Here is a 49,861-nt window from a genome sequence, read left to right as displayed (position 1 = left end):
GCTGAGCAGCAGGAGACCAGGAGTGATAGACGTGGCAACACTGAGTGTCATCAGGCGCTGGGCCCTGCGAGAGCAGCTGTCCATCCGGGAGATCGCCCGCCGCACGGGCCTCTCGCGCAACACCATCCGCAAGTACCTGCGCGTAGGCGAGGCCGAGCCGCACTATGCCAAGCGGGTCAGTCCATCCAAGCTCGATCCCTTCGCCTTGAAGCTCGCCGGCTGGCTCAAGACGGAAGCTGGCCGATCCCGCAAGCAGCGGCGCACCATCAAGCAGATGTACGTGGATCTGCAGGCGCTCGGTTATGGCGGCTCCTACAACCGTGTGGCGGCCTTTGCGCGCCTCTGGCACGAGCAGCGCCTTGTGGCACAGCAGACCACTGGCCGTGGCACCTTCGTTCCCCTGACCTTCGGTCCGGGTGAGGCCTTCCAGTTCGACTGGAGCGAGGACTGGGCTGTTCTCGCTGGCGTGCGCACCAAGCTGCAGGTAGCCCACTTCAAGCTCAGCCACAGCCGAGCGTTCTACCTGCGCGCCTACCCCCTGCAGACGCACGAGATGCTGTTCGATGCCCACAACCATGCATTCGTAGTCCTGGGTGGCGTGCCCCGCCGTGGCATCTACGACAACATGCGCACCGCTGTAGACCGGGTGCGCCGTGGCAAGGAGCGCGACGTCAATGCGCGCTTTGCGGCCATGGTCAGCCACTTCCTGTTCGAGGCCGAGTTCTGCAATCCCGCGTCGGGCTGGGAGAAGGGCCAGGTGGAGAAGAACGTGCGCGATGCCCGCCATCGCCTGTGGCAGGTGGTGCCGCCATTCCAAAGCCTGCCCGATCTCAATGCCTGGCTTGAAGAGCGCTGCGTGGCGCTGTGGCACGAGATCGAGCACGGCAAGCTGCCGGGCACCGTCGCGGATGTCTGGGCTCAAGAGAAGGCAACCTTGATGCCGATGCCCCGGCCCTTCGATGGCTTTGTGGAGCACACCAAGCGCATCTCACCCACCTGCTTGGTCCACTTCGAGCGCAATCGCTACAGCGTGCCGGCGCCGTATGCCAATCGGCCGGTGAGCCTGCGGGTCTACGCCGATCGCCTGGTGGTCGCCGCCGAAGGCCAGATCGTGTGCGAGCATCAGCGCCTGATCGAGCGTAACCACCACGGTACGGGTCAGACCGTGTACGACTTGCGCCACTACTTGGCGGTGCTGCAGCGCAAACCAGGAGCTTTGCGCAACGGCGCCCCATTCCTGGAGCTACCAGCGGCCTTCAAGCGACTGCAGGCCACCTTGCTCAAGCAACCCGGCGGCGACCGGGAGATGGTGGAGGTACTGGCACTGGTGCTGCACCACGATGAACAAGCTGTGCTCGCTGCAGTGGAGTTGGCACTGGAGTCAGGGGCTGCCAGCAAGACCCACATCCTGAACGTGCTCCACCGCCTGCTGGACGGTAAGCCCGCCCCAGCACCGGTCACATCGCCGCAGGCCCTCAAGCTGGCGGTGGAACCCCAAGCCAATGTGCTTCGTTACGACCAATTGAGGGAGGTGCGCTATGCGTCATGACCCTGCCATCGCTTCCATCGTGATCATGCTGCGCGAGCTCAAGATGCACGGCATGGCCCAGGCAGTTGCAGAACTGGCTGAGCAAGGTGCACCGGCCTTCGATGCGGCGCAGCCCATCCTGTCCCAACTGCTCAAGGCCGAGACCGCCGAGCGAGAGGTGCGCTCGGTGGCCTACCAATTGAAGGTGGCCAGGTTCCCGGCGTACCGGGACCTGGCTGGGTTTGACTTCGGCCACAGTGAGGTGAACGAGGCACTGGTACGCCAGCTGCACCGCTGCGAATTCTTGGAGAACGCCAACAACGTGGTGTTGGTGGGTGGCCCGGGTACGGGCAAGACCCACATCGCCACAGCCCTCGGGGTGCAAGCCATTGAGCACCATCACCGCAGGGTGCGGTTCTTCTCCACGGTGGAGCTGGTCAATGCACTGGAAGAGGAGAAGGCCCAGGGCAAGCCGGGGCAGATCGCGCACCGCCTAGCCTATGCCGATCTGGTGATCCTGGATGAACTGGGCTACCTGCCATTCAGCACGTCAGGAGGAGCCTTGCTGTTCCACCTGCTGTCCAAGCTGTACGAGCGCACCAGCGTTGTGATCACCACCAACCTGAGCTTCAGCGAATGGGCCAGTGTGTTCGGGGATGCCAAGATGACCACGGCACTGCTGGACCGACTCACGCATCACTGCCATATTCTGGAAACGGGTAACGACAGCTACAGGTTCAAGAACAGCTCCGCACAGCAACCACCACAGACCACCAAGAAGGAGAAGGCGACCAAGAACTTATCCACAACGTGAGCGTGAAGCTCACGAACCAGGGTGGGTCAAGATTCGATGGAAATGGTGGGTCAGCTTTGCGTGGAAATCAACATCGAGCGTCTTCTACTAGTCGAGGCCATCAGCATTAGCGTGCGATGCGTCGTCGCCCTCAGAAAAGCGTGGCCATCAGGCGCCGAATCCCGCCAACCTCACCCGATACGGCGGGAACGCGGCAGGCACGCCAAGGTACCAGTGCGTGAGCTCCCGGAAGATCTTCGCCTTCGGCGGGCCAGCGACGACGGGACAACACGCGACTTCACCGCAACCGAGGCGACGCTGATCTACAGGCGCACCAAAAACCTACGTGCCTTGCAACTGCTCCTGGGGCACTCCAAGCTTGAGTCGACCGTGAGAGCGGGACCGCTGCGCCCCTGCTGGCAGCCTAAAGACATCGATTGAAGCGCGTGGCCATGGCCGCTATGCGGTACATAGCGTGAGTTCGGCTATACGAATCGAACGGCAGCAAGCGCTGCAGAACCGGCGTCCGGCTTGGCTGCTACAGGCTGATCTCAGTCATTCGTCGATCGAGGCTGGAGTGACTGCTGTTGCCACAAGCCGTCGTGTGCCCTGAGCAACCGTCTTGGAAGTCAAGCGCAATGGTAATTTGGATCCCAAGTGGAGCCGTGCTTGGCAATGGCGTTACACAGCAGCAACGCCGTGAACGTCAGCATGACGACGCGGCAGCCCAGGCGCCTCGTCAGCAGTGCAATGACGGCGCCCCGACAGCTCCGAACAGCGCTGTGACCGTGATCGCTTGGCCAGCGGCGCCGTCGCTGATGCCCAGGTCGGTGGCCATCGCCGTCAGCAGGCTGATCGACAGGAATTCGGCCATCACTAGGCCGAACACGCCCAGCGTCAGCGATGCGATGGCGGGCCAGATTGAAGTGTCTGCAGCTGGCTTGGAAGGCGACTGCACGGGGTTGCCCGAGCAGGTAGAGCCACTGGACGAGGAAGACACTAAAACCCCTTCAAGAAGACGGGAGGCGATACCAAGCTTGGCAACCAGCCATTGCCAGAAAAGACCGGGATCGAAGACGGCTGCTTTCACAACCGCTTCACCCCGTGACCAAAAGCAGCTTGAGGATCTGCTGGGGAACATCGCCAAGCTCAGCCGCATTTGTAAGTTGTTTTTTGTGGTTTTCTGCGCAAAATGCTTCCAAAAAACCAACTTACAAACTGTCGAGCACAAGAAATGTGCGGTGCTGGAGCGCCTTGTTATGAGTTTCCACCACATGATGTACGATCTATTGTGTATTCAGTAATATTTTTTTCATCATTACCTTGATATACATACCTAAACACGACACCTTTAGATAAAGCGATCAACATATTTTCGCTTCCACACAGGCTTTGTGACATAACTGGAAAATAGATTGATTTTACTTCTTCTGGGTCCACTTCATTAGAGGATGCAGAGACTACCGTATTCAAGAAAGTGATTTGCAGTCCATTCTTTTTAACGCTTTCCAATCTCATTTCATCATTTATCATTTTTGGTGTTTTGCCATTTGACTCGGCAACCAAAGCATCAACAATGTCTTTAGCATCAATTTTTTCAATTTCTTTCGCACTTGTATTGAGTGTCGCAATACCTCTATAGGCTCCAAAAACAATGACCGCCAATAAAATAAATGCTGATAGTTTCTTAATCACAAAATAACCTCCAATATTCTCATAACTTGGCGATGGCAAAGTCAAGAGGCGGCGCACGTTCATCGCTACTACGCCGTCGAACGAGCGAGAAGACCGCTCGCTGCAACAACGTGATGAGGCCAAATTTATGCGTTGGCTGCGCCGTCCACCGTAAGTTCCGCTCCGTTGATCGACCGAGCCTGTGGACTGGCAACAAAGGCATACAGAGCGGCCAGCTCGTCGGGGTCCGCGTAACGCGGAATCGCCATGCGCTGCAACTGGAACTGCGCATGCTCGCCGTCCGCGGGATTCATGTCCGTGTCGGTTGAGCCCGGGTGGATGACATTGACCGTGATACTGCGGGAGCCGAGGTCGCGTGCCAGCCCTTTGGTGAGGCCGATCAATGCGGCTTTGCTTGCCGCATACAAGGTCATTCCGCCTCCCGGCACACGAGTCGCTAGGTTGCTGCCTGTGTTGATGATTCGGCCACCATTGCTCATGTAGGCGAGCGCCGCTTGCGTGGCGACGACAACCGCACGCAGGTTGACAGAAAGGGTCTCGTCAATATCCGCGAGGCTGGCGGATTCGATGGAGCCCGTGCGGAAGATCCCGGCGTTGTTGACCAGGATGTCGAGCCCTCCGAGTTCTGCCGCTGCGCGATCGACCGCTGCTTTCACTGAAGTCGGGTCGGCTGCGCTCATCGGGACCGTGACGGCATTGCGTCCGGTGCTGCGAATCGCCTTGGCAATCGCATCCGCTGCCGTGGCGGACTTCTCGTAGCCAATTGCGACATCGGCACCTTCAGACGCAAGGCGACGCGCGACCGCAGCTCCGATTCCACGGCTTGCGCCAGTGACAAAAGCACGTTTTCCAAGAAGTGTTTTCATGATTGCAAGTCCATTTATGTATCGAACGGTGCCTAATGTTGGCGAGCAGCCGAGTTGTGCCGTGCACAGACGCAATCCGTCCCGACCTGCTGGCCGGAACTCGATGCGGAGATTCCCGAATGGGGCTGGCCCTGCGGCTGAAGCCCCGGATCCTGAAAGGAGCGCCCTGTTACGCCTTGTGAGGCGACGTATTCGAGTAGCGCTTCGCAACGTCCCGAAGCCGTTCGCCAAAACGCCTGGCCGTCTCGATATCGCCTTCCAACATTTCGTCAACCCCCGCATCGACCGGTGTTGTGGCCATTGCGCCTGAAGATGAACCGACATAGTTCACGTCGTTGCGCAGAGCTGCCTTGGTATTGGAGGGCATCATGCCGGTGCCCACCCACAGGCCGCTGTGTTGCATGGCAAATGTCATGAAGTACTGCAAGGTGGACAGCTTGTCGCCGCTCATGCTTCCGCTGTTGGTGAAGCCTGCGAAGAGTTTGTCTTTCCATTTCTGGGCCATCCAGGCCGCCGAAGAGTCATCGGCAAATCGCTTGAACTGCCAACTCGCGCTACCCATATAAGTGGGTGAGCCCAGCACAATCAAATCCGCGGCAGCCAGCCCCATCCAGGCGGACTCAGGCAGAGTACCTTGCGCATCAATCTCCAGCAATGCGGCCTCCGCACCTTGGGCAACGGCCTGTGCCAATCGACGGGTATGGCCGTAGCCGGAATGGTAGACAACCACAATGGATGGCATGGTGTGTGTCGCCGTCATTGGGCAGCCCTCCAGCGCTCAGCCGTTTCCAGCGCATAGTCGCGGTAGCTCCGCAACGACGTGCCCAGTTCTTGCTGCATGCGCTCGACTGCACCAGCGGAGCCCACCTCGCCATCCATCTGCATGCGCGCCATCATCAGCCGCATGTCGTACGCCATCCAGGCGGGTGCAAAACTCCGGAACCGCGCTTCAAAAGGTCCGATGTCGTCACCCGCGTACCGGACGGTCTTGCCTAGCACATCGCTCCATACAGCTGCGGCAGTTTGACCCGACAACGCGATTGGCCCCACGACATCCAACACCTCCGTTGGCAAGGGTTCGCTTGCGGCGTCTCGGCGCAGCAGATGTCGCGCGGCAACTTCCGCCACGTCACGCGCGTCCACCATGGAAATGCCTGCACTGCCGATAGGCATGGGGTACACGCCCCGCTCCAGAACATCGGACTGAATCAAGGCATCGTCGTTCTGCATGAAGTAAGCGGGACGCAGAATGGTCGCGTGCATACCGAGCTGTCCGATCATGCGTTCCACCGTGTGCTTTCCAGTGAAATGCGGAACATCGGTGAAACGGTCGCAGTGCATGACAGACAGGTACACGATGCGTTCGATACCCGCTTCGCGCGCCAGGTTGAGCGCAATCAGTGCCTGGGTAATTTCGTCTGCGGCCACAGTGTTGAGCAAGAAAAGCGTTCTCGCGCCAGCCATGGCAGCGCGCATCGAATCCACGTCCTGGAAGTCTCCCTTGACCGCCGTAACGCCGGGTGGAAACTGTCGCTTCTCTGGTGTTCTGGAGAGGGCATGAACGTCTGCGCCTTGCGCGGCTAGCAGCGCTACCACATGTGAGCCGATAAGCCCCGTGCTGCCCGTAACGAGTATGGTCATTAAAGTTCCTTGAGTGTGTGCAATGGTTTCGTGAAGCGGGTCTACGGGCAGGCAAGGAAGCGATCCATGTGTGCTCGTTCGACCCGGCAACAAGCTGAATTGTTTATGGTTTAACCTTGCACAAATAGACTCGTTGTGTAGACACCGGCGTACCGAAATATGAACAATCAAAACTACTCGATCGACGATCTCCAGTGGTTCATCAAGATCGCGGAGGCAGGGAGCCTCTCAGGGGCTTCTCGCCAACTGGAGGTTCCCAAATCAACCTTGTCGCGCCGCCTGGCGCGCATGGAAACGGCAGCAGGGGTCAGCCTCGTCAAGCGCAATACCCGAGCCTTCGCATTGACCGACGCTGGCCAACGCCTGCTGGACGGAACAAGTCCGCTGATCCATAAATTGAACGCCGTCACCCATGACCTTCTTTCTCAGGATCAGACGCCAAGTGGTCGCGTTCGCCTAGCTGCGTCAGCGACATTTGGCAAAGTTGTGCTGCTTCCGCTGGTGACTGAGTACCTGTTCAAACACGAACATTTGGAACTGGATGTCAAGCTCAGCAACCGCCACGTCAACATCGTCGAAGAAGGCATTGATCTGGCGGTGCGCATTGGCGAACTTGCCGATTCCAGTCTGAAGGCCCGTGCCATAGGCACCGTACGTCCAGCTCTATTTGCAAGCCCCGCTTATGCGAACCAACATGGGTTGCCGGTGCATCCCGGTGAACTCAGTGCTCACGCTGGCCTGCTGCAGTCGAGGGAAGCCGCAGAAATCAAGCTGCATTCGCGAAGCAGAACCGCAAAAGGACTTTTGCGCTCACGTTTGATCATCGGCCCTTCCGACGCCTTGCTGGCGCCGACATTGGACGGACTGGGAATCGCCGTACTGCCCGAGTTCCAGGCAGCGCCGCTGGTCGCATCAGGTAAATTGGTCAGAGTGCTGGAGGGCTGGCAAATGTCCGCGCTGAAAGTCCAGCTTGTCTACCCCATGCAACGCCATCAATCGCCAACAGTTCGGGCACTGATGGCGTTTCTCGCGGAACAGATCCCCAAAAGGTTGAAGACACTGTAGATCTGAATCGCCCCGGCATTCCTAGACACCGTTGAGCCGTTGGGAATGTCGCTGTTCGAACTCTACAGGGGATAATCCTGCCGCCGATGAATGACGGCGCTGTGAGTTGTAGAACATTTCGATGTAGTTGAAGACGTCCGCTCTCGCATCATCACGGGTTGCATAGACCCGCCTGCGGATGCGTTCGCGCTTGAGCAGTTGGAAGAAGCTCTCGGCCACAGCGTTGTCGTGGCAGTTGCCACGCCGGCTCATGCTGCTGACTAGGTTGTGGTCGCGCAGAAAGGTCTGCCACTCGTGGCCGGTGAACTGACAGCCTTGATCGGAATGAACTATGACAGGTGCACGCGACTGGTGGGGCCATAGCGCCATCAGCAGTGCATCGAGGACCAGGCTCGTGTCAATGCGGCTGCCCATGGACCAGCCCACTACCTGGCGTGAGAACAGATCGACCACAACCGCTAGGTACAGCCAGCCTTCGTGGGTTCGGATACCCTCTTTCGCGAAGCCATTTGCCTGCACAAGCAAAAGCACATGTACGACGAATAAAAATCTCAGGCGCATCGTCTTCTCCCTCGAATAAGGCTATTGTTTGCAGCAATTGTCTTGGATGGCCGCACCGCTTCGCATGCGTACTCGTCGGCCTGCGCTTGCACTGGCAACGCAGGTTGCGTTGGTGCCGCCTGAATCTGACCTTGTTCGGTGAGTCCGGCGAATCGAAGCTCAGCTTCCTGACGCCGCCGTGAAACCACGCAGTCGGCGGCACCGTGAGTCGTTGCTTTAGGACACCCGCTTAACCGCCAGAGCAATATTTGGTTTGAACGCCCGGCCAATCGTCACAGCGGCAACGACGCTCGGACGATGGAAAGCAAATCCTCGCTTGGCTCCTGATCGAAACGGGCCACGCCGTTGTTCGTCAACAGCACCGTCAAGCGCTTGGGGCGCATGAACCGGATCTGAACCTTCTCGATAACATGCTTCTTACCGTGTACGAGTGCCTGGGTTGCCCCGAGAACGTCGACACTGCCCTTGATGACCGCTTTGGCCTGGACATTGGAGGCGAGTTCCATCGCTCCCAATTGCAGTGAATCCACGATCCCCACTTCGTTCAAGCGCCGCTGCACTTCGCTCGCCCAGTCCAGCACGTTGACCGAAAGCGGGCTGATCGCCAAAGCAAAGTCGGTTGCCTCCGCCAGCCGGCTGATCATGGTCTGAACGCCGCGGGGGGCGTCCACGAGTTCCAATCCTGGGCCGGCCACTGCCGCCTTGAATTCACAACTTCGGTATTCGACGCGGTGAAAACTCGCCTCCACCCCAAATGGGTCGGTAACGGTATCGTCGTACTCGATCTTCTCCACGAATCTGGCATCGAGAAAATCGTCTCTGACCCGATCCAGAACGAAGCCTTCGACCTGCTCTCCATCAAACGCCTTCACGCGAAGGCGTTTGGCCAGAACTCGCATAGAGATTGGCCATCGAGCCTTTAGCCAGCGATAGCGTTTCATGAAGTGGTCCCCGCTTCCGAATCCGCACCAGCACCCGCCGCCTCGGCGAGCAATTGCGCCAAGACGGTACGGGCAGTCTTCTCGATCATCGCGAGCAGGGTTGCCTTCTCCGCCTCGCTTACCGGGCGGATGTTCTTTGTATACGCGCCATTCTTGAACTTGAGCGCACCATGAATGGAGTAGCGAAACTTCTTGCCGGCCTGCCGATCCTCAAAGCCCGCGTCGCATTCGATGATCGCGTAGGGGTGGACGTTCTGCTTCGCGCGCCAAGTGATCGACGTGATGAAGAAGCCCTTGTCCTTCAGCTCTTGGTACATCTCGGAGGCGACCAGGTTTTCACCGCTGAGCGCCACGTTCTCGACCACGCCGAGCATCTTCTCTTCGGCCTCGTCAACGTCGTCACCGTCCATATCGAAGTCATCGTCCTCTTGCTCCGAGGTCGAATGGGCGACCCGCAGGCGTGAGACGGTCATCAATGGAAAGTCGGGTAACGACGAGATCAGCCGCGTGAAGAACGTCGTTCGCGCCTCAGCCGAGGTCAGGCCAGTCAGCTCAATCTCTTCGAGTTGCACAACGGCCTTCTTGTGAGCTTCAATTCGCTCCCGCAGCTTGTCGACCATGGCACGGGCGCGGTCGGTTGCCGGTATGCGGATCTCGGTGCGCTCCCCGACCTTGGTGAAAACCAACTCTGCATCTCGATCTTGGCGCTGCAGCAGCCGCGTCTTGGAGTAGTCAAACTCGGAGTAGGTCACGTTCATGACGAATTCGGATTCGCTCTTCTTGTGGGCGCGAACGACCTCCTGGACTTCGGCCTTTTGGTATTCGCTGACGATCTCCTTGAGCTCGTCTGGCGACAGTTCGGTGTTCAACGAGATCGTAGCCGTCTTTTCGCCCCGCTTCGAGGCCTCGCGCCGCTCCAGAATGCCGCACACATCCGCGTAGTCGTGTGGGAGCAGCGACAGGTACTGAACCAGCGCCTCTCTTGACTCGGCTGGCGAACTGAAGATGCCGCGGTCGCGCAGCAGCTCCAGCAAGACCGCTTCCGTCACCTTCTGCTTGGCGGAGAACAGCAGGTCGTGGATCTCTTTGTTCGTGGCGAAATACAGCTGCCCAGGATCACGCATAGTCCATCCCCAGATCGATCGAAGAGAACTCCGTGATGGCCTGCGTCATCTTCGTGTAGCCGATGGCGTTGACCTTCGCGGCCAGCTCAGTCGAGTGGCCGTCGTCGCCCAGGCTCTCGACGTAGCGCTGCTTGGCCTTTTGAAAGCGTGCAGCGGCTGCAGCATCCGAGGCCATGGACCGAATGTCCACCTTGGTCGCATCCTCCAGGACTTGGTAGTGGCGCAAGAAATCGAGAAGGTACATGAACTCCTCTTCGGTTTCTCCGGATCGGCGATAGAACACGATGACACCTCGCTGGGCGAGAGCAGGCCCATGTTTGTACTCGAACACGATCCAAGGCGATGTCAGCATCTCCAGCGTGGCCGCGCGTGCCTTCTCCGGCTGGAGATTGGCTCGTCCGTCCAATTGCGGATAGAAGAACTTGCAATGCTGCGCCGCCGGCAAGGCAGCTGGCCCAGCGGCGCCACGCAGTTGTCGAATGTCGTACCGAACGTTGTCGATCCAGTGCACGTCGCGCGGGCCCAAGACGAACAGCCGCGCACCCTTGGGCAGCAGCAGATCCTTGGGCGTGGCTGCGCTCAGCACAGACGAGAAGTCCTTGTCGTACTCACCGTCGTGGTTGTAGACGAAGAGCAGTCCGCAGACGTTCGGCGTCACGTTGCCATGCATGTAGAGGTCCCGCCAGCGCTCGCTCTTCTCTGCGCAGGCGATCTGCTTCGCGAGGCTGGCAATGGCCCCCTGCAAGGTCGCGGTAGTGATGGAGCCCTTTGCGTAGCTCTTCAGGTCGCAATGAACGAACGTCCTGCGCTGCGCATACGGCTCGTCGTAGTAGAAGACCACATCCGCCGGATGCGTGTCGACTCCATGAAGGACCTTGTCCTCACAGGGCCAGTTCTGATCTTCGGGGCCGACCTTTGTCCAGAAGAATTCTGAGAACACTTCATCAGACAGTTTCATAGCCATTAATGCGATCTTGCTCGTTTCTGACACTGAGCCTCCCTAAATACGGCTTCTTTACACTGTTTATAGATTATGGATGGAGCCGTGCTTTTGGTGGCCAGCGGTCACGGGAGGTCGTAGTTGTGTTCCTTGGCAAGTGCTAGCGCCCTTGCGCGGACGACTGCTTGAGGTCAGCCAGCGTGAGTTCGCTCACGTCAAGCCACCGTCTGCAACCGCTGCATTGCAGACAAAGCCTAGTATCGGTACTTTTCTGAGAATACCGTCTACGCTGTGGTGACTCGATGAGGAGACGCGATTCCCGAGCACGACAGGATTCACTTGTTGCCCGCAAAGTGGGTAAATCTTCAACGGCTGCAAGGATGCGCTCCTATACGCCTAACAGGCTGCTGAAATACTCCCCGCCAACCCTCTGCGCCTGCCACCGAGGCAGGACAATCGAGACATTCCCCCGAACCACCAGACAAGCCATCCATGCGCGGAGCCGACACCTTCACCGAGAGCCTGTTCACCATGCGCCATCTCGATGACTTCGTGCCCGCGGACCATCCTCTGCGCGTGATTCGCGTGATGGTCAACAAGGCGCTGGCAAACATGGATGGGCTGTTTGCCCAGATGTACGCAGCCGACATCAAAGGTGGACGCCCCAGCATCGCCCCTGAGAAGATGCTGCGCGCCATGCTCATTCAGGTGCTCTACAGCGTGCGCTCAGAACGCCAGCTCATGGAGCAAACCCAGTACAACCTGCTGTTTCGCTGGTTCATTGGCCTGGCCATGGACGATGCGGTCTGGGTGCCCACCGTCTTCAGCAAGAACCGCGAACGCCTGATCGAGCACGATGCGGTCATAGAGCTCTTCAACCAGATCGTGCAGCAAGCCCAGGAACAGGAGCTACTCTCGGGCGAACACTTCAGCGTGGACGGCACCCTGATCCAGGCCTGGGCGGGCCACAAGAGCTTTGTGCGCAAAGACCGCCAGGGCGACGACGATACCGATGCGGGCAACTTCAAAGACCAAAAGCGCAGCAACGACACCCATGAATCCACCACGGACGGGGACGCACGGCTGTACCGCAAGGGCAAAACGGCCAGCGAGTTGCGCTTCATGGGCCACACGCTCACCGACAACCGCCATGGGCCGGTGGTCAGTGCCGTGGTCACCCAGGCCGACGGGTATGCAGAGCGCGAAGCGGCCAAGGCCATGATCAACGATGCGCGACAGGCATTGCCCGGCGATGAGCCCATCACGATCACGCTGGGCGCGGACAAAGGCTACGACGCCAAGGAATTCATTGAAGCCCTGCAAGAGATGAACGTACTGCCCCATGTGGCGCAGAACAAATCAGGGCGCCAATCTGCGGTGCCCGAGGGAATAGCAGACAGCGAAGGCTACGCCATCTCGCAGCAAAAGAGAAAGCTGATCGAACAGGGCTTTGGCTGGGCCAAGACGGTGGGTCACATGCGCCAGGTGCTGGTGCGCGGGATCAAGAAAGTGGACCAGATGTTTGTGCTGACGATGGCGGGCTACAACCTCACGCGACTGCGCAGCCTGGGGCAAATCCGTCTGCAGGGGCGGGTGTGAGGGAAAAAGAGGCGGGAGATGGGCCGGGAAAGGCAAAAAACCGGCCTGATGGAGTGCTGAATTTCAAGATACGGAAACTTGGCGAAAAAACAGCGCCAGGGCCAAGGGAGGCAGGCCGCAGGTGGGGGAGTATTTCAGCAGCCTGCTAAGGCCTCAAAGTAGCGCTTGAGGACAGCTTCAGCATTTATGTCTTTTGCGACTCTCGTGGCCAGGCCCTTTGTGTCGGCAAAGCCCGGGAGCAGACTCTGTGGAAGGAAATGAATCTCGTCTTCAACAGAATGCGTGATGTGCAGACCATAGCCCTAGTACATCACCCGGAGCGCAATCAGGAGTTCAAACCAGGCTACGAGAAGCTACGTCAACCCAAAGACACCAAACTGGAATTGTTCGATCTCGCTTGGTACTTCAGCGCATATATCGTTGACGATGGAATGATTGACGACTTGGAGCTTTGATGGTGAGGAGTTTCGCCAACAACCTGCTCAACGTGCGTATGGAAACCTTTGCTCATTCAAAAGCTTAGGCCCTAGAAGGCATCCGAATCAGTACTCACGCCAGTATCTTACGGTGGTATTTTTTACATGCATCCATTGGCATGTAAGAGGCCAATACCTCGCCTGAATACACCTTGGTTCACTAGGTACTGGAATAGGTCATCAACATGGATGACCTCATTGCCATCACAGAGAGACTCATCACCCAATAGGGGCTCAAACAAATAGCCTTTGCTTGCTCTCATCTAGCGAATGCTTGTTCGCTGTATAACAGCCTATCAGTAATTTTTTACTGTGAACCTCCCTATGTTATGGATAAGAACAAGGTAGGGATAACAAGGTGCATGTAGGTACAGAACACTCATTCGACCAATGGTCGTGATATCACTGATTCAAATAGCACAGGAATAAACACGCGCACTTACCGTTTCTCAAATGATGCGTGAATCAAGCGCACCAGAGAGCACAGCCCTTCCTACTTGTTTACATCCAAAGCACGCCCCTTTGAGGGGCGTTTTTACTTTTGACCTCGAGAAAGGGTATTACCATGACATATCACCTCAGCGTGAAGACGGGAGGCAAGGGCGCTGCAGCGCGCCATGCAAAATACATCGGACGTCGCGGAGCCTTTGAGAGCAAAAGCGAAGACCTCGTGGACACATTCTCCGGCAACCTTCCCGGTTGGACCAGTGGCGATACCACCAAATTCTGGCAGACCGCCGACAAGTACGAGCGTAGCAACGCTGCCGTGTACCGCGAGTACGAGGGCGCGTTACCAGCCGAACTAACCCATACACAAATGCGCGAGGCTCTCGAGGAGTGGATGCAGCACGTCGCACCCAACAAGCCCTATGAAGTTGCCATCCATGAGCCCGTTGCCGCCCTTGGTGGAGTGCCACAACCGCATTTCCATGCGATGGTTTCGGATCGGGTACTCGATGGAATCGACCGCCCGGCGGAGCTGCATTTTCGACGTTACAACCCCAAGAAGCCGGAAGCAGGGGGCAGCAAAAAAGACAGCGGTGGCCGCACACCCTTGGCCTTGCGCAACGAGTTGAAGGAAACACGCAAAGCGTTTGCCGATCTCTTGAACCGGCATTTGACAGCGAATGGACATGACCCGCGGCTCGATCATCGAAGCCACCAGGAGCGAGGACTCTCCGCCGAGCCGGGGCGGCACCTCGGACCTGCCAGGGTCCAGCGACTGCGGGCGGCACAAGCGCAGTCTGCGACATCGCCATAGGCTCAAAACGCGAGATTTCTGCTGCCGGCAGCAGAAATTCCGTGTTTTTAGACACAGAGGCCTTCAATTTTCGCTCGAAGAACGCCGTGAGCCGAGGTGACTAAAAAGCTCTTGGCGGTCTTGGCTGCGCAAACTGCACCAGATCGATCTGCGCCTCACGTCCAAGGTTTTCCAAGAAGCGCCGTCACACGCCAAAGGACTAAAGGTAGGTGGATTGGTAGAACGGCGAACACCACCGCAAGCAACCTAGCTGCAGGTCGGCGGAGAAAAGCCTGCCGCCTCAGTGGTCCATCGGCATCTTGCAGCGTGCATTGAGCATCACGAGTCACTGTTCAACCAATCGCCACAATGGTAATGTGGGTTCAGATGATGTCCATTGGAATCCTAAAACGTCCAACCTGATCCAGTGTTCATTGGTAGAAAGGATGGAGCTCAGGTCCCTGGCAAAATCCGCTGCCCAACTCGTGGTGAAGGCGATCATGGCTCGGAAAGCGAAGGACTTAACTGCCCTTGAAGTGTCACGACTGACCTGCCAGGGTCACCATGCCGTGGGAGGCGTTGCTGGGCTGTATTTGTATGTCACGGGCTCTGGTGCGAGATCCTGGGTGCTGCGCATCATGATCGGCGACAGGCGGCGGCACATGGGCCTTGGGAGTTTTCCAGAAGTCACACTTGCGCAAGCCAGATCAAAAGCCCGTGAAGCCAAAGACTGGCTGGATCAAGGGGTCGATCCGATTGAGCGTCGGACCGCACTCATGACCTCTTTGAAAGCACAGCAGGTGCTACCCATGACGTTCGAGCAGGCAGCCAATGCCTACATCGCAACACGCGAGAGTGAATGGAAGAACCTCAAGCACCGCAGTCAGTGGTCTTCCACTCTCAAGACCTACGCATATCCTCATATTGGAAATACGGCAGTTCAGGACGTATCGACTGAGCAGGTACTGTCCATCCTCAAACCGATATGGACCACCAAAGCAGAGACAGCTTCGCGCCTTCGGGGGCGGATTGAAGCAGTACTGGATTGGACGACCATTGGGGGACAGCGTAGTGGCGACAATCCAGCTCGATGGAGAGGGCACCTAGACGCGTTGCTGCCTCGACCATCCAAAGCCCGGGAGATCCAACTCCACGGCGGACATCCGGTCACCAACATGCCAGAGTTCATGTGCAACCTCCGCCGTCGCCCAGGAACTGCAGCACGTGCCCTCGAGTTTTGCATTCTCACTGCAGTCCCTAGCGATTGGGTGCTCATGGCCCGATGGGGTGAGATTGATTTGAGAGCTGGTGTCTGGACGGTGCCCGCTGAGCGTGCGGCGTTGGATGAACCGTATCGAATCCCACTTAGTAGCAGTGCGATATCTGTACTGAAGTCAGAGGTGCTTCACATTCCGCCAGACACTCACTTGGTCTTTGCAAAGGACAAAGAATCATCCCTCTCAGAGGCGATACTGGTTGACGTATTGAAACGGTTGAGTCTGGAGCTCTATCCCGACGACTTCAGGCGCACTTTCCGAGACTGGGCTGTTAATAAGGCCCGGTACCCCCAGAAACTCGTAGATATTTCATTGGCGAGTGCTGCCAAGAGAAATGAAAAATCATTAAAACCTGATGACGTTGAATTGGGGCAGAGAAGGGAAATGATGAACGAATGGGACCAATTTATCATGCAAAAAGCGTCGAAGATCGCTTTTCCGTTTGCTTTGAGAGCCTTTTGATCTATGAGCTCAGCCTATAAAGATGCCTCTAGTCGCTTAGAAAACATCGCTGGAAAATTCGGCTTGGCCCCTAAAAAGGTGCTCGCCAATTTATTGGAGCACGGTTTCAAGTTTTATGTTCAGATTCCGAGTGACCTTGTTGCGGTAGCTGTTAATAAACAGATCTTCGATGGCCATGGTGTGGATAACCGGCAAGCGTATGCAGTGCTGAATCACATCAGGCCATTCGTTCTGAAGTCAGCTCGGATGCTTGAGATTGATGCCGCAGGATTGCTGAACGCCAAGGATTTTTGGTGCACGGATTTTGCAATCGCTCTTCAACTCGAGGCGAAGCGCTGGGCTGCCTGCGATATTTTTTCAAGTTCATCTGAAACTGGCCGCCGCCTCACATTGGGTGGTGCAAATATCATTTTGCAACTCCGCCCATCCTCTGAAGAGTATTTTGGGGAGCGTTACAGTGATCTCCGGACTGCGGAGCCAATTCAGATAACCATTGATAATCTTCATGTGCATCCAGAGAAGGTGGGTGATGCGGAAGCTTTATTGCATGTTGACGGCAAAGAAGTCGATCCTCTATTGGATTTGAGTGCGCCTCACTTTTCAGAGGCTTTGATCGTACTGTGGGATATTTTTAGGGAGACCTGGTTCCTTCGAGACCTAACAGTTCAGGAAGTCCGTGATTGGAAACGCTCAGCCATCGTTGAATTGAAAGCCAGGTCGGAAGTTTTTAATTCGGCAAATTCAAGTGAAACAGCATTAAAATTTATTACTCCCCGTGACCTTGATTTGTATAAACGAAAGTGGACGGATGGCGTTGTAAAGCCCGCCGAGAACGGCGAGATTGATCCTCGTTTCGATTGTCTATTAAAAGCCTCGGATCATTTTTGGAAGCCGTATTTTGAAAAATCCGCTAAAAGCAATGGGCAAGTAAAAATTAAGAAAGTGAGCCAGGAAAATATTGCTCAGTACATTCGGGATTTCAATGGTGAGCTGTTTACTCAGGTTGAGAGTAAAGTGGCGGCTATGATTATTAATCCTTTTCCTGATCTTGCAAAGCGGAAGAGTCGCAAGAAGTCTTTGGAGGTAATCAAGCAGAATAAAACAATATTTGGTCCTAAGGTGCTGTCCGATTTATGATGCCTGTATTGCCAGAAATTTTCTGATCTCATCAGCCTCGCAGTGGAAAATTGTGGTTGAGCGCAATGTCTGCAACTCCATTGTCAATGTTCTGCCTAAACGACAAACAGACCAAGAGCCTATTGAGCCAAAACTGATGAATTCGCGTGAGAGGGTCTTTACACCACGCGCCGAGACGAGACTTGATGTGCTCGATTAGGATCATGCCGACCTCACATGCCGATTGGGGCTAGCGCCGAGTTCGCCTCGTTTTGATGTCCTGTTGTTGCCTGCCGACGTACTCCCCGCATCTGTCGTACCGAGGCGCGCGGCGTGTTCTACACATTGGGCAAAGTCCAACAGCTTGCGAAGTGTTCCAGGGATCTTGACGAGGTCACGGTGGCGAGCCTTGCTATGCCCGGACTTGTTATTGATCAATTGAAACGCGCGTTCGACTTTGAAACCGATGGGGGCGTTGACCAGCACAGATTGTCTTGGATTTGCGGTTCGCGCGCTTGTGTGCTGCATCTTGCGCTTGCCGTACTGTTTGACTGCATGCCCGTTGACTTCGATGCCCTACTGGTCATCGCGCTAGCTCATTCCCTGCTGGTTCACGTCGGCCACTAAATCTGTAGGTCTCCACGCACAAACACATGCGCTTGTGTCACGTCCTTGAAGTTGGCCGCTTTACTCACAGCCGAGCATGAGCCCCAAGCCCGGGTCTCCCCTTGTGCGCCTGCTATTTCTGAGATCCCAGTGGCTGCCCTATTGGTCAGGTACTTCGTTGGGGACTCGTCGGATTCAATTGCTTAGATTGCTTCTTCGTCACATCTCACCCGGGGTGCCAGAGTTGTGCAATTCCCCCTTGGTGACAAGCCTGACCGGGGTCATTGAGCGCATGCGGTCCTCTATGTATGACTAGCCGTTTGCTGACCTCTTCAGCTCATCTCCTCGTTATATGGCGGCAGAGATCTTTAGTTGCCAGGAAAGCAGAGTAAGAACCAAGAAGTTGTATGCCCGGCTCGTAGGCTTACGTGGCCTATGCTCACAGTGCTGGTATTTTATAAGGGGTATCTGCTTAGCTCCAGTAGCTCCGTTGATACTGTGATTTCATCCAGCAATGGTATCCGATTGCCTCTCCCCGGTATTCTTGCTCACGACATCCCCATACGTCACTGGCGGCGTGACCACCGCTTGCTGCAGCAAGCGGTAAAACAGCATCCCGCGCGAGCTGGATGTGCGCCGGTTGAAGCGGAACACGAATTCATCGAGGTAGGCATCCAGGTGCTCTGGCTGCACAGAACCGTGGTGCGTTCCCAGCACCCAGCGCTGTACCAGCGAGGCGACCCGGTGCACTCCCGCCATGCAGACATGGGCAGGTACGCCCGAGCCGAGCATGACGGTGCGCTGGTGGGTGTAACCCAGCTCTCCCAGAGCGCGGTATGCCGCCGAACCATCCGTGCGGACCTGGGCTCCGGGCTCGACCACTTCCTGCACAAAGGGGATGACGTGGGTGGCGGAGTCTCGGTCGATGCGGCGCAACCGGATGCGCCCGAACCCCTTGGGCTCCACGATCTCCACCGCCATGACCATCAACACTTTGGTGGTGCTGCTCTTGCGCCCTGCAAGGGTGGCGGGATTTTTGCGATCCGTAATGGACAGGTACGTTTCATCCACCTCCACAAGCCCCTTGAGCTTGTCCCGGCCCGGGCGAACCATGGCGCGTCGGAACCGGTGCAGCATGGTCCAGGCCGTCTGGTAACTCCCCAAGCCCAATACGCGCTGCAGCCCCAGGGCGCTCACGCCTTGTTTCTGATTGGTCAGGTACCAAGCTGCAGCCAGCCAGACACGCAGCGGTGTGCGCGTCTTGTCAAAGATGGTCCCAGAGGTCACTGTGCCTTGATACTGGCATGAGCGGCACATCAGGCGAGTGCGGCTGGCGCGGTACACATCACCAGCGTTGCCGCAACGCGGGCAGACGAAGCCTTGGGGCCAGCGAAGCTTCTCCAGGAACGCCTGGCAGGCCTCTTCGGTGGCAAACCAGTCAAGAAATTCGTTCCAGGTGCGAGGGTAGTCCTGTCCAGGAGTTGGCGTTAGCATCTGGGTTTCCATCCAGCTATTCTGATGCCACTGGAGCTAAATAGATACCCCTTTATTTTATACAGTGAAAATTCCGAAGATGACGCTAAGTTGAGCTTTGGCGACCATTGAGTCTCTTTGAAAGGAGTCGCAATGACCACAACAACTTCCGGCATCTGCCGGTTAAACGAGCTAAAGGCTCTCACCGGCTTAGGCCGTTCCACGATCTATGCCAAGGGAAACCCCCGCAGTCGTCAGTATGACGAGAAGTTCCCGCGGAGAGTGCGCTTGGGGACCGCCAATAGCCGATCTGTTGGCTGGCCTCGGGCAGAGGTTCTCGCGTGGCTTGATCTGACGGCTACAACGCGACGTGTGGTGTGACTATGCACAAACCGCAAACCCCTAACGCGCTAGTTACTAGACGCTACATCACGACCGCCGACAATCAGGTCTTTGAACCTGGGCCGTATCCCGTTGAGCAATTTCCAGATCTCTTACGTGAAGTCTTAATTGAAATTTCCCAACGGCGGGGCTTGAAGCCCCAGCTTATCGGAGGAGCACTCCTTGCTGCTTGCGCCGCTGCGCATCAACCTGCCATCAAGGTGCAAGGGTCCAATGCCCAAACTGTCGGATTGAACTTGAGTGTCCTGACAATCGGGATTCGCGGAGCGGGTAAGACGACCGTCGATGATTTGCTTTTTTTTTCCTGAGAGAGTATCAGAGTGAGCAAGATAAAATTCATGAAAAGGCGTTGAAGACGCACGAAATTAAAATTCGAATTCATAAAATAAAGGTTCGCTTAATCGATAAATTCATTAATCAATGCGTCAATCAAGGTAAGGACTATGATGATTATGAAAGAGATCAGGAGGAACTCCAGGAAAAAGAGCCGCGACTGCCAAAGGAGGAAAATGTATTAATTCAGGATGCAACTCTTGCTGGAATTCTTGAGGTTTTGAACAAAGGAATTCCTGTAACTACCATCAGTATTGCGGAGGCAGAGAGATTTTTTTCTGGTAAATCCAAAGGAGACTTGGCGACGCTCAATGATCTTCACGATCCTTCCTCACATATGTCTGTTCTTCGGAAGGGATGTAAAATGGTATTTGAGGAGCCTGTCGTAACTCAAAACTACTCGATCCAACATGATGCAGTAAAAAAGTACATTCAGCGGTCTCGTGAAATGGGCAATGTTGGGCGTGCCCTCATTTGTGAAATTTCCGAGATCCCTGAGACAGTTGCAGAATCCAATGCTCCCTTTAAGGCTCTGCCATTGCTTCAGGCCAAGCTAGCAGATTTTTTAAGTATTGGAATGAGGAGAAGGCATGATGATAATTTTAAATTTGATGTTATCATGACTTCTCCGAGCGCCGACATGATGTTTGTTGAGTATTTCGCAAAGCTGCGTGAGTCCATCAAACCGGGAGGGCGCTTTAGCGATGTTGATGATGCTGTCGCGAAGATGAGAGCTAATGCCCTAAAAATCGCAGGGATTTTTCATCTGATGGGGGGAAAAACTGGATTCATCGAAGGCGACACCATGAAAGCAGCGCTCCACGTTTGTACTTGGTATCTGCTCGAGTTCCAACGCCTCTTTGGCCGAATCGGTGAACTGAGCGACGAGCAAACCTACGCACGAGTGCTTGAGGAATGGCTATGGGCTCGCTTCAAAGTAAAAAGGGCCATGTTCAACGTCAGAGTGGGGGAGGTCAGGGACATGGGGCCTAATTGTTTCAGGCCACCGAAGCGAGAGAATTTGGACTTGGCGATCCGCGCGCTGGAAAAGAAAGGTGTTGTTGAGGTGCAGGATATTAGGGGGGAAATGCAATTGAAAATTAATCGCGAGTATTTTCTGACAAATCCAGCCCCTGGCAATGTGCTGAATCTGATGAAGGATTTTGCTTACTTGGACAGTCCGAACGGACGGTATGGCCTTGGATCCAGAAGTTACCAGCCGCCGACGATTGGGAGGGGCTGATATGTGGGTAGGGGCAGCTGTAGATGGTTGCCTCCTTCCCTCGGTGCTCTTCAGCCTAGGATTGAGTTGCAATGGACCGCAGTTGTTGCTGGCGATGCCGACGATGACACTCCCAAAGCCGCCTTGTCAGGCGGCTTTGTCATTGTGGGGCGCTCATCTTTTCTATCGCTCTAAGTATGGAGGCAATGTTGCGTCCGATGGCTCACCAAGCGTCCTTGCGAAGCTAGTTGATGCTGCGCCCGCCGAGGTGTTGATAGCAACGCACGAGTGTCCCGCGTGCACGACCCGGTCCAGATTCAATAGCAGCCAACAGGGTGCGATCAGATAAAGGGAAAGGGTCTCAGGCCACTGATAGGTTAGGCTGAGATGGAACTGGCTGAAAACACAGTGTTTCTGTATACTGGATAAACAATCAGTATTTCATCCAGCCTTATCCGGAGCATGCCATGACCGTCCAGCAAAAGTACCGCCAGTACAGTACGCCTCCTCGCGTGTCTTCGCCCACATGGCTGCGAAAGGTCTGGGGCTGGCTGTGAGCATTGGCCATACGGTGTGGCAGATGCATCGGGCCGACATCCACGTGAACTCGTGGATGGGTCCGCGACAGTGTTCAGTCTGTGCGGGATCCGCATCGACTTGGCCAGGACTGACTCATGTAAGGTGAGGTTCCATGGCCACTGGTAGGCCGGGGGGCTGACTCCAGCGTTCCGATATTGGTCGGCGATTTGCGTCCTAGCTCCGTCCAGGCCGGGTTCCCATCGCCCGCAGAAGACAATATGGTTCAGCGTGTGGATCTGATGGCCGAACTGATTAAACATCCACAAGCCAGCTTCCTGCTGCGCATCCGTGGGGAGTCCATGCGTGATGTCGGCATCTTTGACGGGGACGTGGTGTTGGTAGATCGCGCCATCACCCCCCCGCTCTGGTCATGTGGTCGTCGCTGTTGTCGAAAACGAATTCGTCTGCAAAACCTTGCAGATAAGGGCAGGGCGCATCAAACTCAAAGCCGCCAACCCCACGTACCCCGACCTCGTTCCCAAAGAAAGCCAGACTGTTCAGGTGTGGGGCGTCGTGGTAGCCGCCATCAAACAGTTCAAGGCCTGACCAACGTGTACGCCCTGATCGATGGCAATAATTTCTACGTGTCCTGCGAACGCGTATTCAGACCGGACCTTAACGACCGTCCCGTCGTGGTGCTGTCCAACAATGACGGCTGCGCCATCGCCCGCAGCAACGAAGCCAAAGCGCTGGGTATCAAGATGGGGGCCCCCTGGTTCCAGATCAAACATCTGGAAGAAGAAGCTGGTCTGGTAGCCCCGTCAGCCAACTTCTCTCTCTACGGAGATATGAGCGACCGCATGATGAGTCTCGTGGCGGGATTAGGCCACCAGCAGGAGGTCTATTCCATCGACGAGAGCTTTATCGATCTCGCAGGCATTCGGGGAGACATGATCCGAAGAAGCCGACTCATCAGGCAGAGGCTATTGCAATGGACCGGCATCCCCACCTGCATCGGTATCGGCCCCACAAAAACCCTGGCCAAACTGGCCAACCACATCGCCAAAACTGCCGAACGCAAACCCGGTGTCTATCCCGAGCGCTTTCCAGGTCATGGTCCAGACGGCTCCATCGCCCAGATTTGCCACCTGGGGATACTCAGTGACGACGACAAACGAACCTTGTTCGAACGCACCGCTGTGACTGAAGTCTGAGGGGGTGAGGCCACAAATCGGCAGACAGTTGAAAGACATCGACATCGCCACCGTTCAAGATCTGGTGCAACTCGACCCAGTGGTGGTTGCCAGACGTTGGTCAGTAGTTCTGGAACGCACCGTGCGAGAGCTGCAAGGCATACTCTGCATAGACTTGGAAAACGCCCCCTTGCCTATACAGCAGATCGCCTGCACCCGCAGCTTCGGTCACCCTGTGACTGAACAGGCAGAACTGGCGCAGGCGATTACAGAGTTCGCGTCGCGTGCTGCTGAAAAGCTCCGGCGCCAAAAGCAGCAGGCCAGCCAGATTCTCACCTTCGTGAGAACCAGCCCGTTCAGGCGTCAGGACGATCAGTACTCCCGTTCCATAGTGTTGCCACTGGTGCGTCCCACGTAGGACACCGGTGTGCTGGTCAACGCCGCATTGGAAACCCTCAAGGCCATCTACCGCCCAGGCTTCAACTACGCAAAAGCCGGAGTATTCCTGTTGGACCTCATGCCGGAAGGATTTGTGCAGGGTGAATTGGCCTGGGGTGAGCCTTCATCCGCAACGGGCCGAGTCACCAAAGACCGCAGTCGGGTGATGAGTGCTATCGACAACCTGAACACCCGCTATGGCCGAGGAACTGTCAAACTGGCAAGTGGTGGTATCGAACATGGCCGCTTGCTCCAACTAGGCGCCGTACAACCCAGCTGGAAGATGAAGCAGGAGAGGCGCACGCCGCGCTACACCACCCACTGGCAGGAGTTGGCTGTCGTTACAGGCTGACTGACCTGCTTCGGTCCGGACGAATCAATTCCGCCAGAAGGCAGGACCGCGGGTAGTCCTTCATGCGGAACTACCCTCAGGTGCATCCAGTAGGCGGAACAATGTTTCCAGCGCTTGCCGCTTCTCTTCCATATAGTCATGCCCGTCATAGTGACGGTTCTGTACCCCGCTGATACCGTGCGACTGCAAGCGGCCACGATCATCTGAGCTGATACGAGCGCGGGCAAGAATGGTCTCCACACCCGAACGAATACGCTTTGCTTGGAAGTCGGCCAGCGTGGTGGCATCGACTGCCCACGCGCTCAGTGTGGTCGCGGCAAGGTGAGTAACGCCTTTGTCGGTGCTCAAGGCATAGGTGCCTTGTGGCTCGCACTCCTGCAGCGCAGCCGCGGCTTGAGGGATCAGCGGCACCGTATGTGGGCGGGGAGGCTTGCCAGGTCTACCCTTGCCATCGAAGAGCATGATGCTTTCAGCCGTTACGTTTTCCGTACGCAGTTTCACCAGTTGCGCGATGCGTTGCCCACCAGTTAAAAGATGTAGCCTCAGGACCGCACCCTGAAATCCTGGCAGGAGCTTGATGGCTTGCCAGTAGGAACGAAGCTCCTCAGTTGTCAGGGGGCGCTTGTCAGCCTTGTTGGCGCTTTCGTCGGGTTCTGTGTCTGCCGCAGGGTTGTGGGTGACGTTGTAGCTTTTGAACTTCACCGGAATGCTGGGTTTGGAGCGTGCAGCCTTCGCTGTCTGGTATGCAGCCCTGATATAGCTGCGCAGCTTATTACTGGTGCGAGCTTTTCCCTGCTCAATTACCCGGCGCATCATGTCTGCTATCTGTTCTACAGTCACTTCATTGGCAGGCAGGGCAGCGATCTTGGGCCATGCCTCCAGCACATGCAGCTTGAAGATGCTTCGGGCGTCACTGTGCGAATCGCGTTCCAGGGCTTTCAGGTGGTCGCAGTAGTCGGTGAGCAACGCCTCCAATGTGAACTTTGCCGCTTCCAGCTTTGCTGCTTTGGCCTTGTCCTTCGCCTCCTGTGCGGCTGCCTTCACGCCAGCAAATCCGCCGTTGGCCATGTTGGCATGATGCTGCTCTGCTAGAGACTCTGCGGCACGCATTGCCGCCAAGACAGAAAACCCCTTGCCTGTCGGCTTCAAGCTTTTGGGCGGCGCACTCGGGTCGTATATCCCGATCACTTCGCGAGCGGTCTTGCCGTTGATCGTGACGCGCCAGTAGAAGGTGACGGCACCAGATGCTAGTTTTCGTACCTCCAACGATCCTGACGGGATCACTTTGCCCATTTTCAGGAACTGCCCTGGCGACAGTTCGTTGATACTTTGTCCGCTGGTTTTCGTAGCCATGATCTAAGTCCGTTTGCCACCCTGGTGACAGTCTGGTGACAGTCTGGTGACAGTTTGAGCGTGAATGGTATCACCCACTAACGGACTGATTTGGACAATAAATCTATTAAAAACAAAGGTTTATGGTGCTGGTGACAGTCCAGCAATGTCCATTGTTGTCTAGCTTTTAGGGACTTTTAATCCGTTGGTCACTGGTTCGAATCCAGTACGTCCTACCACCCATTCAAGGCCCTGTAGCAATACAGGGCCTTTTTGTTTGCTGCGCCCATTTGCGGGTGCGGCCCCATGTCTGAAGTGCCGGCACCGCTGCTTGCTCCTCGCTCGGTGCCTCCCGGTCAGGGATGCTCGGAGCCATTTCCTTGGCCAGGAACTGGTCCGGTGGCCTCCGCAGCCAAGTCTTTCTTAAGCTCAACTTAATCCAATGGCCCCAAGCTTCAAAAGGTCCGCCCACTGACATATGACCGGGAGGCGTGTCAGGCGGCGGATCTACAAGAAAGATCGCGCCATGATGAAAAATCTGAAAATCTCGACCCGCCTCTACGGAGCGTTTGCTTTGCTGGTAGCGCTGCTGGTGGGCCTTGCGGGGGCTGCTGCATGGCAGCTGTCGACCCTGAACGCGGCGACCGTGGAGATTGCCGACAACTGGCTCCCGAGCGTGCGGGCCGCCAATGAGATGGACTCCCAGTTGTTGGCCGTCCGCATGCTGGTGCTGGGCCATGTCATGAACACCGATGCTGCGGCCATGGAGTCCATCGACAGGAAGGTGGTGGCCGATCGGCAGAGGCTGGATCGGTCGCTGGTGCTTTATGAAAAGCTGATCAGCGGTGACGGCGAACGCAAGGCGCATGCCCAGTTGGTGCAGGAATGGAAACGCTGTCTTGAGGTGGATGACCGGGTGCTTGCGCTCTCTCGCAAGAATGAAAACGACCAAGCCCGCGCCTTGCTGGAGGGGGATTCCAGGAAGCAGTTCGATGCGGCCATGCTGACGCTGGACAACCTGGTCAAGATCAACAGCGATGGCTCGGAAGAATCTCGTGCAGCCTCCGAAAAAACCTACTTCAGTGCGCGGGCGACGCTGTTGGTGATTGCACTCCTGGCCGTCGCGCTGGCGGTTGCGGCCGCACTTTGGCTGGTGCGTTCGATCACCGTGCCCCTGACCCGCGCGGTTCAATTGGCGGAGCATGTGGCCGAAGGGGATCTGAGCACGACCATCCAGATCCACACCACGGACGAGACAGGGCAGCTGCTGGCGGCTTTGCAGCGCATGCAGCGAAGCCTGGTGAGTACCGTGAGCATGGTGCGGCAGAACTCCGAGAATGTGTCCACGGCGTCGTCCGAAATCGCGCAAGGCAACAACAATCTGAGCGCACGCACGGAGCAGCAGGCCAGCGCGCTGGAGGAGACGGCTGCATCCATGGAGGAGCTCAACTCTACCGTCCGGCAAAACGCGGACAACGCACGGCAAGCGAACCAGCTGGCCATGAGTGCCTCCACGGTGGCGGTGCATGGGGGCCAGGTGGTCGGCCAGGTGGTTCAAACCATGAGAGGCATCAACGACAGCAGCAAGAGAATCGCAGACATCATCAGCGTGATCGATGGCATTGCGTTTCAGACCAATATCCTGGCGCTGAATGCGGCGGTCGAGGCCGCCCGGGCTGGTGAGCAAGGGCGCGGTTTTGCCGTGGTTGCGACCGAGGTGCGCAGCCTGGCGCAGCGCAGTGCCGGGGCGGCCAAGGAAATCAAGGCGCTGATTGACGACAGCGTTTCCCGGGTGAGTCAGGGCACGGCGCTGGTCGACCAGGCCGGCACCACGATGACGGAGGTGGTCAGCGCCATCAGGCGCGTGACGGACCTCATGGGGGAAATCAGTGCGGCCAGCGAGGAGCAGAGCCAGGGGGTCGCTCAGGTGGGCGAGGCCGTGACGCAAATGGACCAGGTCACCCAGCAGAACGCTGCGCTGGTGGAGGAAATGGCGGCAGCGGCCAGCAGCTTGAATGGCCAGGCGGCGGAGCTGGTCAGTGCCGTGGCGTTCTTCAAGCTGTCGGGCTCAACGGGGGTGGAGGTTCACTGATTTGCGCGCGGGTCAGGTCGTTCCATCGATCAGCGCATGGATCAGCGGCTTGCGGTGTCGGTACGGTGAGGCGCAAAGAGGTCCCAGCTGGCCATGAACAGGGCAGCGATGACGGGGCCGATCACGAACCCGGTCAGGCCGAACAGGGCCATGCCGCCCAGGGTGGAGATGAGCACAATGTAGTCGGGCATCTTGGTGTCTTTTCCGACCAGGATGGGGCGCAGGACGTTGTCCACCAGGCCAATCACGCAAATGCCGAAGGCTGTCAGCACGGCGCCTTGCCACACCGCGCCTGTGGCCAGGAAGTAGATGGCCACCGGCACCCAGATCAGGCCCGCACCCACGGCAGGCAGCAGCGACAAAAAGGCCATCAGCACGCCCCAGAGCACGGGGCCCTGGATGCCCAGAATCCAGAAGATCAGGCCGCCCAGCGCACCCTGGGACGCCGCCACCACAATGTTGCCCTTGACGGTGGCGCGGATCACGGTGGTGAACTTGCTGACCAGCTGCCGCTTGTGGGCATCGTCCAGCGGAGTGGCCTGGCCGATGCGCGTGGCCAGGCTGGCGCCATCGCGCAGCAGGAAAAACAGCAGGTACAGCATGATGCCGAAACTGACAATGAATTCCAGCGTGTTCTGGCCGATGCTCAGGGCCTGCGTGGCCACGAACTGGCTGGCCTGGACGGCAACCGAAGAGAGTTTCTGTTGCAGCTCTCCGACGCTGGTGAGGTGCAGCCGGTCCAGCAGGTTGGCAGCCCAGGCGGGCAGGGCGGCGATCACCTGCTGCAGATACAGGCCAAAGTTGAGCTGGCCCGAGCGCATCCGTTCGTAGATGGCGCTGGCCTCCTGCACCAGTGACACGGTGATGGCCGTCATGGGCAGGATCACGACCACCAGGCAAAGCCCGAGCGTGCACAGGGCGGCCAGCGTGGGGCGCTTGGGCATGCGCGTGAGCAGCTTGCGGTGCAAGGGCGCGAACAGAATGGCCAGGATGACGCCCCAGAAGACGGCGCCGTGAAACTGCCAGAGGATGGCCCCGAATGCGATGGTGACAAGGATCAGCAGCAGCAAAAAGGCTTTGTCCTGGAGGTTGTTGGGCGTCATGTTGGTCCGTGGCAATGGGATACCCGGAATGTACGCGAGGCCCTGCCCGAGGCTCCCATTCCTTGGGGTGGTGGGTGCCTGGAACCCCCATCGGTTGGGCGATTCCCTGTTCAGTGGCACAATACCGCCCGTACCAAGGCCCTTCCCCAGCCACAGTCGCATCCGCCAATCGGTTCAGCCGTGTCGCGGAAGGTTTCTCAACCAGCTAATGCTTTCCCAAGGAAAGCGGAGGTCAGCGGAATATGAGCGATACGACATCCGTCTATCAAGCCTACCAAGGCAACACCTACCTCTTCGGCGGCAATGCGCCCTATGTCGAAGAGATGTACGAAAACTACCTTGCCAACCCAGGTAGCGTGCCAGACAACTGGCGCGAGTACTTTGACGCGCTGCAAAATGTGCCCGCAGTGGACGGCAGCAATGCCAAGGACGTTCCCCACCTGCCCGTCGTCAATGCCTTTGCAGAGCGCGCAAAGCAGGGCGGCACCAAAGTCGTTGTCGCCACCGGTGCGGACTCTGAACTGGGCCGCAAGCGCACGGCCGTGCAGCAGCTGATTGCTGCGTACCGCAACGTGGGCCAGCGTTGGGCCGACCTGGATCCGCTCAAGCGCACCGAGCGCCCCGCGATCCCCGAACTCGAACCCTCTTTCTACGGTTTCAGCGATTCCGACCAGGAAGTCGTGTTCAACACCAGCAACACGTTCTTCGGCAAGGAATCGATGCCGCTGCGCGAGCTGATCAATGCCCTGCGCGAAACGTATTGCGGCTCCATCGGCGCCGAGTACATGTACGCCACCGACCAGAACCAGAAGCGCTGGTGGCAGGAAAAGCTGGAAAAGATCCGCAGCAAGCCCAGCTTCGGTGTGGACAAGAAGAAGCAGATTCTGGACCGCCTGACAGCAGCCGAAGGCCTGGAGCGTTTCCTGCACACCAAGTATGTGGGCCAAAAGCGCTTCTCCCTCGAAGGGGGTGAAAGCTTCATCGCCGCGATGGACGAGCTGATCCAGTCCGCCGGTGCCAAGGGCGTGCAGGAAATCGTGATCGGCATGGCCCACCGTGGCCGCCTGAATGTGCTGGTCAACTCCCTGGGCAAGATGCCTGCGGACCTGTTCGCCGAGTTCGACCACACGGCCCCCGAAGACCTGCCTGCGGGTGACGTGAAGTACCACCAGGGTTTCAGCTCTGACGTGACCACCCCCGGCGGCCCGGTCCACCTGTCGCTGGCGTTCAACCCGTCCCACCTGGAAATCGTGAACCCGGTGGTCGAAGGCTCGGTGCGCGCGCGCATGGACCGCCGCGCCGACCCCCAGGGCAAGCAGGTGCTGCCCGTGCTGGTGCACGGTGATGCGGCCTTTGCCGGCCAGGGCGTGAACCAGGAAACCCTGGCGCTGGCCCAGACCCGTGGCTATTCCACGGGTGGCACGGTGCACATCATCATCAACAACCAGATCGGCTTCACCACGTCCGACCCACGCGACACGCGCTCGACGCTGTATTGCACCGACATCGTCAAGATGGTCGAGTCGCCCGTGCTGCACGTGAATGGCGACGACCCTGAAGCCGTGGTGCTGGCCACCCAGCTGGCCCTGGAGTTCCGCATGGAGTTCCAGAAGGACGTGGTCGTGGACATCATCTGCTTCCGCAAGCTGGGCCACAACGAGCAAGATACGCCCGCGCTGACCCAGCCGCTGATGTACAAGAAGATCGGCCAGCACCCCGGCACGCGCAAGCTGTACGCCGACAAGCTGGCCACGCAAGGCCTGGGCGAGACCCTGGGCGACGACATGGTCAAGGCCTATCGCGCTGCCATGGATGCGGGCAAGCACACGGTCGATCCGGTGCTGACCAACTTCAAGAGCAAGTACGCCGTGGACTGGAGCCCGTTCCTGGGCAAGAAGTGGACGGACGCTGGCGACACCGCCATCCCTCTGGCCGAGTGGAAGCGCCTGGCCGAGAAGATCACCACCATCCCCGAAAGCGTGACGCCGCACCAGCTGGTCAAGAAGGTGTATGACGACCGCGCTGCCATGGGCCGTGGCGACACGCCCGTGGACTGGGGCATGGGCGAGCACATGGCGTTTGCTTCGCTGGTGGCCAGCGGCTACCCCGTGCGCCTGTCGGGTGAGGACTGCGGCCGTGGCACATTCACGCACCGCCATTCTGTGATTCACGATCAAAAGCGTGAAAAGTGGGACATCGGCACCTATGTGCCCCTGCAGAACGTGGCCGAGAACCAGGCCCCCTTCGTCGTCATCGACTCCATCCTGTCCGAAGAAGCGGTGCTGGGCTTTGAATACGGCTATGCGTCGAACGACCCCAACACCCTGGTGATCTGGGAAGCCCAGTTCGGCGACTTCGCCAACGGCGCGCAGGTCGTGATCGACCAGTTCATTGCCTCCGGCGAAGTGAAGTGGGGTCGCGTCAATGGCATCACGCTGATGCTGCCCCACGGCTACGAAGGCCAGGGCCCCGAGCACAGCTCGGCCCGCCTGGAGCGCTTCATGCAGCTGTCGGCCGATGCCAACATGCAGGTGGTGCAACCCACCACGGCCAGCCAGATCTTCCACATCCTGCGCCGCCAGATGGTGCGTGATCTGCGCAAGCCGCTGATCATCATGACGCCCAAGTCGCTGCTGCGTAACAAGGACGCCACCTCGCCGCTGTCCGAGTTCACCAAGGGCAGCTTCCAGACGGTGATCCCCGAGCAGGACGAAGCCATCGTCAAGAAGGCAGCCAAGGTCAAGCGCGTGATCGCCTGTTCCGGCAAGGTGTATTACGACCTGGTGAAAAAGCGTACCGAGAAGGAAGCGGACGATGTCGTGATCCTGCGCGTCGAGCAGCTCTATCCCTTCCCGCACAAGGCGTTTGCCGCCGAGCTCAAGAAGTACCCCAACGCCACCGATGTAGTGTGGTGCCAGGACGAGCCACAGAACCAGGGTGCCTGGTTCTTCGTGCAGCACTACATCCACGAAAACATGCTCGAAGGCCAGAAGCTGGGCTACTCCGGCCGTGCGGCGTCCGCATCGCCTGCCGTGGGTTACTCGCACCTGCACCAGGAACAGCAAAAGGCGCTGGTGGACGGCGCGTTTGCCAAGCTCAAGGGTTTTGTCCTGACCAAGTAAGGCCGGCGACCCCCGATTACACAGAACAGAACCCCATTCCGAAAGAATTGATATGGCTATCGTAGAAGTCAAAGTCCCTCAGCTGTCCGAATCCGTGGCAGAAGCCACCATGCTGACCTGGAAGAAGAAGGCCGGTGAAGCCGTGGCCGTGGACGAAATCCTCATCGAAATCGAAACCGACAAGGTCGTGCTCGAAGTGCCTGCACCGTCCGCAGGCGTGCTGGCTGAAATCATCCAGGGCGACGGCGCCACGGTGGTGGCCGAGCAGCTCATCGCCAAGATCGACACCGAAGGCAAGGCCGGCGCTGCCGCTCCTGCTGCGGCTGCTGCCGCACCGGTTGCTGCAGCCGCAGCGCCTGTCGCTGCAACGGCTGCCGTGGGCGGATCGAAGGGCGACGTGGCCATGCCCGCCGCCGCCAAGTTGCTGGCCGACAACAACCTGTCCGTGTCGGCCGTGGCTGGCTCGGGCAAGGATGGCCGAGTGACCAAGGGCGATGTGCTGGCCGCCGTGGCTGGTGGCGCCAAGGCCGCCGTGGCTCCGAGCGTGATCCCCACCGGCGTGCCCACCAAGGCTCTGCCCCAGGTGGCAGCTCCCGCCGCCAAGGAAGACCTGAGCGGCCGCCCCGAGCAGCGCGTGCCCATGAGCCGCCTGCGCGCCCGCGTGGCCGAGCGCCTGCTGCAGTCGCAATCGACCAACGCCATCCTGACCACGTTCAATGAAGTGAACATGGCCCCGGTGATGGACCTGCGCAAGAAGTTCCAGGACAGCTTCACCAAGGAACACGGCACCAAGCTGGGCTTCATGTCCTTCTTTGTGAAGGCTGCTGTGCACGCCTTGAAGAAGTACCCTGTGCTGAACGCCTCGGTGGACGGCAACGACATCGTCTACCACGGCTACTTCGACATCGGTATCGCCGTGGGCTCGCCCCGTGGCCTGGTGGTGCCCATCCTGCGCAATGCAGACCAGATGAGCTTCGCCGACATCGAGAAGAAGATCGCCGAGTTCGGCAAGAAGGCTGCCGAAGGCAAGCTGGGCATTGAAGAAATGACCGGTGGCACGTTCTCGATCTCCAACGGCGGCACGTTCGGCTCCATGCTGTCCACGCCCATCATCAACCCGCCCCAGTCGGCCATCCTGGGCGTGCACGCCACCAAGGACCGCGCCGTGGTGGAAAACGGCCAGATCGTGATCCGCCCGATGAACTACCTGGCCATGTCCTATGACCACCGCATCATCGACGGCCGCGAAGCCGTGCTGGGCCTGGTGGCGATGAAGGACGCGCTGGAAGACCCATCGCGCCTGCTGTTCGACATCTGATCCCCTGACTGCATCGACCCACCCGCGTGGCCCGGCCTCTGGTCCTGCCCGCCGGTGGGTCTTTCTCCAACAGACTGAACGAGATTTCCCATGAGCAAACAATTTGATGTGATCGTCATCGGTGGCGGTCCTGGCGGCTACATCGCTGCCATCCGCGCCGCCCAGCTGGGCTTCAACGTGGCCTGTATCGACGAGTGGAAGAACGACAAGGGCGGCCCTGCGCCCGGCGGCACCTGCACCAACGTGGGCTGCATTCCCTCCAAGGCGCTGCTGCAGTCGTCCGAGCATTTCGAGCACGCCAACAAGCACTTCGCCGAGCACGGCATCACCGCCACCGGCGTCAAGATGGACGTGGCCAAGATGATTGCCCGCAAGGACACCGTCGTGAAGCAGAACAACGACGGCATCCTGTACCTGTTCAAGAAGAACAAGGTCAGCTTCTTCCATGGCCGTGGCTCGTTCGTGAAGGCGGCCGAAGGTGGCTACGAGATCAAGGTGGCAGGTGCCGCTGAAGAATCCATCGTTGGCAAGCAGATCATCATCGCCACCGGCTCCAACGCCCGTGCGCTGCCCGGCACGCCGTTCGACGAAGAGCTGGTGTTGTCCAACGACGGCGCGCTGCGCGTGGGCGCGGTGCCCAAGAAACTGGGCCTCATCGGCTCGGGCGTGATCGGCCTGGAAATGGGCTCGGTGTGGCGCCGCCTGGGCGCTGAAGTCACCATCCTCGAAGGCCTGCCGACCTTCCTGGGCGCGGTGGACGAGCAGATCGCCAAGGAAGCCAAGAAGGCTTTCGACAAGCAGGGCCTGAAGATCGAGCTGGGCGTGAAGGTCGGCGAGATCAAGACCGGCAAGAAGGGTGTGAGCATCGCCTACACCAACGCCAAGGGCGAAGCCCAGGCGCTGGACGTGGACAAGCTCATCGTCTCCATCGGCCGCGTGCCCAACACCATCGGCCTGAACACCGAAGCCGTGGGCCTGGCCCTGGACGAGCGTGGTGCCATCGTGGTGGACGGTGACTGCAAGACCAACCTGCCCGGCGTGTGGGCGGTGGGCGACGTGGTGCGCGGCCCGATGCTGGCGCACAAGGCCGAGGAAGAAGGCGTTGCCGTGGCCGAGCGCATTGCCGGCCAGCATGGCCATGTGAACTTCAACACCGTCCCCTGGGTCATCTACACCAGCCCCGAGATCGCCTGGGTGGGCCGCACCGAGCAGCAGCTCAAGGCCGACGGCGTCAAGTACAAGGCGGGCAGCTTCCCGTTCCTGGCCAACGGCCGCGCCCGTGCGCTGGGCGACACCACCGGCATGGTCAAGATGCTGGCCGATGCCGAGACCGATGAAATTCTGGGCGTGCACATCGTGGGCCCACAGGCCAGCGAGCTGATCTCCGAGGCAGTCGTTGCCATGGAGTTCAAGGCCAGCAGCGAGGACATCGCGCGCATCTGCCACGCACACCCCAGCTTGAGCGAAGCCACCAAGGAAGCCGCCCTGGCCGTGGACAAGCGCACGCTGAACTTCTGATATTTGAATGAAAACAGGCGCCAGCGCTTGATGGACAAGCGCTGGCAGCTATTCAATTCATAGTATCGGAAGGAAGAGTGCCCATCCCGTGACAGTCAAACAGGCTTATCTGGCCGAACTGGCCGCCAAAGGCTACCAGAGCGACCCGGCCCAGCTGCGGGCCGTGGATGCGCTGCAGCGCTGCGCCGACGAGTGGGCCGCCTACAAGGCGCGGCGTTCCAACGCGATCAAGAAGCTGATCAACCGGCCCGACATTCCGCGCGGCGTGTACATGTACGGCGGGGTGGGGCGGGGCAAGAGCTTCCTGATGGAGTGCTTCTTCGACGCCGTGCCCCTGAAGCGCAAGGTGCGCCTGCACTTCCACGAGTTCATGCGCGAGGTGCACCGCGAACTGGTGGCGCTGCAGGGCACGCAGAACCCGCTCGACGTGCTGGGCGAGCGCATCGCCAAGCGCTACAAGCTCATCTGCTTCGATGAGTTCCATGTGGCGGACATCACCGACGCGATGATCCTGCACCGCCTGCTGGTGGCGCTGTTCGACAACGGCGTGGGTTTTGTCACCACCTCCAACTTCATGCCGGACGAGCTGTATCCGGGCGGCCTGCACCGCGACCGCATCCTGCCTGCGATTGCGCTGCTCAACGAGCGGCTCGAAGTGGTCAACGTGGACAACGGCACCGACTACCGGCGCCGCACGCTGGAGCATGTGAAGCTCTACCACACGCCCCTGGGCGCCGAGGCCGACGCCGAGATGGGCCAGGCCTTCGACCAGCTGGCCGAAGTGCACGATGAAGACCCGGTGCTGCACATCGAGCAGCGCGAGATCCGTGCGCGGCGCAAGGCGGGCGGCGTGGTGTGGTTCGATTTCAAGACCTTGTGCGGCGGGCCGCGTTCGCAGAACGACTACCTGGAGATCGCCACGCAGTTCCACACCGTGCTGCTCTCCGACGTGCCCTACATGCCCGTGAGCATGGCGTCGCCCGCGCGGCGTTTCACCTGGCTGGTGGACGTGCTGTATGACCGGCGCGTCAAGCTCATCCTGTCGGCCGCGGTGCCGCCCGAGCAGCTCTACACCGAAGGGCCGCTGGCGCACGAGTTTCCGCGCACGGTGTCGCGCCTGAACGAGATGCAGTCCAAGGAATTCCTGGCGCTGGAGCGCCGCAACGTGGATACGGGGCTGACATGATCCGACTTCGCTGTGTTGCTGTGCTTGCGGCGTTGCTGGCGCTGCCATTGACCCAGGTCTGGGCTCAGGCCAAGGGTGTGGCGCAGGACGACGGCGCAATGACGGCTGCGGCCGTCCAGCGCAAGGCGGAACATGAGCGCATTCGGCACGAGCGTGAGGCATTGGCCGCCGGGCGCCAGAAAGATGAAGCCGCCTGCTACAAGCTGTTTGCTGTGGAAGATTGCCTGCGCGGCGTTCGCGCCAAGGCGCGCGAGGCGGGGGACCGCTTGCGCGCCCAGGAGGTCGAGCTGAACGACGCCGAACGCCGGGAGAAGGCGGCCGAACGCCTGCGCTCCATCGAAGAGAAGCAGCAGGGCGTGCCTGCCCCGGCGTCCAAGGGCAAGGGCGGGGACGCCGTGGTGCGCAAGGCCCCGGCGGACCCTGTGGGCACCAAGGCGCAGCGGGACCATGATGCCGAGCAGCGTGCACAGATGCAGCGCAACCGGGTCCAGCAGCACACCAGTGAACAGACCACCCGTGCGGCCACCAGTGCCGACCGCGCGGCCAAGGCGCGCGTCCGCCATGCGGAAGCCCTGAAGGCGGCGGACGAACGCCGTGCACGGGTCGAAAAATCCCAGGCTGACGCCGCTGCGCAGGGGCGCAAGCCCGCAGCACCTCTGCCGGCACCGGCTCCAGTGGCATCCACTCCTGTGCATTGAGCCGGTAAGGGGCGCCTGAAAAGGGACGAGGGACTGCGTTGTTGGGAACGCGGCGACCTTTTGCGACCTTTCTTCCCACCGGTTGGCCTGCCAGCCTCTTTGTCAGCGGTAAGGGCGGGGCGGCCGGTGTGTCCTGTTGTTGCCGGAGGCCGCAGAAGAGGGGCCGATGTCCCCATGTCCACCGGTGCCCCGGTGCGATGGGGCCCGTGGCGGTGGAGTGGGGTTGCTCAGGCGCGGCCTGCGTCGATCGGGACGAGGCGGGCGACCTTTTTTTCTTCGACCAGGGCTTCGATCTTGACGACGACCAGCGACAGGTTGTCGCCGCCGCCGCGTGCCCGGGAGCGCGCTTTTTCAATCAGGAACTCGGTGGCTTCGCGGGGGGACAGCGAATCCACCACTGAGGCGAGTTCGGTGGGCGAGAAGTAATGCCACACGCCATCGCTGCAGGCGAGCAGCACGTCGCCCGGCTGCAGCTGCGGAATGATGTGGGTGGTGATGGGCGGGTCGCTCTCGGTGCCCAGGCAGCCCACCAGGATGTTCGAGTGGGGGTGGTTGTTGGCCTCGGCCTCGGTCAGCTCGCCCCGGTCCACCAGCGCCTGGACATAAGAGTGGTCGCTGGTGCGGAACACCATGCGGGGGCCCTGGAAATGGTAGATGCGCGAGTCGCCTGCATGCACCCAGTGGCAGTCGCCCCGGGGGTTGATGAGGAAGGCGGCAATCGTGCTGTGGGGCTCCTGCTCTGCCGAAATGGCTGTCAGCCGGATGACGATGTGGGCCTCTTCGACCATGTTTTTGAGCATGGACACCGCGTCATCGGTGTCGGGCGAGTAGCGCTCGAACAGCTGCCGTGCCGTCATCATGACCTGGTCCGATGCCTTGCGGCCGCCGCTGCGGCCCCCCATGCCATCGGCCACCACGCCCAGCACGCAGCCGTTGTGCCGGTCGTGAGAGATCAGGGCGACCTGGTCTTGCTGGTATTCCCGGTCGCCCTTGTGGATGCCGGTGGACGCGATGAGGCGAAACGCTTTGGTCATGCTGGTGATTGTGGGGGCGCGCGCGCAAACGCTCGTCGTGGAAAACGGGCCAAGCGCGTATTATCCACCCGCCTGTGGCATTTTCGCCATGCCAGCCAAGCCCTTGTCTTGAAATCCAGCCTCCACTCACCCCACCGACAACTGATCGAATTGCGCATGGAGCATGCGGATCTGGATGCGCTGATCGATCGCTGCGCGCCCGATGCGGCGCCTGACGAGTTAACGCTGCGGCGCTTGAAGAAACGCCGGCTGGTGCTGCGCGACGCCATGGACCGGCTGGAGCGTGAGCTTCAACCCCAAGAGCCGGCCTGATGGCGCTGGTTGACATGGTGACGGAGGTGTTTGCCTCCGGTGGCGTGCTGGAGCGGGCAGACACGCACTTCCAGCCCCGCGAGGGCCAGACCCAGATGGCCGTGGCGGTGGCGCGGACCATCGAAGAGGGCGGTGCCCTGGTGGTGGAGGCGGGCACCGGGGTGGGCAAGACTTTTTCTTATCTGGTTCCCGCCTTGCTCAGCGGCGAGCGGGTGCTGCTGTCCACCGCCACCAAGGCGCTGCAGGACCAGCTTTTTGCACGCGACCTGCCCTGGTTGGTGGAAACGCTGGGCCTGCCTGTGCGCATGGCGTTGCTCAAAGGCCGCTCCAGCTACCTGTGCCTGTACCGGATGGAGTTGGCGCGCCAGGACGCGCAGGCGCAGGACCGGGGCGTGGCGCGTGTGCTGGCCAAGGTGGAGGACTGGTCGCACCACACCCCGTCGGGTGACCTGGCGGAGCTGACGGGGCTGGACGATCGCTCGCCCGTGATTCCCCTGGTCACGTCCACCCGCGAGAACTGCCTGGGGTCGCAATGCCCCCGGTTTCGCCCCTGCCATGTGCACCGGGCGCGGCGCGAGGCACTGGCGGCCGACATCGTGGTCATCAACCACCATCTTTTTTTTGCCGATGTCGCGGTGCGCGAGTCGGGCATGGCCGAGCTGTTGCCCAGCGTGCGCGTGGTGGTGTTTGACGAGGCGCACCAGATCAATGAAACCGGGGTGCAATTTTTGGGCACCCAGCTGTCCACGGGCCAGGTGATGGACTTCGGCAGGGACCTGCTGGCCGCAGGCCTGCAGCATGCCCGGGGCCTGGCGGACTGGGTGGGCCTGTCCCGCCTGGTGGAGCTGTCGGCGCGGGACCTGCGCCTGGTCGCCGGTGCGGCCACGGGGGGCAAGCTGCGCTGGACGGATGGGGCGGCCCCGGAGGGCATCCCGGAGGATCCCTGGCGCAACGTCCTGCGCAGCGTGGCGCTGGCCTGCGTGCAGGCCCAGGAGGCGCTCGATACGGTCAGCGAGATCGCTCCGGACTTTGTGCGCCTGTATGAACGGGGCTCGGAGCTGTTGGCGCGCCTGGCGCGGTTCTCAGGCCCCTGCGATCCCGATGGGGTGCGCTGGGTGGATGCGGGCACGCAGCTGCGCCTGGTTGAATCGCCGCTGGACATTGCCGAGGCCATGCGCACCCGCCTGCTGGGGGCGCCCGCCGAGGTCTCTGAGGGCGCGGACGGCGATGGTTGGCCGGATGCCCGTCCTGCCGGCCCGGGGCGGGCCTGGATCTTCACCTCGGCGACGCTGGGCGATGATGAGCGCCTGAGCTGGTTCACCGAGCGGGCGGGCCTGCAGGAGGCGAAAATCCTGCGGGTGGCCAGCCCGTTCGACTACCACGCGCAGGCTGCGCTGTATGTGCCGCGCCACCTGCCCGCACCCGCCGACCCTGCACACAGCACGGCACTGGCGCAATGGGTGGGCCACGCCGCCGAGCGACTGGGGGGGCGCACCCTGGTGCTCACCACCACGCTGAAGGCCTTGCGCACGGTGGGAGATGCGCTCCAGAAACGGTTTGCGTCGTCAGGAACGCTGGAGGTGCTGGTGCAGGGCGAATGGCCCAAGCGGCGGCTGATGGAGCGTTTTCGAGAGGGGGCGGAGCATGGCCGGCCGGGTTGCGTGCTGGTCGCGTCCGCCACCTTCTGGGAAGGGTTTGACGTGCCGGGGGATGCGCTGCAGCTCGTGGTCATCGACAAGCTGCCGTTCCCGCCGCCGGGCGACCCGTTGGTCGAGGCGCGCACCCAACGCATTGAAAAGGCCGGAGGCAAGGCCTTCAAGGCCTATGCGTTGCCCGAAGCCGCGGTGGCGCTCAAGCAGGGGGCGGGGCGCTTGATCCGGCGGGAGTCGGACCGGGGAATTCTGGTGGTGGGAGACACCCGCCTCGTCACCATGGGCTATGGCAAGCGCCTGCTGGCCGCATTGCCACCGATGCGGCGGCTGGAGTCGGCGGAGGCGTTCGACGAAGCCCTGCAGGCGCTGCTTACCAGACCTTCCACCACGGATCCGATTTGCCCTTGAGGCCGCCGTTCATGTAGGTGCTTTGGGGGTAGGACTTGTCCATCACGCGGCGCGCATCGTCGCGCAGCTGGGTCATGCCCAGGGCGTCGTACGACTGGATGAGGATGTACAGCGCTTCTTCCAGCGCTGGCACGCCCTGGTAGTCAGCCACGGCCACCTGGGCGCGGCTGATGGCGGCCACATACGCACCGCGCTGGAAGTAATAGCGGGCCACATGGACTTCGTACTGCGCCAGGGCGTTGACGATGTAGGTCATGCGCTGGCGCGCGTCCTGCGCATAGCGGGAGTCGGGGAAGCGGGTGGCCAGTTCGCTGAAGGACTCGAACGAGTCCTTGGCGGCCTTCTGGTCGCGCTCGGACAGGTCCTGGCGCGAGATGAACGAGAACAGCCCCAGGTTGTCGTTGAAGTTCACCAGGCCCTTGAGGTAGAGCGCATAGTCCAGCGCGGGGCTGGCGGGGTGCAGCTTCATGAAGCGGTCCAGCGTGGCGACAGCCTGGGCTTTTTCACCGGCCTTGTAGTGGGCGTAGGCCTTGTCGATCTGGGCCTGCTGGGCCAGCGGCGTGCCGGCGGCACGGCCTTCGAGCTTTTCGAGCAGCGGGACCGCCTTGTCATAGGCGCCGCTGCTCATTTCGTCCTTGGCTTCCGCGTGGATGCGGTTGGGGCTCCAGCCAGCCGTTTTGTCCTCGGGGGTGCTGGAGCAGCCCGCCAACAAACCGGCGGCCAGCAAGGCGGAAACAAGGGGCAGTGGAGCACGCAGCATCGACGGAGGCTTTCAGCAAAAAGGAAACAGAGTGTGCACGGCATTCATGGCGCATCGACCGCTGCCGCGATACGGGGCGCCCTGCGCCAGCCGCGAGGGATCCTCTGCACGAATCCCGCTGGCCAAGTGTGCGCTGCGGATCGGGAGGGGCTGCCAGGCGCAAAACGCAGCAATAGCCGAAGCAATTGCGAGGTTTTGCAACGCAGCAGACCGCCCGAGACCGCAGATGCACACGGCGCGGTGATTCGTGCAGAGGGTCCCTAGGGCTCTGGCCTGGGACTCAGGTGGCGAAATGCATTGTACTGGTGGCCGGTCCACTCCAAATCGGGGGCTCTGTGTGAGTTTTCCTGCGTGGCGGGAGTCCGGGCTTTTTACAATGGGCCCCTATGTTTGTTCACCTGCGTCTGCACACCGAGTTCTCCGTCGTTGACGGCACCAACCGAATCGATGAGGTGGCCAAGGCCGCCGCAAAGGATGGCCAGCCCGCCCTAGCCATCACCGACCTCAACAACCTGTTTGGCGCGATCAAGTTCTACAAGGAGGCCCGCGGTAAAGGGGTCAAGCCCCTGCTGGGGGCCGAGATCAATGTGGCGTCCGAAGCCGGTGCGCCAGCGCGCATGCTGCTGCTGGTCCAGGGCAAGCAGGGCTATCTGAATCTGTGCGAACTGCTGGCGCGCGCCTGGACGCGCAATGTGGTCAAGAACGTGCCGGTGTGCACCTGGGAATGGCTGCGCGAGCTGAACGAGGGGCTGATTGCTATTGCGGGCGCCCAGGCCGGACCTGTCGGCCAGGCGCTGATGAAAGGCGACGATGCCGGCGCCGCCCATGTCGCGCTGGAACTTGCGGGGATCTACACCCACCGCTTCTACATCGAGATCCAGCGCGCGGGCCGCGTGGATGACGAGGCCCATGTGGTCGCCGCCGTGCAGCTGGCGGCGCGCCTGAACCTGCCCGTGGTGGCCACGCACCCCATCCAGTTTGCGACGGCTGACGACTACGAATCGCATGAGGCCCGCATCTGCATTGCCGAGGGCGAGATCCTGGCCAACCAGCGCCGGGTGCGCAAATTCACGCGCGAGCAGTTTTTCAAGTCCAGTGCGGAAATGGAGGCGCTGTTTGCCGATGTGCCGTCGGCCCTCACCAACACGCTGGAAGTGGCCAAGCGCTGCAATCTGACGCTGGTGCTGGGCAAGCCGCAGTTGCCGGACTTTCCGACGCCGAACGGCATGGCGATGGAAGAGTATTTCCGGTATGCCTCATTCGAAGGGCTGGAGTGGCGACTCAAGCATTTGTTCCCCAAGGAGGCGGAGCGTGATGCGCAGCGCCAGCGCTATGTGGACCGGCTTGAGTTCGAGCTGGGCACCATTCTCAAGATGGGCTTTCCGGGCTACTTTCTTATCGTGGGTGACTTCATCCAGTGGGCCAAGGACAACGGCTGCCCGGTCGGGCCGGGCCGGGGTTCGGGGGCCGGTTCGCTGGTGGCCTATGTGCTCAAGATCACCGACCTGGACCCGCTGCAGTACAACCTGCTGTTCGAGCGTTTCCTGAACCCAGAGCGGGTGTCGATGCCCGACTTCGACATTGACTTCTGCCAGTCCAACCGCGACCGGGTCATCGACTACGTGAAGGACAAGTACGGCAAGAACGCTGTGAGCCAGATCGCCACCTTCGGCACCATGGCGGCCAAGGCTGCCATCCGTGACGTGGGCCGGGTCATGGACATGAGCTACACCTTCTGCGATGGCATCTCCAAGCTGGTGCCGGGCAAGCCGGGCATGTCCTACACCTTGCAGTACCCGCCCGAAGTGAAGAAGGAGGGCGATAAGAACAACTACGCGCTGGAGCTGGAGCCCATGCTCTACGAGCGGGTGCGCAAGGAAGAGGACGTCAAGACCGTCATCGAAATGGCGCAGAAGCTCGAAGGCATGACCCGCAACATCGGCATGCACGCCGGGGGCGTGCTGATCGCGCCGGGCAAGCTCACCGACTTTTGCCCGCTCTACCAGCAGCCGGGCAGCGAATCGGCCGTGAGCCAGTACGACAAGGACGACGTGGAGGCCATTGGCCTCGTGAAGTTCGACTTTCTGGGCCTGGCCACGCTCACCATCCTGGAGATCGCGCGCGAGTTCATCATGAAGCGCCACAAGGGCCAGGAGAACTTCGCATTCGAGAACATCCCGCTCGACGATGGCCCCACCTACCGGCTGTTCTCCGAAGGCAAAACCGAGGCCGTGTTCCAGTTTGAAAGCCGGGGCATGCAGGGCATGCTCAAGGAGGCCAAACCCAGCCGCCTGGAAGACCTGATCGCCCTGAACGCGCTGTACCGCCCGGGCCCCATGGACCTGATCCCCAGCTTCGTGAACCGCAAGCACGGCAAGGAGGTGGTGGAGTATCCCCACCCCCTGGTCGAGCCCGTGCTGGCCGAGACCTACGGGATCATGGTGTACCAGGAACAGGTGATGCAGACCGCCCAGGTGCTGGGCGGCTACAGCCTGGGCGGCGCCGACATGCTGCGCCGGGCCATGGGCAAGAAGAAGGCCGAGGAGATGGCCGAGCACCGCGAGATCTTCCGCAAGGGAGCGGCAGAAAAGAACATCAGCCAGGAGAAGGCTGACGAAGTGTTCGACCTGATGGAGAAGTTCGCGGGCTACGGTTTCAACAAGTCGCACGCGGCCGCGTACTCCCTGCTGGCGTACCACACGGGCTGGCTCAAGGTGCACTTCACCGCCGAGTTCTTCTGCGCCAACATGACCGTGGAAATGGACGACACCGACAAGCTCAAGGTGCTGTACGAGGACGCGGTCAAGCACTTTGGCATGACCTTTGAACCGCCAGACGTGAACCGGGGCATGTACCGGTTCGAGCCAGTGACGGACAAGATCATCCGCTACGGCCTCGGGGCCGTGAAGGGCACGGGCCAGCAGGCCATCGAAGCCATGGTGGCGGCGCGCGAGGGGCGGGGCGAGGGGCCGAACGGCTCCACCACGGGGCCGTTCAAGAGCCTGTTCGACTTCTGCCTGCGCGTGGACAAGGCGCGCATGAACAAACGCACCGTGGAGGCCCTGATCAAGGCCGGTGCCTTTGACTCGATCCACCTGAACCGCGCCGCGCTGGTGGCGTCCATCGACCGGGCTTTTGACTTTGCGGCAGCCTCGCTGGCCAACGTGAACCAGGGCGGGCTGTTCGACATGATGGGCGAAGACGCGCACGGCTCCAGCACGCAGGAGCCGGACCTGGTCGAGGCGCTGCCCTGGGGTATCAAGGAGCGGCTCACGCTGGAGAAAACGGCCGTGGGCTTTTACCTCTCGGGCCACCTGTTCGACGAGGTGGCCACCGAGGTGCGCCGCTTTGTGCGCACCCAGATCGACGAACTGCTCGACAGCCGCGAGCCCCAGGTGCTGGCCGGAATCATCAGCGACTTTCGCGTCATCAATGGGCAGCGGGGCAAGCTGGCGCTGTTCAAGCTCGACGACAAATCCGCCGTCATCGAGGCCTCGGCCGATGAGGCCTTGCTCAACACCTACCGCAACCAGCTCAAGGAAGACGAGTTCGTGGTGATGATGGGGCGCCTGCAGCTCGACCATTTCAGCGGCGGCCTGCGCGTGAAGGTGCAGCAGGTGTGGGACCTGGCCGGCGCACGCTGCCGGTTTGGCAAGTACCTGCACGTGGTGGTGGGCGACAAGCTGCCCGATGTGCCGCGCCTGGTGCAGGAGTTTCCCGCGCGGCGCGAGGAAAGTGCCGAGGGCGAGGTGGCGGTGCATGGCCTGCGGGTGCGCATGGGGGTGCGCTGCAAGGCCGAAGACGCGGTGGCGGTGGCGGAGCTGCAACTGGGCGAAAACGCGCGGTTTTTCCCGTCGGATGCGGCCCTGGCGGCATGGATGGCGCAGGCGGGCCCCGGGGCTGCCACCGTGGTGTACGAGTAGGGCGGGGTGCGCACTCCGATCTGCGGCGCCATGGCTTGAAAAATACCGGGTCAACTCCCAACTTCTTCTGCGGCAGCCCCCCGTGCGGGTCGCTAGAATGATTTTCATGGCAACAAAACCACCTTCACCCCCCACCGCGCCGCCGGTTACCCGGCCAGCGCGGGATGATGGCGGTTCGGTCGTGCTCGAAAGGCGCACGCAGAAGACCCAGCCGCCCCCGATGCACCAGGTGGTCATGCTCAATGACGACTACACCCCCATGGAGTTCGTCATCGTGGTGCTGCAGGAGTTCTTCAGCAAGGACCGCGAGACAGCGACCCAGATCATGCTGAAGATCCACCTCGACGGCAAAGGCGTTTGCGGCGTGTACTCCCGCGATGTGGCCGCCACCAAGGTGGAACAAGTGCTTGACGCCGCCCTCAAGGCGGGCCACCCACTGCAATGTGTCAGTGAGCCTGTTGAATAACAGGTCTTTGATCCCGATTTAGAGTTAATCCTATCCCGCAAGCACAAAGGAGTTCACATGATTGCCCAGGAACTGGAAGTCAGCTTGCACATGGCCTTCGTCGAGGCCCGTCAGCAGCGCCACGAGTTCATCACCGTGGAGCATCTGTTGCTTGCATTGCTCGATAACCCCAGCGCAGCGGAGGTGCTGCGCGCATGTTCGGCCAACATCGATGATCTGCGTTCATCACTGTCGAACTTCATCAAAGACAACACCCCCCAGGTCGCCGGCACCGACGAGGTGGACACGCAGCCCACGCTGGGTTTCCAGCGCGTGATCCAGCGCGCCATCATGCATGTGCAGTCCACGGGCAACGGCAAGAAAGAGGTGACGGGCGCCAACGTGCTCGTGGCCATCTTCGGCGAGAAGGATTCGCACGCTGTGTACTACCTGCACCAGCAGGGCGTCACGCGCCTGGACGTGGTCAACTTCATCGCCCACGGCATCAAGAAGGGTGAGCCGCCCGAGCCCGCCAAGGCCGAGAACCCGGCCGAGGGCGAAGAGGGCGGTGGCGGTGAGCGCAGCGAAAAGGCATCGCCGCTGGAACAGTTCACCCAGAACCTGAACCAGGCAGCCAAGGACGGCAAGATCGACCCGCTGATCGGCCGCCACTACGAGGTCGAGCGCACCATCCAGATTCTGTGCCGCCGCCGCAAGAACAACCCGCTGCTGGTGGGCGAAGCTGGCGTGGGCAAAACAGCCATTGCTGAAGGCCTGGCCTGGCGCATCACGCAGAACGACGTGCCCGAGATCCTGGCCGAGGCCACCGTGTACTCGCTCGACATGGGCGCTCTGCTGGCGGGCACCAAGTACCGCGGTGACTTCGAGCAGCGCCTCAAGGGCGTGCTCAAGTCGCTCAAGGACAAGCCCAACGCCATCCTGTTCATCGACGAAATCCACACCCTGATCGGTGCCGGCGCGGCGTCGGGCGGCACGCTTGATGCGTCCAACCTCTTGAAGCCGGCGCTTTCCAGCGGCCAGCTCAAGTGCATCGGTGCGACCACCTTCACGGAATACCGGGGCATCTTCGAGAAGGATGCCGCGCTGTCCCGCCGCTTCCAGAAGGTGGATGTGGTTGAGCCCAGCGTGGCTGAGACCATCGATATCTTGAAGGGTCTCAAGAGCCGCTTCGAGGAACACCACAGCGTGAAGTACGCGGCTGCGGCGCTGCAGGCTGCGGCCGAGCTGTCGGCCAAGTACATCAACGACCGCCACCTGCCCGACAAGGCCATCGACGTGATCGACGAGGCTGGTGCCGCGCAGCGCATCCTGGTGCCCAGCAAGCGCAAGAAGACCATTGGCAAGGCCGAGATCGAGGAGATCGTGGCCAAGATCGCGCGCATTCCGCCGGCCAACGTGTCCAACGACGACCGCGGCAAGCTGCAGACGCTGGAGCGCGACTTGAAGAGCGTGGTGTTCGGTCAGGACAAGGCACTCGAAGTGCTGGCGTCGTCCGTCAAGATGGCGCGTTCGGGCCTGGGCAAGGGCGACAAGCCCATTGGCTCGTTCCTGTTCAGCGGCCCCACCGGCGTGGGCAAGACCGAAGCGGCCAAGCAGCTCGCCTACATCATGGGCATCGAGCTGATCCGCTTCGACATGTCCGAGTACATGGAGCGCCACGCCGTGAGCCGCCTGATCGGCGCGCCCCCGGGCTATGTCGGCTTCGACCAGGGCGGTCTGCTCACTGAAGCCATCACGAAGAAGCCGCACGCGGTGCTGTTGCTCGACGAAATTGAGAAGGCGCACCCGGACATCTTCAACGTGCTGTTGCAGGTCATGGACCATGGCACGCTGACGGACAACAACGGCCGCAAGGCCGACTTCCGCAACGTGCTCATCATCATGACCACGAACGCCGGCGCCGAGACCATGAACAAGGCGACCATCGGCTTCACCAACCCGCGCCAGGCGGGCGACGAGATGGGCGACATCAAGCGCCTGTTCACGCCCGAGTTCCGCAACCGGCTGGATGCCATCGTCAACTTCAAGGCGCTCGACGAGCAGATCATCCTGCGCGTGGTGGACAAGTTCCTGCTGCAGCTCGAAACCCAGCTCGCCGAGAAGAAGGTGGAAGTCACCTTCACCGACCAGTTGCGCAAGCACCTGGCCAAGAAGGGCTTCGATCCGCTGATGGGTGCACGCCCCATGCAGCGCCTGATTCAGGACACCATCCGCCGTGCGCTGGCCGACGAGTTGCTGTTTGGCCGTCTCACCGAAGGTGGGCGCCTCACGGTGGACATCGAGCTCAAGACCGACGACAAGGGTGTGGAGACCTCCGACGTGCTGCTGGACATCCAGCCCCTGCCCAAGAAGGAGCGTTCGGCCAAGGCGGAGCCTACCGAGCCGGAAGAGGCCACTGCCGACTGATTGGGCAAGCCCCCCTTTTCTCCGTCTCTGCATCAAAGCCGGCCCCTTGGGGCCGGCTTTTCTTTTTGCGGCGACCTGTTGAGAGGGCCGAGAGTGTTGGGCATGTTGGGAGGGGCCCGGGGGCAGAAGCCGGTTCGCCCATGGCGCCACGGGGCGCGGCCGGCGCAGGCCGAGTGTCGCCCTGATCTGTTCGGAATTCCGAATGCATGGTGACTGGACGGGGCGGAAAGCCGAACCCGACAACCGCTCGTGCACCGCACTTTCACTGTGAAATCAAGGACTTGGCATGGTGCCCGTGCCTGGCACATTGCGTGCAATGACGGTGGCAGGCCGCGCCCGACGCGGCCCGCTACCAAGGGGAGACAAGCCATGCCAGAAACCATACACCGTGGGCGACCTTGCGCGCCCGAACTCTGCCTGCAGCTGCAGCTGCAGAAGCCACGCCCACCCTGGTGACCGTATTCGCCATCGCCGCGCGGAGCAGACCGCGCACCGCCTTGCTGGCCCCTGATTGCCTTGCAGCGGCGGCCGGGCACGGTCGCACTGCCGCTCCACGTTTTCTTTTTCCATTCACACACATCGCATGAAACTCAATCGTCTGACCACGATGGTCATCCTGGCCATGGTTCTAGGGGTTCTGGTCGGGTACGCCTGCCACGCAGGGGCGCCCACGCCCGAGGCCGCCAAGGAGATCGCGGGCTACTTTGGCCTGCTCACGGACATCTTTCTGCGCATGATCAAGATGATCATTGCGCCCCTGGTGTTTGCCACGCTGGCCGCAGGCATGGCCAGCATGGGCGATTCGCGCACGGTGGGCCGCATTGGCACACGGGCGGTGGCCTGGTTCCTGGGGGCGTCCCTGATTTCGCTGACGCTGGGGCTGGTCATTGCCAACCTCACGCAACCCGGCAGTTCCTTGTCCATCCCGCTGCCCGAAGTGGGCGCTTCGACGCAGCTCAAGACGGGGGCGCTGAACCTGCGCGACTTCATCACCCAGGTGTTCCCCAAGAGCATCGTGGAGTCGATGGCCAACAATGCCATCCTGCAGATCCTGGTGTTCTCGTTGTTCTTTGGCCTGGCGCTGGGGCATCTGCACAACCAGGCGGCGCGCACGCTGGTGGCCACGCTCGACGAGGTGGTCCATGTGATGCTCAAGGTCACTGACTATGTGATGCGCTTTGCCCCCGTGGGCGTGTTTGGCGCGGTGGCCGGTGCCATTACCACCCAGGGCCTGGGCATGCTGGGCGTGTTTGGCAAATTCATGCTCAGCTTCTACCTGGCCTTGGCGGCCTTGTGGCTGGTGCTGGTGTGTGCGGGCTATGTGGTGCTGGGGCGCGATGTGTTCCGCCTGCTCAAGCTGATCCGCACCCCCATGCTCATCGGTTTTTCGACGGCGAGCAGTGAATCGGTGTACCCCAAGCTCATGGAGCAGCTCGAAAAGTTCGGAGTCAAACCCAAGGTGACAGGGTTCGTGCTGCCGCTGGGGTATTCGTTCAACCTGGACGGCTCCATGATCTACACCACGTTCGCCGCCATCTTCATTGCGCAGGCCTACGGGATCGACATGCCGTTGTCTGCCCAGATCACGATGCTGCTGGTGCTCATGGTGTCGAGCAAGGGGATTGCCGGCGTGCCCCGTGCCTCGCTGGTGGTGGTGGCCGCCGTGCTTCCCATGTTCCATCTGCCCGAGGCGGGTGTGCTGCTGATCCTGGGCATTGACCATTTCCTGGACATGGGGCGCACGCTGACCAACGTGCTGGGCAACGCCATTGCGACGGCCGTCGTGGCCAAGTGGGAGAACGCCATCGACCCCGTGCCCGAGGCGCTGGCAGAACGCGAGGAGATGTTGCCCGCAGCGGGCGACGACGAAGTGCTGCCCCGCACGGCTTGATCCTTCCTATCCCGCCCGGAGGTGGCCTGCCGCCGCCCGTGGGGTGTGCGGGCGGGGTGCTGGGGGCGCGCTGCTAACATCCCACCCCCCATGCCTTTGCCCCGATCCTTGCGCCAGTTCACGGTCCTGCTGTTGCTGGCCGGGGTGGGGCTGAGCGGGTGCCTGGCCTACCTGCTGGCCCAGCGCATGGGGCAGGCGCAGATCCAGGCCACAGGCCTGCACCGGCTGGAGCTGTACACGGCCAGCCTGCAGCGCGAGATCAGCAAATATGCCTTCCTCCCGGGCACGCTGGAGCTGGAGCAGGGGGTGCAGACCCTGCTGTCGGCCCCTGCGCCGGCCCGTGGCGCAGACAGCGTCAACGCCTATCTGGAGCAGCTCAACGAGCGCGCGGGCACGCTTTCCATCTACGTGATCAACCTGCAGGGGCAGGTGGTGGCCGCCAGCAACTGGCGCCGGCCCGACAGCTTCATCGGCGAGGACCTGCGCTTTCGGCCTTACTTCCGCGATGCCTTGAGCACGGGCAGCGGGCGGTTTTTCGGCATTGGCACCACGCGCGGGGAGCCAGGGTATTACCTGGCGTCGGCCCTGCTCGATGGCAGCCGCACCGTGGGGGTGGCCGTCACCAAGGTCAGCCTGGACCAGCTGGAGCAGTCCTGGTCCACGGTCGAGGCGCCGGTGATCGTGACCGATGAAAACGGCGTGGTGATCCTGGGCTCGGTGCCCGACTGGAAGTTCACTGCACTGCGCCCCCTGGACGAAGCCACGCGCAAGGCCTTTG

At 60.3% G+C, this 49,861-nt stretch carries 38 protein-coding genes and 4 pseudogenes (1 of these 42 running past the window's edge); 28 read left to right on the top strand and 14 right to left on the bottom strand.

All coding sequences use genetic code 11. From position 1 onward, the window contains the following. Positions 1–22 precede the first annotated feature (22 nt). The 3 genes and pseudogenes from istA to DBV10_RS23385 all read left to right on the top strand — a co-directional run. Positions 23–1,549 carry an IS21 family transposase gene (istA, locus tag DBV10_RS12755; RefSeq protein ID WP_124514003.1) on the top strand — a complete coding sequence of 509 codons (1,527 nt, stop codon included), beginning with the start codon at positions 23–25 and terminating at the stop codon, positions 1,547–1,549. After that, on the top strand, positions 1,539–2,342 hold the full coding sequence (istB, locus tag DBV10_RS12750) for an IS21-like element ISThsp10 family helper ATPase IstB (protein ID WP_108625308.1): 804 nt from the start codon (positions 1,539–1,541) through the stop codon (positions 2,340–2,342). Before istA ends, istB begins: the two co-directional genes overlap by 11 nt. A gap of 228 nt (positions 2,343–2,570) precedes the next feature. Continuing rightward, positions 2,571–2,762 (top strand): annotated as a pseudogene (locus DBV10_RS23385) (hypothetical protein); the annotation flags it as partial. Positions 2,763–3,060: 298 nt separating this feature from the next. Here the strand turns inward: DBV10_RS23385 and DBV10_RS23380 are convergent. The 5 genes from DBV10_RS23380 to DBV10_RS12720 all read right to left on the bottom strand — a co-directional run bounded on the left by DBV10_RS23380 (position 3,061) and on the right by DBV10_RS12720 (position 6,523). Further along, entirely contained in the window at positions 3,061–3,597 is a 537-nt protein-coding gene (locus tag DBV10_RS23380) for an MFS transporter (RefSeq protein ID WP_124514002.1), read from the bottom strand. Beyond that, the gene (locus tag DBV10_RS12735) at positions 3,579–4,079 is read right to left on the bottom strand and encodes a hypothetical protein (RefSeq protein ID WP_124514001.1); all 501 of its coding nucleotides are present in this window, start codon (positions 4,077–4,079) and stop codon (positions 3,579–3,581) included. Before DBV10_RS12735 ends, DBV10_RS23380 begins: the two co-directional genes overlap by 19 nt. A gap of 62 nt (positions 4,080–4,141) precedes the next feature. After that, complete coding sequence (locus DBV10_RS12730; protein ID WP_056419724.1) at positions 4,142–4,882, bottom strand: SDR family NAD(P)-dependent oxidoreductase; 741 nt, start codon at positions 4,880–4,882, stop codon at positions 4,142–4,144. Between the two features lie 169 nt (positions 4,883–5,051). Beyond that, positions 5,052–5,624 carry a flavodoxin family protein gene (locus DBV10_RS12725; RefSeq protein WP_056419935.1) on the bottom strand — a complete coding sequence of 191 codons (573 nt, stop codon included), beginning with the start codon at positions 5,622–5,624 and terminating at the stop codon, positions 5,052–5,054. Between the two features lie 14 nt (positions 5,625–5,638). After that, a complete protein-coding gene (locus DBV10_RS12720) occupies positions 5,639–6,523 on the bottom strand; it encodes an NmrA/HSCARG family protein (RefSeq protein WP_056419726.1) in 885 nt (294 codons plus the stop codon). Positions 6,524–6,682: 159 nt separating this feature from the next. Between DBV10_RS12720 and DBV10_RS12715 the strand changes: the two genes are divergently transcribed. Then, on the top strand, positions 6,683–7,588 hold the full coding sequence (locus DBV10_RS12715; protein ID WP_082493268.1) for a LysR family transcriptional regulator: 906 nt from the start codon (positions 6,683–6,685) through the stop codon (positions 7,586–7,588). Between the two features lie 21 nt (positions 7,589–7,609). On the opposite strand, the pseudogene DBV10_RS12710 reads toward DBV10_RS12715, so the two are convergent. The 4 genes and pseudogenes from DBV10_RS12710 to DBV10_RS12695 form a co-directional block, all read right to left on the bottom strand. Continuing rightward, a pseudogene (locus tag DBV10_RS12710) lies at positions 7,610–8,077 on the bottom strand (IS3 family transposase); the annotation flags it as partial. Between the two features lie 344 nt (positions 8,078–8,421). Beyond that, positions 8,422–9,090 carry a hypothetical protein gene (locus DBV10_RS12705; RefSeq protein ID WP_124514000.1) on the bottom strand — a complete coding sequence of 223 codons (669 nt, stop codon included), beginning with the start codon at positions 9,088–9,090 and terminating at the stop codon, positions 8,422–8,424. After that, on the bottom strand, positions 9,087–10,214 hold the full coding sequence (locus DBV10_RS12700; RefSeq protein WP_056419734.1) for a hypothetical protein: 1,128 nt from the start codon (positions 10,212–10,214) through the stop codon (positions 9,087–9,089). The genes DBV10_RS12705 and DBV10_RS12700 overlap by 4 nt, the downstream gene beginning before the upstream one ends. Beyond that, complete coding sequence (locus DBV10_RS12695; protein ID WP_233589904.1) at positions 10,207–11,178, bottom strand: hypothetical protein; 972 nt, start codon at positions 11,176–11,178, stop codon at positions 10,207–10,209. The genes DBV10_RS12700 and DBV10_RS12695 overlap by 8 nt, the downstream gene beginning before the upstream one ends. A 468-nt stretch (positions 11,179–11,646) precedes the next feature. On the opposite strand from DBV10_RS12695, the gene DBV10_RS12690 reads away from it, so the two are divergent. From DBV10_RS12690 to DBV10_RS12665, 6 genes are all read left to right on the top strand, one after another. Beyond that, complete coding sequence (locus DBV10_RS12690) at positions 11,647–12,753, top strand: IS5 family transposase (RefSeq protein ID WP_108625398.1); 1,107 nt, start codon at positions 11,647–11,649, stop codon at positions 12,751–12,753. A gap of 257 nt (positions 12,754–13,010) precedes the next feature. After that, a complete protein-coding gene (locus DBV10_RS22900; RefSeq protein ID WP_199226355.1) occupies positions 13,011–13,208 on the top strand; it encodes a hypothetical protein in 198 nt (65 codons plus the stop codon). Between the two features lie 586 nt (positions 13,209–13,794). Then, complete coding sequence (locus DBV10_RS12680) at positions 13,795–14,490, top strand: MobA/MobL family protein (protein ID WP_082493271.1); 696 nt, start codon at positions 13,795–13,797, stop codon at positions 14,488–14,490. Between the two features lie 311 nt (positions 14,491–14,801). Next, positions 14,802–16,208: an integrase arm-type DNA-binding domain-containing protein gene (locus tag DBV10_RS12675; RefSeq protein ID WP_124513999.1), complete on the top strand. Its 1,407-nt coding sequence runs from the start codon at positions 14,802–14,804 to the stop codon at positions 16,206–16,208. Positions 16,209–16,211: 3 nt separating this feature from the next. Further along, positions 16,212–17,345: a hypothetical protein gene (locus DBV10_RS12670; protein ID WP_124513998.1), complete on the top strand. Its 1,134-nt coding sequence runs from the start codon at positions 16,212–16,214 to the stop codon at positions 17,343–17,345. A 312-nt stretch (positions 17,346–17,657) separates the two neighbouring features. Then, positions 17,658–17,951: a hypothetical protein gene (locus DBV10_RS12665; RefSeq protein WP_056419743.1), complete on the top strand. Its 294-nt coding sequence runs from the start codon at positions 17,658–17,660 to the stop codon at positions 17,949–17,951. 483 nt (positions 17,952–18,434) lie between these two features. On the opposite strand, the gene DBV10_RS12660 is transcribed toward DBV10_RS12665, so the two are convergent. Then, positions 18,435–19,436: an IS1595-like element ISCsp2 family transposase gene (locus DBV10_RS12660; protein WP_108624997.1), complete on the bottom strand. Its 1,002-nt coding sequence runs from the start codon at positions 19,434–19,436 to the stop codon at positions 18,435–18,437. Between the two features lie 120 nt (positions 19,437–19,556). Between DBV10_RS12660 and DBV10_RS12655 the strand changes: the two genes are divergently transcribed. From DBV10_RS12655 to DBV10_RS12640, 5 genes and pseudogenes are all read left to right on the top strand, one after another. Beyond that, positions 19,557–19,784, top strand: coding sequence for an AlpA family transcriptional regulator (locus DBV10_RS12655; protein WP_082493275.1), 228 nt, complete (start codon positions 19,557–19,559; stop codon positions 19,782–19,784). A gap of 325 nt (positions 19,785–20,109) precedes the next feature. Then, on the top strand, positions 20,110–21,381 hold the full coding sequence (locus DBV10_RS12650; RefSeq protein ID WP_082493278.1) for a DUF3987 domain-containing protein: 1,272 nt from the start codon (positions 20,110–20,112) through the stop codon (positions 21,379–21,381). Positions 21,382–22,157: 776 nt separating this feature from the next. After that, positions 22,158–22,229: pseudogene (locus DBV10_RS23375) on the top strand (peptidase); the annotation flags it as partial. An 82-nt stretch (positions 22,230–22,311) separates the two neighbouring features. Then, positions 22,312–22,485, top strand: coding sequence for a S24 family peptidase (locus DBV10_RS23370; protein ID WP_326938737.1), 174 nt, complete (start codon positions 22,312–22,314; stop codon positions 22,483–22,485). A 5-nt stretch (positions 22,486–22,490) separates the two neighbouring features. After that, a pseudogene (locus DBV10_RS12640) lies at positions 22,491–23,862 on the top strand (Y-family DNA polymerase). Between the two features lie 60 nt (positions 23,863–23,922). On the opposite strand, the gene DBV10_RS12635 reads toward DBV10_RS12640, so the two are convergent. Beyond that, positions 23,923–25,215: an integrase gene (locus tag DBV10_RS12635; protein ID WP_233247174.1), complete on the bottom strand. Its 1,293-nt coding sequence runs from the start codon at positions 25,213–25,215 to the stop codon at positions 23,923–23,925. Between the two features lie 505 nt (positions 25,216–25,720). Between DBV10_RS12635 and DBV10_RS12630 the strand changes: the two genes are divergently transcribed. Further along, entirely contained in the window at positions 25,721–27,286 is a 1,566-nt protein-coding gene (locus tag DBV10_RS12630) for a methyl-accepting chemotaxis protein (RefSeq protein WP_124513997.1), read from the top strand. A 41-nt stretch (positions 27,287–27,327) separates the two neighbouring features. On the opposite strand, the gene DBV10_RS12625 is transcribed toward DBV10_RS12630, so the two are convergent. Beyond that, positions 27,328–28,389 carry an AI-2E family transporter gene (locus DBV10_RS12625; RefSeq protein WP_124513996.1) on the bottom strand — a complete coding sequence of 354 codons (1,062 nt, stop codon included), beginning with the start codon at positions 28,387–28,389 and terminating at the stop codon, positions 27,328–27,330. A gap of 242 nt (positions 28,390–28,631) precedes the next feature. Between DBV10_RS12625 and DBV10_RS12620 the strand changes: the two genes are divergently transcribed. The 5 genes from DBV10_RS12620 to DBV10_RS12600 all read left to right on the top strand — a co-directional run bounded on the left by DBV10_RS12620 (position 28,632) and on the right by DBV10_RS12600 (position 36,231). Continuing rightward, positions 28,632–31,511, top strand: a complete 2,880-nt coding sequence (locus DBV10_RS12620; protein WP_124513995.1) for a 2-oxoglutarate dehydrogenase E1 component — start codon at positions 28,632–28,634, stop codon at positions 31,509–31,511. 52 nt (positions 31,512–31,563) lie between these two features. After that, a complete protein-coding gene (odhB, locus tag DBV10_RS12615) occupies positions 31,564–32,829 on the top strand; it encodes a 2-oxoglutarate dehydrogenase complex dihydrolipoyllysine-residue succinyltransferase (RefSeq protein WP_124513994.1) in 1,266 nt (421 codons plus the stop codon). A 90-nt stretch (positions 32,830–32,919) separates the two neighbouring features. Then, positions 32,920–34,347 (top strand): dihydrolipoyl dehydrogenase, encoded by a 1,428-nt coding sequence (gene lpdA / locus DBV10_RS12610; RefSeq protein WP_124513993.1) that lies wholly within the window; start codon positions 32,920–32,922, stop codon positions 34,345–34,347. A gap of 88 nt (positions 34,348–34,435) precedes the next feature. Continuing rightward, positions 34,436–35,533 carry a cell division protein ZapE gene (gene zapE / locus DBV10_RS12605; RefSeq protein ID WP_124513992.1) on the top strand — a complete coding sequence of 366 codons (1,098 nt, stop codon included), beginning with the start codon at positions 34,436–34,438 and terminating at the stop codon, positions 35,531–35,533. Next, positions 35,530–36,231: a hypothetical protein gene (locus DBV10_RS12600; protein WP_124513991.1), complete on the top strand. Its 702-nt coding sequence runs from the start codon at positions 35,530–35,532 to the stop codon at positions 36,229–36,231. Before zapE ends, DBV10_RS12600 begins: the two co-directional genes overlap by 4 nt. A 227-nt stretch (positions 36,232–36,458) precedes the next feature. Here the strand turns inward: DBV10_RS12600 and DBV10_RS12595 are convergent, their stop codons facing one another. After that, positions 36,459–37,265 (bottom strand): PP2C family serine/threonine-protein phosphatase, encoded by an 807-nt coding sequence (locus DBV10_RS12595; protein WP_124513990.1) that lies wholly within the window; start codon positions 37,263–37,265, stop codon positions 36,459–36,461. Positions 37,266–37,373: 108 nt separating this feature from the next. On the opposite strand from DBV10_RS12595, the gene DBV10_RS12590 reads away from it, so the two are divergent. Beyond that, positions 37,374–37,577: a YdcH family protein gene (locus DBV10_RS12590; RefSeq protein WP_124513989.1), complete on the top strand. Its 204-nt coding sequence runs from the start codon at positions 37,374–37,376 to the stop codon at positions 37,575–37,577. Continuing rightward, entirely contained in the window at positions 37,577–39,637 is a 2,061-nt protein-coding gene (locus tag DBV10_RS12585) for an ATP-dependent DNA helicase (RefSeq protein ID WP_124513988.1), read from the top strand. Before DBV10_RS12590 ends, DBV10_RS12585 begins: the two co-directional genes overlap by 1 nt. Here DBV10_RS12585 and DBV10_RS12580 read toward each other — a convergent pair. Then, positions 39,600–40,397 (bottom strand): outer membrane protein assembly factor BamD, encoded by a 798-nt coding sequence (locus DBV10_RS12580; RefSeq protein WP_124513987.1) that lies wholly within the window; start codon positions 40,395–40,397, stop codon positions 39,600–39,602. The two genes, DBV10_RS12585 and DBV10_RS12580, sit on opposite strands and share 38 nt — an antisense overlap. A 386-nt stretch (positions 40,398–40,783) precedes the next feature. On the opposite strand from DBV10_RS12580, the gene dnaE reads away from it, so the two are divergent. The 5 genes from dnaE to DBV10_RS12555 form a co-directional block, all read left to right on the top strand. Then, positions 40,784–44,320 (top strand): DNA polymerase III subunit alpha, encoded by a 3,537-nt coding sequence (gene dnaE / locus DBV10_RS12575; RefSeq protein WP_124513986.1) that lies wholly within the window; start codon positions 40,784–40,786, stop codon positions 44,318–44,320. A 97-nt stretch (positions 44,321–44,417) separates the two neighbouring features. Continuing rightward, positions 44,418–44,786 carry an ATP-dependent Clp protease adapter ClpS gene (gene clpS, locus DBV10_RS12570; protein ID WP_124513985.1) on the top strand — a complete coding sequence of 123 codons (369 nt, stop codon included), beginning with the start codon at positions 44,418–44,420 and terminating at the stop codon, positions 44,784–44,786. Positions 44,787–44,843: 57 nt separating this feature from the next. Further along, positions 44,844–47,192 carry an ATP-dependent Clp protease ATP-binding subunit ClpA gene (gene clpA / locus DBV10_RS12565; RefSeq protein ID WP_124513984.1) on the top strand — a complete coding sequence of 783 codons (2,349 nt, stop codon included), beginning with the start codon at positions 44,844–44,846 and terminating at the stop codon, positions 47,190–47,192. Positions 47,193–47,775: 583 nt separating this feature from the next. Further along, positions 47,776–49,083, top strand: coding sequence for a dicarboxylate/amino acid:cation symporter (locus DBV10_RS12560; protein WP_124513983.1), 1,308 nt, complete (start codon positions 47,776–47,778; stop codon positions 49,081–49,083). Positions 49,084–49,173: 90 nt separating this feature from the next. Next, positions 49,174–49,861: the start of an ATP-binding protein gene (locus tag DBV10_RS12555; protein ID WP_124513982.1), read on the top strand. Its footprint extends 1,220 nt past the window's final position; only the first 688 of its 1,908 coding nucleotides appear in the window; the start codon lies at positions 49,174–49,176; its stop codon lies beyond the right edge, outside the window.

Source organism: Acidovorax sp. FJL06 (genome assembly GCF_003852545.1).
Taxonomy (GTDB): domain Bacteria; phylum Pseudomonadota; class Gammaproteobacteria; order Burkholderiales; family Burkholderiaceae_C; genus Acidovorax.
Note: the sequence above shows the minus strand (reverse complement) of the source record. Positions and strands in the feature narration are given on the sequence as shown.

What these genes read in the sequence shown, in the direction of transcription:
- istB (WP_108625308.1), top strand. Translation starts at nt 1,539, where the DNA reads ATGCGTCATGACCCTGCCATCGCTTCCATCGTGATCATGCTGCGCGAG.
- DBV10_RS23380 (WP_124514002.1), bottom strand. Translation starts at nt 3,597, where the DNA reads ATGTGGTGGAAACTCATAACAAGGCGCTCCAGCACCGCACATTTCTTG.
- DBV10_RS12735 (WP_124514001.1), bottom strand. Translation starts at nt 4,079, where the DNA reads ATGAACGTGCGCCGCCTCTTGACTTTGCCATCGCCAAGTTATGAGAAT.
- DBV10_RS12730 (WP_056419724.1), bottom strand. Translation starts at nt 4,882, where the DNA reads ATGAAAACACTTCTTGGAAAACGTGCTTTTGTCACTGGCGCAAGCCGT.
- DBV10_RS12725 (WP_056419935.1), bottom strand. Translation starts at nt 5,624, where the DNA reads ATGCCATCCATTGTGGTTGTCTACCATTCCGGCTACGGCCATACCCGT.
- DBV10_RS12720 (WP_056419726.1), bottom strand. Translation starts at nt 6,523, where the DNA reads ATGACCATACTCGTTACGGGCAGCACGGGGCTTATCGGCTCACATGTG.
- DBV10_RS12715 (WP_082493268.1), top strand. Translation starts at nt 6,683, where the DNA reads ATGAACAATCAAAACTACTCGATCGACGATCTCCAGTGGTTCATCAAG.
- DBV10_RS12705 (WP_124514000.1), bottom strand. Translation starts at nt 9,090, where the DNA reads ATGAAACGCTATCGCTGGCTAAAGGCTCGATGGCCAATCTCTATGCGA.
- DBV10_RS12700 (WP_056419734.1), bottom strand. Translation starts at nt 10,214, where the DNA reads ATGCGTGATCCTGGGCAGCTGTATTTCGCCACGAACAAAGAGATCCAC.
- DBV10_RS12695 (WP_233589904.1), bottom strand. Translation starts at nt 11,178, where the DNA reads ATGGCTATGAAACTGTCTGATGAAGTGTTCTCAGAATTCTTCTGGACA.
- DBV10_RS12690 (WP_108625398.1), top strand. Translation starts at nt 11,647, where the DNA reads ATGCGCGGAGCCGACACCTTCACCGAGAGCCTGTTCACCATGCGCCAT.
- DBV10_RS22900 (WP_199226355.1), top strand. Translation starts at nt 13,011, where the DNA reads ATGAATCTCGTCTTCAACAGAATGCGTGATGTGCAGACCATAGCCCTA.
- DBV10_RS12680 (WP_082493271.1), top strand. Translation starts at nt 13,795, where the DNA reads ATGACATATCACCTCAGCGTGAAGACGGGAGGCAAGGGCGCTGCAGCG.
- DBV10_RS12670 (WP_124513998.1), top strand. Translation starts at nt 16,212, where the DNA reads ATGAGCTCAGCCTATAAAGATGCCTCTAGTCGCTTAGAAAACATCGCT.
- DBV10_RS12660 (WP_108624997.1), bottom strand. Translation starts at nt 19,436, where the DNA reads ATGGAAACCCAGATGCTAACGCCAACTCCTGGACAGGACTACCCTCGC.
- DBV10_RS12655 (WP_082493275.1), top strand. Translation starts at nt 19,557, where the DNA reads ATGACCACAACAACTTCCGGCATCTGCCGGTTAAACGAGCTAAAGGCT.
- DBV10_RS12635 (WP_233247174.1), bottom strand. Translation starts at nt 25,215, where the DNA reads ATGGCTACGAAAACCAGCGGACAAAGTATCAACGAACTGTCGCCAGGG.
- DBV10_RS12630 (WP_124513997.1), top strand. Translation starts at nt 25,721, where the DNA reads ATGATGAAAAATCTGAAAATCTCGACCCGCCTCTACGGAGCGTTTGCT.
- DBV10_RS12625 (WP_124513996.1), bottom strand. Translation starts at nt 28,389, where the DNA reads ATGACGCCCAACAACCTCCAGGACAAAGCCTTTTTGCTGCTGCTGATC.
- DBV10_RS12620 (WP_124513995.1), top strand. Translation starts at nt 28,632, where the DNA reads ATGAGCGATACGACATCCGTCTATCAAGCCTACCAAGGCAACACCTAC.
- odhB (WP_124513994.1), top strand. Translation starts at nt 31,564, where the DNA reads ATGGCTATCGTAGAAGTCAAAGTCCCTCAGCTGTCCGAATCCGTGGCA.
- lpdA (WP_124513993.1), top strand. Translation starts at nt 32,920, where the DNA reads ATGAGCAAACAATTTGATGTGATCGTCATCGGTGGCGGTCCTGGCGGC.
- DBV10_RS12600 (WP_124513991.1), top strand. Translation starts at nt 35,530, where the DNA reads ATGATCCGACTTCGCTGTGTTGCTGTGCTTGCGGCGTTGCTGGCGCTG.
- DBV10_RS12595 (WP_124513990.1), bottom strand. Translation starts at nt 37,265, where the DNA reads ATGACCAAAGCGTTTCGCCTCATCGCGTCCACCGGCATCCACAAGGGC.
- DBV10_RS12585 (WP_124513988.1), top strand. Translation starts at nt 37,577, where the DNA reads ATGGCGCTGGTTGACATGGTGACGGAGGTGTTTGCCTCCGGTGGCGTG.
- DBV10_RS12580 (WP_124513987.1), bottom strand. Translation starts at nt 40,397, where the DNA reads ATGCTGCGTGCTCCACTGCCCCTTGTTTCCGCCTTGCTGGCCGCCGGT.
- dnaE (WP_124513986.1), top strand. Translation starts at nt 40,784, where the DNA reads ATGTTTGTTCACCTGCGTCTGCACACCGAGTTCTCCGTCGTTGACGGC.
- clpS (WP_124513985.1), top strand. Translation starts at nt 44,418, where the DNA reads ATGATTTTCATGGCAACAAAACCACCTTCACCCCCCACCGCGCCGCCG.
- clpA (WP_124513984.1), top strand. Translation starts at nt 44,844, where the DNA reads ATGATTGCCCAGGAACTGGAAGTCAGCTTGCACATGGCCTTCGTCGAG.
- DBV10_RS12560 (WP_124513983.1), top strand. Translation starts at nt 47,776, where the DNA reads ATGAAACTCAATCGTCTGACCACGATGGTCATCCTGGCCATGGTTCTA.